The 42,408-nt window shown below is 69.4% G+C and carries 33 protein-coding genes and 4 pseudogenes; 26 read left to right on the top strand and 11 right to left on the bottom strand.

Annotation, left to right across the window (positions count from 1 at the left end; all coding sequences use genetic code 11):
• The 3 genes and pseudogenes from FGD71_RS12775 to FGD71_RS12765 all read left to right on the top strand — a co-directional run.
• A pseudogene (locus FGD71_RS12775) lies at positions 1-321 on the top strand (ABC transporter ATP-binding protein); the annotation flags it as partial.
• Positions 318-1,184 (top strand): ABC transporter permease, encoded by an 867-nt coding sequence (locus FGD71_RS12770; protein ID WP_119100534.1) that lies wholly within the window; start codon positions 318-320, stop codon positions 1,182-1,184. The pseudogene FGD71_RS12775 and the gene FGD71_RS12770, both read left to right, overlap by 4 nt.
• A gap of 200 nt (positions 1,185-1,384) precedes the next feature.
• Positions 1,385-3,115: a vWA domain-containing protein gene (locus tag FGD71_RS12765; protein WP_119100533.1), complete on the top strand. Its 1,731-nt coding sequence runs from the start codon at positions 1,385-1,387 to the stop codon at positions 3,113-3,115.
• A 43-nt stretch (positions 3,116-3,158) separates the two neighbouring features.
• Here the strand turns inward: FGD71_RS12765 and FGD71_RS12760 are convergent, their stop codons facing one another.
• Positions 3,159-4,880, bottom strand: coding sequence for an arabinofuranosyltransferase AftB family protein (locus FGD71_RS12760; RefSeq protein WP_162931110.1), 1,722 nt, complete (start codon positions 4,878-4,880; stop codon positions 3,159-3,161).
• 305 nt (positions 4,881-5,185) lie between these two features.
• On the opposite strand from FGD71_RS12760, the gene FGD71_RS12755 reads away from it, so the two are divergent.
• From FGD71_RS12755 to FGD71_RS12745, 3 genes are all read left to right on the top strand, one after another.
• Positions 5,186-7,105 (top strand): AMP-dependent synthetase/ligase, encoded by a 1,920-nt coding sequence (locus FGD71_RS12755; RefSeq protein ID WP_119100531.1) that lies wholly within the window; start codon positions 5,186-5,188, stop codon positions 7,103-7,105.
• A gap of 309 nt (positions 7,106-7,414) precedes the next feature.
• Complete coding sequence (locus FGD71_RS12750) at positions 7,415-7,672, top strand: chaplin (protein ID WP_119100530.1); 258 nt, start codon at positions 7,415-7,417, stop codon at positions 7,670-7,672.
• 193 nt (positions 7,673-7,865) lie between these two features.
• Positions 7,866-8,105, top strand: coding sequence for a chaplin (locus FGD71_RS12745; RefSeq protein ID WP_119100529.1), 240 nt, complete (start codon positions 7,866-7,868; stop codon positions 8,103-8,105).
• Positions 8,106-8,239: 134 nt separating this feature from the next.
• Here FGD71_RS12745 and FGD71_RS12740 read toward each other — a convergent pair whose 3' ends face one another.
• From FGD71_RS12740 to FGD71_RS12725, 5 genes and pseudogenes are all read right to left on the bottom strand, one after another.
• Positions 8,240-10,345: an MMPL family transporter gene (locus FGD71_RS12740; RefSeq protein WP_119100528.1), complete on the bottom strand. Its 2,106-nt coding sequence runs from the start codon at positions 10,343-10,345 to the stop codon at positions 8,240-8,242.
• A 197-nt stretch (positions 10,346-10,542) separates the two neighbouring features.
• A complete protein-coding gene (locus FGD71_RS12735) occupies positions 10,543-10,857 on the bottom strand; it encodes a hypothetical protein (RefSeq protein ID WP_162931109.1) in 315 nt (104 codons plus the stop codon).
• Entirely contained in the window at positions 10,854-11,252 is a 399-nt protein-coding gene (locus FGD71_RS12730; RefSeq protein WP_119100527.1) for an ArsR/SmtB family transcription factor, read from the bottom strand. The genes FGD71_RS12735 and FGD71_RS12730 overlap by 4 nt, the downstream gene beginning before the upstream one ends.
• A gap of 182 nt (positions 11,253-11,434) precedes the next feature.
• Positions 11,435-11,774, bottom strand: a pseudogene (locus FGD71_RS48765) (serine/threonine protein kinase); the annotation flags it as partial.
• A 1-nt stretch (position 11,775) separates the two neighbouring features.
• A pseudogene (locus FGD71_RS12725) lies at positions 11,776-13,046 on the bottom strand (serine/threonine-protein kinase); the annotation flags it as partial.
• 78 nt (positions 13,047-13,124) lie between these two features.
• Between FGD71_RS12725 and FGD71_RS12720 the strand changes: the two are divergent.
• The 4 genes from FGD71_RS12720 to FGD71_RS12705 all read left to right on the top strand — a co-directional run bounded on the left by FGD71_RS12720 (position 13,125) and on the right by FGD71_RS12705 (position 17,085).
• Positions 13,125-13,628 carry a MarR family winged helix-turn-helix transcriptional regulator gene (locus FGD71_RS12720; protein ID WP_119100525.1) on the top strand — a complete coding sequence of 168 codons (504 nt, stop codon included), beginning with the start codon at positions 13,125-13,127 and terminating at the stop codon, positions 13,626-13,628.
• 86 nt (positions 13,629-13,714) lie between these two features.
• Positions 13,715-14,494 carry a response regulator transcription factor gene (locus FGD71_RS12715; RefSeq protein ID WP_119100524.1) on the top strand — a complete coding sequence of 260 codons (780 nt, stop codon included), beginning with the start codon at positions 13,715-13,717 and terminating at the stop codon, positions 14,492-14,494.
• 228 nt (positions 14,495-14,722) lie between these two features.
• Complete coding sequence (locus FGD71_RS12710) at positions 14,723-16,066, top strand: hemolysin family protein (protein ID WP_119100523.1); 1,344 nt, start codon at positions 14,723-14,725, stop codon at positions 16,064-16,066.
• Complete coding sequence (locus tag FGD71_RS12705; protein ID WP_119100522.1) at positions 16,063-17,085, top strand: hemolysin family protein; 1,023 nt, start codon at positions 16,063-16,065, stop codon at positions 17,083-17,085. Before FGD71_RS12710 ends, FGD71_RS12705 begins: the two co-directional genes overlap by 4 nt.
• A 255-nt stretch (positions 17,086-17,340) precedes the next feature.
• On the opposite strand, the gene FGD71_RS12700 is transcribed toward FGD71_RS12705, so the two are convergent.
• Positions 17,341-17,637: a heavy-metal-associated domain-containing protein gene (locus FGD71_RS12700; protein WP_119100521.1), complete on the bottom strand. Its 297-nt coding sequence runs from the start codon at positions 17,635-17,637 to the stop codon at positions 17,341-17,343.
• Positions 17,638-17,815: 178 nt separating this feature from the next.
• On the opposite strand from FGD71_RS12700, the gene FGD71_RS12695 reads away from it, so the two are divergent.
• The 5 genes from FGD71_RS12695 (at position 17,816) to FGD71_RS12675 (ending at position 22,328) form a co-directional block, all read left to right on the top strand.
• Positions 17,816-18,409, top strand: a complete 594-nt coding sequence (locus tag FGD71_RS12695) for a DinB family protein (RefSeq protein WP_119100520.1) — start codon at positions 17,816-17,818, stop codon at positions 18,407-18,409.
• A 235-nt stretch (positions 18,410-18,644) separates the two neighbouring features.
• The gene (locus FGD71_RS12690) at positions 18,645-19,022 is read left to right on the top strand and encodes a hypothetical protein (RefSeq protein WP_119100519.1); all 378 of its coding nucleotides are present in this window, start codon (positions 18,645-18,647) and stop codon (positions 19,020-19,022) included.
• A gap of 237 nt (positions 19,023-19,259) precedes the next feature.
• Entirely contained in the window at positions 19,260-19,754 is a 495-nt protein-coding gene (locus tag FGD71_RS12685; protein ID WP_240436552.1) for a hypothetical protein, read from the top strand.
• A 145-nt stretch (positions 19,755-19,899) separates the two neighbouring features.
• Complete coding sequence (locus FGD71_RS12680) at positions 19,900-21,033, top strand: PLP-dependent cysteine synthase family protein (protein WP_240436551.1); 1,134 nt, start codon at positions 19,900-19,902, stop codon at positions 21,031-21,033.
• Positions 21,030-22,328 carry an MFS transporter gene (locus FGD71_RS12675; protein WP_119100517.1) on the top strand — a complete coding sequence of 433 codons (1,299 nt, stop codon included), beginning with the start codon at positions 21,030-21,032 and terminating at the stop codon, positions 22,326-22,328. The genes FGD71_RS12680 and FGD71_RS12675 overlap by 4 nt, the downstream gene beginning before the upstream one ends.
• Before the next feature lie 90 nt (positions 22,329-22,418).
• Here the strand turns inward: FGD71_RS12675 and FGD71_RS12670 are convergent, their stop codons facing one another.
• Genes FGD71_RS12670 through FGD71_RS12660 form a run of 3 tightly spaced genes read right to left on the bottom strand, consistent with a single transcriptional unit; the run spans position 22,419 to position 26,921 of the window.
• Positions 22,419-22,925, bottom strand: a complete 507-nt coding sequence (locus tag FGD71_RS12670) for a hypothetical protein (protein WP_119100516.1) — start codon at positions 22,923-22,925, stop codon at positions 22,419-22,421.
• Positions 22,926-22,950: 25 nt separating this feature from the next.
• Positions 22,951-23,475, bottom strand: a complete 525-nt coding sequence (locus tag FGD71_RS12665; protein ID WP_119100515.1) for a RipA family octameric membrane protein — start codon at positions 23,473-23,475, stop codon at positions 22,951-22,953.
• A complete protein-coding gene (locus FGD71_RS12660; RefSeq protein ID WP_140935875.1) occupies positions 23,472-26,921 on the bottom strand; it encodes an ABC transporter substrate-binding protein in 3,450 nt (1,149 codons plus the stop codon). The genes FGD71_RS12665 and FGD71_RS12660 overlap by 4 nt, the downstream gene beginning before the upstream one ends.
• 226 nt (positions 26,922-27,147) lie before the next feature.
• Here FGD71_RS12660 and FGD71_RS50140 point away from each other — a divergent pair.
• Both FGD71_RS50140 and FGD71_RS12655 read left to right on the top strand, forming a co-directional pair.
• Positions 27,148-27,222: pseudogene (locus FGD71_RS50140) on the top strand (ABC transporter ATP-binding protein); the annotation flags it as partial.
• A 96-nt stretch (positions 27,223-27,318) separates the two neighbouring features.
• Positions 27,319-28,434 (top strand): substrate-binding domain-containing protein, encoded by a 1,116-nt coding sequence (locus FGD71_RS12655; RefSeq protein ID WP_119100513.1) that lies wholly within the window; start codon positions 27,319-27,321, stop codon positions 28,432-28,434.
• On the opposite strand, the gene FGD71_RS12650 is transcribed toward FGD71_RS12655, so the two are convergent.
• A complete protein-coding gene (locus tag FGD71_RS12650) occupies positions 28,414-28,884 on the bottom strand; it encodes a MarR family winged helix-turn-helix transcriptional regulator (RefSeq protein WP_119100512.1) in 471 nt (156 codons plus the stop codon). The genes FGD71_RS12655 and FGD71_RS12650 overlap by 21 nt on opposite strands.
• Positions 28,885-29,288: 404 nt before the next feature.
• Here FGD71_RS12650 and urtA point away from each other — a divergent pair, with 404 nt between their 5' ends.
• From urtA to FGD71_RS12605, 9 genes are all read left to right on the top strand, one after another.
• Complete coding sequence (gene urtA / locus FGD71_RS12645; protein ID WP_119100511.1) at positions 29,289-30,542, top strand: urea ABC transporter substrate-binding protein; 1,254 nt, start codon at positions 29,289-29,291, stop codon at positions 30,540-30,542.
• A gap of 112 nt (positions 30,543-30,654) precedes the next feature.
• Positions 30,655-31,539 (top strand): urea ABC transporter permease subunit UrtB, encoded by an 885-nt coding sequence (gene urtB, locus FGD71_RS12640; RefSeq protein WP_119100510.1) that lies wholly within the window; start codon positions 30,655-30,657, stop codon positions 31,537-31,539.
• Positions 31,536-32,681 carry an urea ABC transporter permease subunit UrtC gene (gene urtC / locus FGD71_RS12635; RefSeq protein ID WP_119100509.1) on the top strand — a complete coding sequence of 382 codons (1,146 nt, stop codon included), beginning with the start codon at positions 31,536-31,538 and terminating at the stop codon, positions 32,679-32,681. Before urtB ends, urtC begins: the two co-directional genes overlap by 4 nt.
• The gene (gene urtD / locus FGD71_RS12630) at positions 32,678-33,469 is read left to right on the top strand and encodes an urea ABC transporter ATP-binding protein UrtD (RefSeq protein ID WP_119100508.1); all 792 of its coding nucleotides are present in this window, start codon (positions 32,678-32,680) and stop codon (positions 33,467-33,469) included. The genes urtC and urtD overlap by 4 nt, the downstream gene beginning before the upstream one ends.
• Positions 33,470-33,474: 5 nt before the next feature.
• A complete protein-coding gene (urtE, locus tag FGD71_RS12625) occupies positions 33,475-34,167 on the top strand; it encodes an urea ABC transporter ATP-binding subunit UrtE (RefSeq protein WP_119100507.1) in 693 nt (230 codons plus the stop codon).
• Between the two features lie 349 nt (positions 34,168-34,516).
• On the top strand, positions 34,517-35,386 hold the full coding sequence (locus FGD71_RS12620) for a lipase family protein (protein WP_181359185.1): 870 nt from the start codon (positions 34,517-34,519) through the stop codon (positions 35,384-35,386).
• Between the two features lie 79 nt (positions 35,387-35,465).
• Positions 35,466-39,875: a WD40 repeat domain-containing protein gene (locus FGD71_RS12615; RefSeq protein ID WP_119100506.1), complete on the top strand. Its 4,410-nt coding sequence runs from the start codon at positions 35,466-35,468 to the stop codon at positions 39,873-39,875.
• 130 nt (positions 39,876-40,005) lie between these two features.
• Entirely contained in the window at positions 40,006-40,755 is a 750-nt protein-coding gene (locus tag FGD71_RS12610) for a transposase family protein (protein ID WP_119100505.1), read from the top strand.
• Positions 40,756-41,019: 264 nt separating this feature from the next.
• The gene (locus tag FGD71_RS12605; RefSeq protein WP_119100504.1) at positions 41,020-42,336 is read left to right on the top strand and encodes a phytase; all 1,317 of its coding nucleotides are present in this window, start codon (positions 41,020-41,022) and stop codon (positions 42,334-42,336) included.
• The last annotated feature ends 72 nt before the right edge of the window (positions 42,337-42,408 follow it).

Genomic DNA, 42,408 nt, shown 5'->3' with positions numbered 1-42,408 from the left:
GGCACGCCCGTCGGCGTGGGCGCCGCGGGCGACGGCCGGCGCGAGCGCCGCGGCTCCGGCCGTGAAGCGGCCGCGGACGCGCTGGGGACGCCGGACGGTGCCGCCGGGGCGGTGAGCGTGGAGATCGACGAGATCGACGAGGCCGAGACCACGGCCAACGGCAGCTCCACCAACGGCAGCTCTGCCCACGGCACCAACGGGTCCGCCACAGCCGCCCAACTCCTCGTCGAGCTGGTCCGGCTCGAAGTGCCGGTCGCCTCGCTCGGCCCGCACCGCCGTCTAGAGGACGCGTTCCTCACCCTGATCGGAGGCTCCGAATGAGCACCCTTGTCGAGAAGGCAGAGGTGGCGGAGGGCTACCGGGCGGGACGGACACTGCCGCTGCGGGTCGAGCTCGTACGGCAGTTGAAGCGGCGGCGGACGCTGGTCATGGGGGCGGTCCTCGCGGTACTGCCCTTCGTGCTGGTCGTCGCCTTCGCCATCGGCGGGGAACCGGGCGACGACCCTGGCGGCCGGCTGACGCTGATGGACACGGCCACCGCGTCGGGCGCGAACTTCGCCGCGGTGAACCTGTTCGTGTCCGCCGGGTTCCTGCTCGTCATCCCGGTCGCGCTGTTCTTCGGAGACACCATCGCCTCGGAGGCGAGCTGGTCCTCGCTGCGGTATCTGCTGGCGGCCCCCGTGCCGCGAGCACGCCTGCTGTGGTCCAAGCTCACCGTCGCGCTCGGCCTCAGCCTCGCCGCCATGGTGCTGCTGCCCGTCGTCGCGCTGGCGGTGGGCACGGTGGCCTACGGATGGGGCCCGCTGCAGATCCCCACCGGCGGCGCCCTCTCCTCGGGCACGGCGGCTCAGCGCCTGCTGATCGTGATCGCGTACATCTTCGTGTCCCAACTGGTCACCGCGGGCCTGGCGTTCTGGCTGTCGACGAAGACCGACGCCCCGCTCGGCGCGGTCGGCGGCGCGGTGGGCCTGACGATCGTCGGGAACGTGCTGGACGCGGTCACCGCCCTCGGCGACTGGCGCCACTTCCTGCCCGCGCACTGGCAGTTCGCCTGGGCGGACGCCGTGCAGCCCCGCCCGGAATGGGGCGGCATGATCCAGGGCACAGCCGTCTCCGTCACGTACGCGCTCGTGCTGTTCGCGCTGGCCTTCCGCGGGTTCGCCCGTAAGGACATCGTGTCGTAAGGGATATCGCGATCGTGTCGTAGGGATCCTCCGGACACCCGCAGGTCTCCGGAGGATCACCCCCCGGTCTCAACTGCCGCCCACCGTGGCCGCATCGAGACTCATCCGCAACGCCTCGGACCGCTCCTTCCGGTCGCCTCCGACGTCACAGTCACAAGGGCCGACTGGACGGCTCACCCAGGTCAACCGAGGGGGCACATATGTGGCGCGACGGATGGCACGACGGATGGCACGACGGACGGCACGACCGGAACGACCGGCTCCACCGAATACGGGCCCGGCGGGGCAGCCGCACCCGCCGCACCCGCCGTGCCCTGCCGGCCGGCCTCCTGGCCGGCACGCTGGCCGCCGCCCTGCTGCTCACCGCATGCAGCGGCGGGGGTGACGGCGACTCGTCTTACGGCGGCGACAAGTCCCGCGACAGCGACGCCTTCCCGGCCCCCGCCCCCGCCCAGCCGACGGGCCCCGCGGGCCCCGAGAGCGGCACCGCCCCGAGCGACCAGAAGGGCGAGATCCGCGAGACCACCCCGCCCCCCGCCGACTACCTCTCCACCTTCGCCCTGGACGTCGACACCGCCTCGTACGGCTACGCGCGCCGCACCCTCGCCGACGGCGGGCGGCCCGACCCGTCGACCGTCCGCCCGGAAGAGTTCATCAACAGCTTCCGCCAGGACTACGAACGCCCTGACGGCAACGGCTTCACGGTCACCGTGGACGGCGCCCGCACGGACGCCCGTACGGACCCGGGCCCGGACTCAGGAACGGAAGACGGAACCGGAGGTCGAACGGACGGCGGGAACTGGCGGCTCGTGCGGGTCGGCCTCGCCACCCGGGCAGCCGCCCCGTCCGAGGAGGACGAGCGCCCACCGGCCGCTCTCACCTTCGTCATCGACGTCTCGGGCTCCATGGCCGAGCCCGGCCGCCTCGACCTGGTCAAGGACTCCCTCGGCGTGATGACGGACAAGCTGCGCGACGACGACTCCGTCGCGATCGTCACCTTCAGCGACGAGGCGGAGACCGTTCTTCCGATGACCCGCCTCGGCGACCACCGCGGCCGCGTCCACGAGGCCATCGACACCCTGGAGCCCACCCTGTCGACCAACCTCGGCGCGGGCGTCGAGACCGGCTACGGCACCGCGGTCGAGGGCCTGCGCGAAGGCGCCACCAACCGTGTCGTCCTCCTGTCCGACGCTCTCGCCAACACCGGCGAGACCGACGCCGACACCATCCTGGACCGCATCGCCGACGCCCGCCGCGAGCACGGCATCACCCTCTTCGGCGTCGGCGTCGGCAGCGACTACGGCGACGCCCTGATGGAACGCCTCGCGGACAAGGGCGACGGCCACACCACCTACGTGTCGAACACCGAGGACGCCCGCACGGTCTTCGTCGGGCAGCTGCCCCGCAACATCGACCTCACGGCCCGCGACGCCAAGGCACAGGTCGCCTTCGACCCGCAGACCGTCGACCAGTTCCGGCTCATCGGCTACGACAACCGCCAGGTCGCCGACGAGGACTTCCGCGACGACCGAGTCGACGGCGGCGAGATCGGCCCCGGCCACACCGTCACGGCCCTCTACGCGGTCCGCACCAAGCCCGGCGCCTTCGGCCACCTCGCCACGGCGACCGTCCGCTGGCTCGACCCCAAGACCCGCGCCCCGCACGAGGAGTCGGGCCGACTGTACGCCGAGTCTCTGGACCGGCCCCTGTGGAACGACGAAAACGCCGACAGCGGACTCCAGGTCACGGCCATAGCCGCCTACTTCGCCGACGCGCTCCGCTCGGGCGACACCCGCTTCAGCCGCCTGCCCGCCGCTCCCTCCCTGACCGAACTGGCCGACCGCGCCGACGCTCTGGCGAGCACCACCGAGGACAAGGACGTGCGCGAACTCGCCGAAGCGATCGAACAGGCAGGCCGGTACACGGAGTAGCCGGTACACGCAGTAGCCGGTGCGCCCATCAGGCGCACGGGCCTCAGTCACCGCACAACTCCCTTTCGGCCCGCACAGGATCACTGGGAAAACGGAACGAGGTGCGCTCCCAGGCTCCGGCGGCGTTTCGCAGAAAACGCCCCGGAGTCAGCGGAGCCCGCGTCGCGTCCCGCAGTTCGGCGAGCGCTCCGCAGCGCAGGGCGCGCCGCGCCGCGTCGACCTGGGCCGCGTCGATCCATGGCGGCAGATCGGCCGGATCGCCGCGGTCGGCGGCCAGCCACGCCGGCGGCAGACGCTTGTCGTGTCCTACGCGTCCACCCCCGATCCGTTCGGAGTGGGCGGCCAGCGGATAGGAGAGCCCGACCGGATCGAGCGCTACTCCGTCCAGGGGAACGGCGGATCCGTTGAGCCCGAGCACCACATAACTGGCCGTCACGGAGGGCGAGTGCGGGGGCGAGTGCGAGGACGAGGACGAGGACGAACCGGCGGGTGTAGTGGCGGTGGCGGCGGCGGTGCGCGCGGCCCTGCCGAACAGCAGCTCCGGCGCCCCGGAGCGCGCGGCCGCCCGCACCGTGCGTGCGTAGTCCCGGTGATGCGCCGCCCCGACGAAGGTGTGGTGCACCGGATGCGGATCCGCGTTGTGCCGGACGTACACCCCGCGCTCGTCGGCGATCCCGCCCGGACCGATGTGTCCGACGTACGGGGTCCGCAGCCAACCGGCGCACACCACCGCCCACGCCCCGACGCCGACCGCCGCGAGCAGGCCCACCCGCGACACCGGCACCACGAACACGGGCAGCAGCACCAGCAGCAGGCCCGGCAGCAGCATCCGCCCATGCATGAAGTCGCCGCCGACCTTGACGACGTACACCCAGCACAACAGCCCGGCGACGACGGGCGTGAGCATCGCGACGAGCCGTGCGGTCGCCCACGCGTCACGTTCGCCGTGTTCGCCGTACACGCAGCCTCCGCCGCGCGAGGCCCAGACCGCGGCGAGAACGAACAGCGCGGGCACCCACAGCAGATAGGGATGCGCGAAGTCCCCGAGATACCCGAAGCCCCGTCCCCACAGGCTCTCCGCCGCCTCCTTCGTCACGGCGGGGAGCGGCACCAGATGCCCGTAGTAGCCCGCCCGGAAGATCTCGTACGCGCCCGGCAGCGCGCCCGCCGCCACGGCACCCGCGAGCACGCCCCGCCGCGAGGGGCGCGCGAGCAGCCACTGCGCCCCCAGTAAGACCGCGGAGACCAGCCCCAGATCGGGTCGTACGAGCGGGCCGAGACCGAGGAGTACCGAGGTCGCGAGCGACGCGGGCCGGGTGCTCAGCGCCATCCACGCGCCGGCGATCCAGCAGGTGGCGAGCCCCGTCTCCAGCCCCGAGGTGGCGAAGTCCCACACGGGAGGCAGCCCGAGCAGCACGAGCGAACCCAACGGCACGGCGGCCCGATCGCCGTACAGCCGCAGTGCCCCGAGCCCCGCGAGCGCGAACCCGACACCTGTCAGCACCAGCCCCCCGTACACCGCGGCCGTCGCCGGATCCGCCCCCGCAGCCCCGGCCGCCACCAGCAGCCACTGCCACAGCGTGCCGGTCGACGACTCGACCCGCTCACCCGCGTTGAAGACGGGCCCGTTCCCGGCCAGTACCTGCCGCACGGTCCGTACGTAGATGAACGCGTCGTCGGACATCCACCGCCGTTGGAATCCCGCGTACGTCACGACGACCGCGGGCAGCAACCACACCGCGAGCCGCATCCGCGCCGCACGCACGGCAGCCGGCCGGGACGCCCGGGGGAGGGGGGAGGAGGACGAGGGCGGAGGGGAGAGAGGGGGCTTCCGGTGCTCGGGCGGATACGTCGACGTCACACGTTCATCGCACCACGTCAGCCGGGCCTTGACGCCGCCGGTGGGCCGAACGGGGGACGGTGACACTCCATCAGGCAGCCATTCGCGTAGTCACTGTCCGACAGTCACCCGTTCGAACATTCGCGCACAATCGATTGAACTTCCGCTACGCCTGAGTAATTTGACCCACCAGTAAGAACGCAGGGTGAGCCGCGATCGGGAGTGCTGTCATGGGCGTACGCAAGGACTTGAAACGGGCAAAACAGCGCACCGACCTGGCGTCCCGCAGCAAGGTCGAGCTGATCAGGGACGAGACCGGCACGGTGCGCGAGGCCCGCACGCCCCGCCTCGCGCCGGACGCCACCACGGGCAGCACCGCCGACCTCCCCTTCACCAACGCGGCCGAGGCGCCCGACGCCGTGGTCCTGCGCCGCAGGGACCACAGCGGCTGGCTTCCGGTGACCGCGGCCGGCTTCGCCGGCGAAGTCACCGCCGTCGCCAAGGGGTTGATCGCGGCGGGGCTCGAACCGGGCGGGCGCGTCGCGGTGATGTCCCGTACCCGCTACGAGTGGACGGTCCTCGACTTCGCGATCTGGGCGGCGGGCGGTCAGAGCGTCCCCGTCTACGCCACCTCCTCTGCCGAGCAGATCGAGTGGATCGTCCGCGACTCGGGCGCCCGCTTCGTCATCGCCGAGACCCCCGAGAACGAGGAGGCGGTCCTCACCGGCACGGCCGGCCACCCGGCCCCGCCGCGCGTTTGGCAACTCGATGACGGCGCGATCCCCGAACTCACCGCCCAGGGCCGGGACATCCCCGACGACGAGGTCACCAAGCGCCGTACGTCCCTGACCCCCGACACGGTGGCGACGATCTGCTACACGTCCGGCACCACCGGTCAACCCAAGGGCTGCCTCCTCACGCACGCCAATCTGCACGCCGAGGCCGCCAACACGGTCGAGCTCCTGCACCCCATCTTCAAGGAGGTCTCGGGCCAGATCGCCTCGACACTCCTCTTCCTCCCGCTCGCCCACATCCTGGGCCGCAGCATCCAGATCGCCTGCCTGATGGCCCGTATCGAGCTGGGCCACTGCCCGAGTCTCAAGCCGGACGAACTCCGGCCCGCCCTAAGGGAGTTCCGCCCCACCTTCCTGGTCGGCGTCCCGTATCTCTTCGAGAAGATCCACGCCACGGGCCGCGCGACCGCGGAGAGGATCGGCCGCGCCGCCTCTTTCGACCGCGCGGACCGCCTCGGCGTCCGCTTCGGCGAGGCGCACCTCGACAGGTTCCTTGACCGGGGCAAGGGCCCGAGCCTTGGCCTGTACGCCGCCTGGGCCCTGTACGACCTGCTGGTCTACCGCCGTATCCGCCGGGAACTGGGCGGCCGTATGCGTTACGCCATCAGCGGCGGCTCCCCCCTCGACCGCAACCTCAACCTCTTCTTCTACGCCGCCGGAATCATCGTCTACGAGGGCTACGGCCTGACGGAGACCACGGCCGCAGCCACGATCGTCCCGCCCCTCAAACCCCGCCCCGGCACGGTCGGCCTCCCGGTCCCCGGCACGGCGATCCGTATCGCCGACGACGGCGAGGTCCTCATCAAGGGCGGTGTCGTCTTCGGCTCGTACTGGAACAACCCGGCCGCCACCGACGCCGTCCTGACCGACGACTGGTTCGCGACGGGTGACCTCGGCTCCCTCGACGAGGACGGCTACCTCACCATCACCGGCCGCAAGAAGGACATCCTCATCACCTCCGGCGGCAAGAACGTCTCACCGGCCGTCCTGGAGGACCGCCTCCGCAGCCGCCCCCCGGTGGGCCAGTGCGTCGTCGTCGGCGACAAACGTCCCTACGTCGCCGCTCTGATCACCCTGGACCGCGAGGACATCGACCACTGGCTCCATGTCCGCGCGATGCCCGCGGACACCCCGATGTCGGAGCTCGTACGCGACCCCGGCATGCGCGCCGACGTCCAGAAGGCCGTGGACTACGCGAACCAGGCGGTCTCCCGGGCCGAGTCGATCCGTGAATTCGTCCTGGTGGAGGGCGAGTTCACAGAGGAGAACGGCCTGCTCACCCCGTCCCTGAAGACCAAGCGGCACGCCGTCACTGCGGCGTACGCGGACGAGATCGAGGCGCTCTACCGCGACTGAGCGGAGAGGGTACGGAACGGTACAGGCGCAGGAGAGCGGGCCGCCGCGGGCCGCCTCTTTTCTCGGCGACCTCGTATTCCCGGTGCTCCCGCCTTATCGGTGCTCGTGCCTTATCGGCGCTTGCGCTTCATCGGCGATCCCGCATTTCTCCTGCCCGCGCGCCCGGCGTTCGGGCGCAGGGCGATTCGAGTGAATTCCCGCGAGGCCGACGTTCCTCGGTTTCTTCGTCCGCGTGTCTCTCGTTCACCACCCGTAGGTCATGGCGCGAGCCATTCCAGCTGCTCGCTCGGTCTCGGCCGACACAGGGGCATGACCGCAGAGAAGGGAAAGCACGTGAAGCACAAGAAGAGCGCTGCTGTCGTCGCCGGTGTGATCATGGCCATGGGTATGGCCGCGCCGGCCGTCGCCGACTCCGGTGCCGAGGCGGCCGCCGACAACTCCCCGGGTGTCGCTTCCGGCAACGTCGTCCAGGTCCCCATCAACGTTCCGATCGAGGCGTGCGGCAACACCATCTCCATCACCGGGCTGCTGAACCCGGCGCTCAACAACACCTGCCTCAACGGCTGACGCAACACACCAGCCGCTCGCCACGTCGCGGCCGGCCTTGGAGGTCCCTTCAGGCTCCAAGGCCGGCTTTCCCCTGTCCGGTTCATGCCAGGAGTTCACTCCATTGGAGGCAGAACCCCGGTCGCCCCAGCGCGTTGATTCAGCGTCGGGCGTTCCGCCCGGTGCTTGTGTCAACCCCAAGGAGCACTTCCCCATGTCGCGTATCGCCAAGGGCCTGGCCCTGACCTCCGTTGCCGCCGCCGCCATGGCGGGCGGCGCCGGCGTCGCCGCCGCCGACAGCGGAGCGAGCGCCGCCGCCACCCAGTCGCCGGGCGTCGTGTCGGGCAACCTCGTGCAGACCCCGGTTTCGGGGGCGGTGGGGGTCTGCGGGAACACGGTGACCGCCGGCGGGCTGCTGAACCCGGTTTCCGGCAGCACCTGCACCAACGGCTGACGTCCCGCGTCGTCGCTGAGGACCCTTCCGGGCCGGCTGCCCTCCCTTCGGGAAGGCAGCCGGCCCGTGTCACTTCCGTTCCATCATCGGGCTGCGCGTTCCGTCGACGGGCGCACAGGAGGATGAGCGCCCTGTCACGCGGGCTCGTGGGCCCGGGACGTCGCACGCGAGGTGTCGTCGGCCGTGTCCCGGTGGGCCGGTTCGTGGAAGAGGCGGCCCGGCCACCAGAACCAGCGGCCCAGGTCGAGGGCGAGCGCCGGCACCAGGACTGTACGGACGAGGAAGGTGTCCAGGAGGACGCCGATGCCGACGATCACGCCCATCTGGGCCAGGGTCACCAGCGGCAGCCCGGCGAACACCGCGAACGTGGCGGCCAGGACGATGCCCGCCGATGTGATGACGCCGCCCGTGCTGGTCAGGCCCTCCAGTACGCCGCGCGCGTGCCCCAGGCGGCCGGCCTCCTCCTTCACGCGGTGCATGAGGAAGATGTTGTAGTCGATGCCGAGGGCGACCAGGAAGACGAAGCCCATCAGCGGCATCGACCAGTCGACGCCCGCGTAGTCCAGGACGTTCTCGAAGAGCAGGTTCGAGGCGCCGAGGGCGGCGCAGTACGACAGCACCACGGTGGCCAGCAGCAGGAGCGGGGCGACCAGGGCACGCAGCAGCCAGATCAGTACGCCGAGGACGACCAGCAGCACGATCGGGATGACCGTCGTGAGGTCGCGGTCGGCCGCGCGCTGGGTGTCCAGGGTCTGCGCGGTGGTGCCGCCGACCAGGGCGTCCGCGCCGTCCACCTGGTGCACGGCGTCGCGGAGGTCGTCGACGGTGTCCTTGGCGGCTCCGCTGTCCGGGGCGTCCCGCAACACTACTTCCAGCGTGGTCAGTTGACCGTTCGGCGTGCGGTCGCCGTCCTCGACGCGGGCGACGCCGCCGACGGCGGCCGCGGCGGCCCGGACCTCGGCGACCTTGTCGCTCACTGTGATGATCTTGGCGGGGTCCGAGGCGCCCGACGGGTAGTGGGCCGAGATCCTCTCCTGCGCGATGACCGACTCGGGCTTGTCCTGGAACATCTCGGCCTGCGTCAGGCCCATGTTGATGCCGATCGCACTGAGGGCGAGCAGGCCGGTGACGGCGACGGACATCATCCACGACCAGCGGGGGCGCCTGGCCACCGCGTCGCCGATACGGGACCAGACGGTGCGGGGTTTGCGGGCCGGGGTGCCGGAGTGCGGTACGAACGGCCAGAAGACCCAGCGGCCCGTGATCACCAACAGCGCCGGCAGCACCGTGACCATCGCGAGGAAGGCGCAGATCACGCCGACCGCGCCGACAAGTCCCAGCGAGCGCGAGGAGTTGATGTCGGCGAAGGCCAGGCAGGCGAGGCCCACGGCGATCGTGCCGGCCGAGGCGAGGACCGCCGGGCCCGAGCGGCGCAGCGCGGTCCGCATCGCCTCGTGCCGGTCCTCGACGCGGTGCAACTCCTCGCGGTAGCGGGCGATCAGCAGCAGCGCGTAGTCCGTGCCGACGCCGAAGACGAGCACCATGAGGACGCCCGCGCTCTGCGGATCGACGGGCAGGCCGGCGTACTTGGCCAGGAGATAGGTGCAGGCCTGGGTGAGGACGGCGGCGAAGCCGACCGAGAGCAGCGGGAGCAGCCACAGGACGGGGCTGCGGTAGGTGATGAGCAGGAGAACCGCCACCACCAGGACGGTGGCGATCATCAGGGTCGCGTCCAGGCTGCCGAACACGGCGACCGAGTCGGCGAGGGAGCCGGCCGGGCCGCCCACCTCGACGTCGACCCCGGGAGGGGCGTTGGCACCGGCGATCTCACGCAACTCGTCGATCTTGTCGGTGACTCCGTCCTCGCGGTCGAGGGGCACGACGGTCATCAGCGCTTTGCCGTCCTCGGAGGGGACGGGCCGCGAGACCTGCTCGCCCCGCGCGGCGAACGGTGCGAAGGCTTTCCGGTCGGCGGCCGCCTTCGCGTCCGCGCCGTCGCCGGTGTAGACGACGACGGCCGGCATCACCGTGTCCGTACGGAACTTCTCGAGTTCCGTGTTGACCTGCGCGGACTCGGCGCCGCGCGGCAGGAAGGCATTGGCGCTCGAGTCCTCGACGTCGCCGAGCTTTCCGGCCAGCGGGCCGAGCGCGACGGCCAGGATCAGCCAGGCCGCCAGGACGAGCCATTTGCCGCGCCGCCCACCGGGCGCGCCCGCGACGTGCTGGAGCAGCCATCGCATGAGTAGTCTCCTTCGTGTGGAGGGCCCCGCCGGTCGCTGAAGCTGACCGGCTCAGGGCGCACGGGACCCGCGCCACGGCGCAGCAGGTGTCACGACCTGCCGTGGCGTTCGGGATGTGTGTCAGGGATGTATGTCCGGGGTGTGTTCTCCATGGGTACGGCCGGGAGTTGCCGCTCCCGGCCGTACGCTCCGGCCCTCTATTCGATCTCGCGCATCATCTTCTCCATCGAGCCGACCGCGAGCCGGGTCTGGGTCAGTTCGTCCAGGGTCTGCCGCTGTTCCTCCGCCGTGCGGCGCTGCAACTCGACGGTGTCCTCCAGGAGTTGTGCGTACCTCGCCGCCAGGTCCTTGTACTGCTGCTCGCGTGCGGCCAGCATCCGGGCCCGCCAGGTGGCGGCGACCTGCCAGACGATCACGATCAGCAGGGAGAAGAACCCGGCCGCGGCGACGGCTCCGACCAGCACGCCCAGCGCTTCGTCCGCCGAAGCGGACGTCACCAGTTGCTCCTTCACTTCGCTTCCTCTTTCGCGGTCTGATCCGTCGTGGTCCGATCTGTCGCGGTCTGATCTGTCGCGGTCCGATCCGTTTTCTCGGTGATCGACGTGGCCGCGCTCGCGATGACGTGCGGCGTCAGTTCGTACCAGAACGGAGCGACCTCGAAGTACTTCATCGTCTTGCCGTCCTCCGAGAGTTCGAGCGTGCCGACGACCAGTCCGGCTGCCTCCAGCCGCTGTAGGTGCATGTGCAGCAGCGGACGGCCCATACCGATCTCGCGAGCCAGCGCGCTGACGTAGTTACGGCTCCTCATGAGCGCCGCGACGATCCGCAGGCGATGCGGATTGCCGAGCGCGGAGAGCACTTTCAGCAGCTCGTCGCCGGTCGGTGCCGGAGGCGGAACCTCAGGCATCCCGGCCCCTTTCCTTCGTACCTGTCAGAAAATGCTGACAGCGCCTCAGGAACCTGTCAAAGAGTTCTGACACATCTCGGGGTGAGACCCGGGGGGATCTCAGGGTGAGATGGGGGACGTCTCAGGGTCGGGTCGGGGATGCGTACGCCGGCGCTGTTCGACCGCCTTGGCTCCGGGGGCGGTTACGGGCGCGTGCAGCGGCCGGTCGGGCTGGCGGCCGGGGGGCGGCACTGCAGGCCGAAGTCGGCCGGGTCCTTGCTCAGGTAGCGGCCGATGCAGACGTTCGCGGAGGTCCGGCCGCGGTCTCGGCAGAAGTTCAGCGCGGCACGCCCGTTGGGGAACGGGCCGGGGGCGTAGAAGACCCAGAAGCCCGGGCGCAGGGACGCGAAGTCGTCGCTGCGGAGGAAGCGGGCCTCGGGCACGGACTGCCGGACCTTGGCGAGCCGTTGGTCTCTCGCGGCGGTGCCGGCGCCGACGGGCTCGGAGAAGAGCTGGGCGATCCAACGGCCTTGTGGGGTGGGANGCGAGCCGTTGGTCTCTCGCGGCGGTGCCGGCGCCGACGGGCTCGGAGAAGAGCTGGGCGATCCAACGGCCTTGTGGGGTGGGAGCGGGGGCAGGGGGCGAGGTGGGTGGCCGGGTGGTCGTTTTCGTGGGGGAGGGGGTCGGTGTGGGCGTGGGGCGCGTCGGTGATGCGGCCGGCGCGGATGACGTACCGGCCACCGGGCGGCCGGCCTTGCTGTCGGCCTTGTCGCCGAGAGTGAGGATCAAGGTGGTCGCGGCGGTGACCACGAGGGCGACCGCGACGACGGCGACGACGATCGGCGTACGGCGGCGCGGCCGGGCACCCGGCGGGTGCGGCGCCGGCCGGGGGGTGTCCAGCTGGGTGGGGGCGTGCGGCGGTGCGGGTTCGGCAGGTGTGGGGTGGATGGCCGGTGTGGGGTGGACGGGTGGCACCGGCGTGATCAGTGTCGGCTGTGTCCAGTGCGGTGTCGTGCCCGCCTCCGCCTGCGCCAGCATCGCGTCCAGCCGTGCCGCGTCGGGGCGGGCGGCCGGGTCCCGTACCAGCAACGCCTGGAGTACGGGCGCGAGCGGGCCGGAGCGCACCGGCGGCGGAACCGGATCGTCGAGGACGGCGGCCAGGGTGGCGAGCGTGGTCCCGCGGCGCAGCGGGCTGACGCCCTCGACGCAGACGTACAGCACGAGCCCCAGGGACCAGAGGTCGGACGCGGGATCGTCGTCGGTGCCGCGGATCCGCTCCGGGGCGATGTACTCGGGCGAGCCGACGAGTTCGCCGGTGGCCGTCAGCGAGGTCGAGCCCTGAAGGGCCGCGATGCCGAAATCGGTGAGTACGGCCGTGCCGTCGGCGCGCAGGAGGATGTTGGCGGGTTTGACGTCCCGGTGCTGGATGCCCGCCGCGTCCGCGGCCCGCAGGGCGGCGAGCACCTGACGGCCGATGTGCGCCGCCTCCGCGGGGCTGAGCGGGCCGGTGCCCAGCCTGTCCTGGAGCGAGGTGCCGGGCACCAGCTCCATCACGAGCCACGGGTGCGGGTCCTCGTCCACGATGTGATGGATGGTCACCACGTGCGGATCGCTGAGCCGGGCGAGCGCCCGCGCCTCCCGCAGGACCCGCTCCCGCACGGCGTCCGACGCCGCCGCCTCCGCCCGTACGGCCTTGAGGGCGACCTCTCGGTGCAACACGGTGTCGCGCGCCCGCCACACCGTCCCCATGCCTCCGCTGCCGAGCGGCTCGACCAATTCGAACCGGCCGTCGATCAGGTCCCCCGGTGTGTTCATGAGCGACAGGTTAGGGGAAGCGATCCACTTTTCGCTTAACCTTGCTTGACTTACGCAAGTAGCTGTTAGAGTGACTTCATGCCCACACCGCAACCCGCTGCCGCCTCCGTCTCGACGCACGTGATCGAGATCGAGCGGGCCCTCGCCCGCATCACGTATCTCATCAGCCGGGCCAGGCAGCACGAGCGCCTCATGGCCGTCGCCGGACTGCCGCTGGACCGTGCCGCCGTGGCGCTCCTGCGCCGGCTCGCCGAGGCCGAGCCGCTGCGTACGGGGGAGCTGGCGGCCCTGCTGTCGGTGGAGGCGTCCCACGTCAGCCGGCAGGTGCAGCGGCTGGACAAGGACGGCTACGTCACCCGGGTCCCCGACCCCGACGACCGCCGGGCCCAGCGCATCCGGCTCACGGACGCCGGCCGGACCGCGGTCGACCGGATGCGGGAGGTGAGCCGGTCGGGCATGCAGATGGCCCTGGCGGACTGGTCTCCCGAGGAGCTGCGGCAGCTCGCCACCTTGTTCCACCGGATGGTCGACGACTTCGTCGCCCGTGCCGAGGCGGAGATCGACGCCCGGCCGTCTGCCTGATCGCGCGGCGGACGCCCCGGGCCGCCGGGGTCCCGCCCGCGCCGCCGTTCGGACATGCAGTGTGAGCCCTACACGAATGGTCTGCCATGTACGGGAGCATCGTCAGCGAGAAACCGTCGCCGCTTCGCGGCGACAGGCAGCACGTCCTGGTCGTCGTCGACGATCCCGATATTGCCGAACTCCTCACGACCACTTTGGAGTTGGCGGGCTATGAGGTCGGCGCGGCGGGCTCCGGCGCCGAGGGGATGGCGCGGGTCGCGCGACACCGGTTCGACCTGGTGGTCCTCGATGCCACGCTGTCGGACCTGGCCGACTTCGGGCGGGGCCGCCGGCTCGCCCCCGTGGATCGTCCTCCGGTGCTCTTCCTGACCGCGTGCGATTCCCTCCACGCACTGGTCCCCGAACTCGGCCTGGGGGCGGAGGACTACGTCACCAAGCCCTTTCGGATCGCCGAGTTCCTGGCCAGGGCACAGGTGTTACTCCGAGGCCGTGGCGCCGGCCGAGACCCAGCCGGGAACTCCGGCCGGCACGCCGGCCGGATCCCGGGCCGGAATCCCGGCCGTCGGGACGGCATGCCGGGATACGGCGACCTGGTCCTGGACGACGCCGCCTGTCAGGCGCGGCGCGGGCGGAGAGCCATCGATCTCACCCCCGCCGAATACCGGCTCCTGCGCCACTTGCTGGCCAACGCGGATCGCGTGCTGTCGAAGGAACAGATCAGCCGGCACGTCTGGGGCGAGTTCCGTGCCGACAATGCGATCGAGAAACTCGTCTCCCGCCTCAGGCGCAAGGTGGACCGGGAAGAACCCGCACTGATCCACACCCGCCGGGGCTTCGGATACTGGCTCGGCCTGCCAGGCTCCTGAGCCGTTCTGGTTTTCCACAGCACGAGGACAGCGCCGGGTGGGCAGTTTGCCTTTCCTTTACAGTAGGGCGGAGAAGAAAGACTGCTTTCCTCCGCCACTATCTCCGTACGAGCAAGTCGTACCAGTTTCCAGAAGGAGCGACGGTCCCGCGATGGGTGAGCCTCCCAGTCCCAGCCGTGCCATCCCCCGACCTCGATGTCTGACTGATGAGGGAGCGGGGGTGGCACGGTGACCGAAGTTCTGCTGCTCCTGGTCGCTGTCCTCCTCATCCTTGCCTGCGCGCTGTTCGTGGCGGCCGAGTTCTCGCTGACCACCGTCGAGCGCGGTGAGCTGGAACGGGCCGCCGAGGCGGGCGAGCGCGGCGCGGACGGCGCGCTCAAGGCTGTGCGCCGGCTCACCTTCCAGCTGTCCGGGGCCCAGCTCGGTATCACCGTCACCTCACTGGTGATCGGCATGCTCGCCGAGCCGTCGCTGGCCTCGCTGCTGCGCGGCCCCCTTCGGGCGGCCGGCCTCGGGGGCGCCGCGTCGTCCGTCGCCACGGTGCTGGGCGTGGTCGTCTCCACCGTGGTGCTGATGGTGGTCGGCGAGCTGGTGCCCAAGAACTGGGCGATATCCCGGCCGCTGGCGGTCGCGAAGGTGGTCGCGGGCCCGCAGCGCGGCTTCACGGCCGCGTTCGCGCCGTTCATCCGGCACCTGAACAACACCGCGAACCATTTCGTGCGCCGGTTCGGCCTGGAACCAGCCGAGGAGCTGGCCTCCGCCCGCAGCCCCGAGGAACTGGTCGCGCTCGCCCAGCACTCGGCCGCCCACGGCGCCCTGGAGGCGGACTCCGCCGAACTGTTCGTACGGACGCTGCACCTGAGCGAGCTGACCGCGGAGAACGTGATGACCCCGCGCGTCGACGTCAAGGCCCTGGAGGCGCGCGCGACAGCCACCGACGCGGCGAACCTGACGCACGCGACCGGTCTCTCCCGCTTCCCCGTCTACCGCGACAGCCTCGACGAGGTGGTCGGTACCGTCCACATCCGCGACATACTCGCCCTGCCGCCCGAGAAGCGGCGGCTCACCCCGGTCACCGAGCTGGCCACCGCGCCCCTGCTGGTGCCCGACAGCCTGCCCGCCGACCGGCTGCTGGAGCGGATGCGGGAGAGCCGCACCATGGCCGTGATCATCGACGAGTACGGCGGCACGGCGGGTCTGGCGACGGTGGAGGACATCGTCGAGGAGGTCGTCGGCGAGGTCCGCGACGAGCACGACCCCGTCGAGGTCCCCGACCTGCTGCCCGCCCCGGTCACCCAGGACGGCCGCGCGGTGTGGGAGGCGGACGGCGGGGTGCGCATCGACCAGCTCGCCCAGATAGGACTGGCCGCGCCCGAGGGCCCGTACGAGACCGTGGCCGGGCTCATCGCCACCCGGCTGGCCCGCATTCCCGCCAAGGGCGACACCGTCGACCTGGACGGCTGGCATCTGGCCGTCCTCGACGTCGAGCACCACCATGCCGACCGGATCCGCATCACCGAACCGGAGCCGGCCGCCCCGCCGGCCCACCAGGTCGCGGAGGAAGCCCGATGACCGCCCTGCAGCTCGCCATCGGCGCCCTGACCCTGCTGACCAACGCGTTCTTCGTCGGCGCCGAGTTCGCCCTGATCTCGGTGCGCCGCAGCCAGATCGAACCCCGTGCGCAGGAGGGCCACAAGCGGGCCCGGATGACCCTGTGGGGACTGCGTCACATCTCCGCGATGATGGCCACCGCCCAGCTCGGCATCACCGTCTCCTCGCTGGTGCTCGGCGCGGTCGCCGAGCCCGCCATCGCGCACCTGCTGGAACCGGTCTTCGACGCGGTGCACATCCCGCATGCGCTGGTGCACCCGATCGCGTTCGTGATCGCGCTGTCCCTGGCGACGTATCTGCACATGCTGATCGGCGAGATGGTGCCCAAGAACATCGCACTCGCCGCTCCCGTCCCCACCGCACTGCTGCTGGGCCCGCCCCTGGTCGCGCTCACCCGCGCGCTCAAGCCGGTCGTCTTCGGCATCAACGCCTTCGCCAACACCCTGCTGAAGCTGCTGCGGGTGGAACCGAAGAACGAGGTGGAATCCGTCTTCACCGACGACCAGCTGGCCCGCATGGTGGTCGACTCCAGCGAGGCCGGGCTGCTCGCCCCCACGGACAGCGCGCGGCTGCGCGACGCGCTGGAGCTGGGCACCCGCCCGGTCGGCGAGATCTTCGTACCGGCCCGGAAGATGCGTACGGTCGACCACACGATCACCCCGGCGCGGCTGGAGCGGGTGGCCGCCGAGGCGGGCTTCTCCCGTTTTCCGGTGACCGGCCCAGAGGGGACCCTGCTCGGCTACCTGCACATCAAGGACACCCTCGGCGTCACCGACCGCGACCGGCCCTTCCCGCGAACCGCCCTGCACCCCGTCCCCCGGGTCCGTATCGACACCCCGCTGGACGACACCCTCACCGCCCTGCGCGCCGGAGGCAGCCATCTGGCCGCCGTCACCGGTGAGAGGGGCGCCGTGCTCGGCTTCGTCACCATGGAGGACGTCCTGACGGAGCTCGTCGGCCCGACACCCGCCACCGCGTGACCGCCACCGGGTAGTCGCTCCCGCACCGCGGAGTGGGGAGCGACGGCAGATCCAGTCGGCCCGGGACTCGTTCGCCGGCCTCGATGAGGCGGACGTACACGGCCGCGAACCGGCCACGCACGTCGGCCTGCTGACGACGGACGCGACCGGACGTCTCGGCCATGACACGGGCGATGAGATGTCAGCGCTCGTCCGGCAGGCCGACTGAACGCCCGACGTGGCGTTTCGCACGCCGCGGCTGTCGGTCGTGGGCTCTCACACCGTGCCGACGAGCTCGTACCCCGCCTCGTCGACGGCGGCGCGGACGGCTTCCTCGTCGAGCGGGGCGGCGGAGGTGACGGTCACCTCACCGGTCCCGGCGACGGCCGTGACCGCGGTGACGCCGTCCAGTGCGGATATCTCCTGCGAGACCGCGCCCTCGCAGTGGCCGCAGGTCATGCCGGACACCTTGTAGACGGTGGTGACCCCGTCGGTCCGGGCGCCGGCCGCGGCGTCGGAGTGGCAGGAACCGTCGGTGGAGCAGCAGGAGCCGGAGTTCTTCTGGTCGGTCATGGCTTTTCATCCTCAGGTCTCGACGCATGGGTGTCCTGGAGGCCCGGCGTCAGGCCAGGCCCTCCCGGTGCGCCAAACTATATACCCCCTCGGGGTATGTGGGCCAGTGGGGGAGGGTGAACAAAGGGCGGTGGAAAAAGATCGCGTGGAAAGATCGCGTGACCGGCAGACTGGCCCCATGACCGCATCGGATCCCAAGGCTGATCTTCACTTCTACTTGCAGTCCGCCCGCGATGCCCTGTTGTGGAAGCTCGAAGGGCTCTCGGGGTACGACATCCGCCGCCCGCTGACGCCGACCGGCACCAACCTCCTGGGCCTGGTCAAACATGCGGCGAGCGTAGAGCTGGGCTACCTCGGCGAGACCTTCGGGCGTCCGTCCGGCGAGCCGCTTCCCTGGCTCGATGACGGCGCCGAGCTCAACGCGGACATGTGGGCCACCGCCGACGAGTCACGCGAGTACATCGTGGAGCTCTACCGCCGGGCGTGGGCACATTCGGACGCGACGATCGACGCGCTGGCGCTCGACGTGATCGGCAAGGTGCCGTGGTGGCCGCGCGACAGGAACGAGGTGACGCTGCTTCATGCCGTAGTGCGCGTGACCGCTGACGCGCATCGGCACGCCGGCCACGCCGACATCCTCCGCGAACTCATGGACGGTGCCGTGGGGATGAACGAAGGCAACGACAGCATGGCGTCGAAGGATCCGGCGTGGTGGGAGAGCTACCGCGGCCAACTGGAGCGTGTGGCAAGGCAGTCGGCTGATTCGGCGTAGGCCGAGGGCCGCTCCGCGCGGCTGCTGGATGTTCTCCTGTTCGGGAGGCGGCCCGGGACGGAGGGGATCGCCGAAGCAAACCGGTCATGTGTTTGGCTCGTTAACGCGCTGTTGCGCGGGAGTTGGTGGATCAAGGTCCAGGAGCCGTTAGGATCACGGCATGGTTACGGCTTGGTCACCCCCGCGCATAGTGCGGGCCCGTGCTTGCGCGGGTCCGTTGCTGCGTGTGCTGGCCATGGCCGTGCTGCTGTTCGGCGTCGTGTTCACGCACGCGGTGAACGCCGAGAGCGTCCAAGGACACCTGGTGAGCAGCGCGGCAGTGCCCGCGACCGGGTTGCCCGCAGAGGCCCGCGACGCCACGGACGTGCACGCTCTGCCTCGGCCCGCCGCGATAGCCGAACCGCACGGGGATCACGGCTCTTCGCATCCGAGCGAGCACTGTGTATCCGGCCAGCCGCAGCAGGGCCCGGTACTGACGCCCCCGTGCTGTGCGGCGTCGGTCAGCGAATCGCCCGCCTCCGGGCGTGCCTCGGTCGGGCGGGGCCTCAACGAGCCGGCGCTGCTTGTCCGCTCGCCGGCGGCCCTGAGATTGTCCGTGGTTCAGCAGGTCTAGAAGGCGGAGTCGTCCCGCTTTTTCCGGCCGTTCCTGCCACGCCCTGCTCCGGCGGGCCAGTGAGAACGGTCCGACGACTCGCGCGCGACGAGCACCGGAACCCACACACGCACCTCAAACGCCACTGTGGACCCGGCTCTCATCGTTGACGCCGTCCCACCCCCCACTCATGCCTGCCGTTCCCGTCCGCCATGGCTGTCTTCGTGGCCGATGAGGCGGTGGGCGCACGGAGGACCTGTGACGACCCACTTCTCCACGCCCGCGCACGTCCGGCGGGCCTCGGCCGGCTCGCGGTGGCCGCGCCCGCTCGTCACCCTGTTACGTGCCGCCCTGCTGGCGGCGATCGCGCTGTGTGCCCTCATACACGGGCCGTCGGAAGAGGCGGAGCAGCAGCACCGGACACCTGCCCTCACCACGGCGTCTTCGCCGGCGTCGGTTTCGGCCTCGGTGTCCGCGTCGGCCCCGGCGTCGGCGCTGGTGGCGGTGCCGGGCGATGCGGTGCCGCACGGACCGCATCGGCACCACGGGGACGAGGAATGCGCACTGGACGAGGCCGTCCGTACGACGGTCCAGGCCGCGCACCAACCACCTGCTGAGGCGGAGGCGACGGCCTTCGCCGGCCTCTCCACGGCTCTGGTGCGGCGATCGGCCGCGAACCGCCGACCGTACCGGCTCCGCAGCAGACGTACGGGAAGGACCGCGCTCGTCCGCACCTCGCGGTGGCGCATCTAGACCTCTCGCCCGCAGCCGGCTCCGCACCGGCTGCCGCGCCACGGCTCACGCCCCCGGACGACTGACCGTCCGTCATAGGGCCGTGGCGCGAGATGAGCACGTAGCACGCATTCATCGAGCGAGAGCGAAAGAGATGCAGTCACTGATGAATATCCCCGTCACCCCCGACACCCCTGTCACACCCGACCGGTCCGCCCTGTCGGCGCTGGTGGGGAACACGCCGCTGCTGCGGGTGTCCGAGCCGCTGACTCCCGGGGACCGCGGCTTCTGGGCCAAGCTGGAGGGCTTCAACCCCGGCGGCATCAAGGACCGTCCGGGTCTGCACATGGTCGAGCGGGCCCGCGCCCGCGGCGACCTGAAACCCGGCGCCCGGATCATCGAGTCCACCAGCGGCACCCTCGGCCTGGGCCTCGCCCTCGCCGGGATGGTCTACGGCCACCCCGTCACCCTGGTCACCGATCCGGGACTGGAGATGTCCATGACCCGGCTGCTGACCGCCTACGGCGCCCAGGTCAACGTGGTCTCCGAGCCCCATCCCACCGGCGGCTGGCAGCAGGCCCGCCGCGAGCGGGTCAAGGAGTTGATGGCGCGTCACGCGGACTCATGGTGCCCGGACCAGTACAACAACCCGGACAACACCACCGCCTACACCCCGCTCGCGCTGGAATTGGCGACGGAGATGGGCCACATCGACGTCCTGGTGTGCAGCGTGGGCACCGGCGGGCACTCCGCCGGCGTCTCCCGCGTACTGAAGCAGTTGTACCCCGAGCTGAAGGTGGTCGGGGTCGACACCATCGGCTCCACGATCTTCGGACAGCCGGCCCGGCCGCGGCTGATGCGGGGCCTGGGGTCGAGCATCTACCCCCGCAACGTCGCCTACGACAACTTCTCCGAGGTCCACTGGGTCGCCCCGGCCGAGGCGGTGTGGACCTGCCGCCAACTGGGCACTTCGCACTACGCCACCGGAGGGTGGAGCGTAGGGGCGGCTGCCCTGGTCGCCGGCTGGCTTGCCCGCACCCTGCCCGCGGACACCCGGATCGCGGCGATCTTCCCCGACGGCCCGCAGCGCTACCTCGGCACGGTGTTCGACGACGACTACTGCGCCGCCCACGGCCTGCTGGACACTCCGCCCTCGCCCGAGCCGGAGGTGATCGGGCGGGCCGACGAGAAGGAGGTCACCCGCTGGACCCGGTGCCCCGCCGTGGTCGACCCACTCACGCTGACCGAGCCGTCGCAGGAGACCGACGTGCGGGCCGACGTCGTGGGGGAGGGCCGGTGAAGGGCACCCTCGCACAGGTACGCACGTACGAGCGCAGCGTCCAGCTGTTGATGGTCAATCAATTCACCATCAACCTCGGCTTCTACATGCTGATGCCGTACCTTGCCGCCCATCTGTCCGGCACCCTCGGACTGGCCGGATGGGTCGTCGGACTCATCCTCGGCGTACGGAACTTCAGCCAGCAGGGCATGTTCCTCGTCGGCGGGACGCTCGCCGACCGGTTCGGCTACAAGCCGATGATCGTGGCGGGATGCGTGCTGCGTACGGTCGGTTTCGCGACGCTCGGGCTGGTCGACTCGCTGGCCGCGCTGCTCGCCGCGTCGGCGGCGACCGGTCTCGCGGGAGCGCTGTTCAATCCGGCGGTACGGGCCTATCTCGCCGCGGACGCGGGGGAGCGCAGGGTCGAGGCGTTCGCGCTGTTCAACATCTTCTACCAGGCCGGGATCCTGCTGGGTCCGCTCGTGGGCATGCTGCTGACCGGGGTGGACTTCCGGATCACCTGCCTGGTGTCGGCCGGGATCTTCGCGCTGCTGTCCGTGGTGCAGATCCGCGCCCTGCCCGCCCGCAAGGGCGATGACCGCAAGGGCCGGGACGACGACGGCCAGGAGAGCGTGCTCGCCCAGTGGCGCGGCATCCTCGCCAACCGGCCGTTCCTGCTCTTCTCCGGCGCCATGATCGGCTCGTACGTACTGTCGTTCCAGGTCTATCTCGCGCTGCCGCTCGAGGTGCGCCGGCTCGGGGGCGAGGGCGAGTTCGGCACTGCGGCGGTGGCGCTGCTCTTCGCCGTCTCCGGCCTGAGCACGATCCTGGGGCAGACGAGGGTGACCGCCTGGTGCAAGGCCCGTTACGAACCCGGTCAGTCGCTGACCCTGGGACTGGCCGTCATGGGCGTCGCGTTCGTGCCGCTGCTGGCGGCCACGGCCGTGCCCGTACCCGAGTCCGGCGCCGGACGGTGGCTGCTGGCCGCGGTGCCGCCGACGCTCGCCGCCTTGTTGCTCGCGATCGGCACGATGATCGCCTACCCCTTCGAGATGGACACCATCGTCCGCCTCTCCGGTGACCGCCTCGTAGCCACGCACTACGGGCTCTACAACACCATCTGCGGGGTCGGCATCACCCTGGGGAACCTGCTCACCGGCGCCGCCCTGGACGCCGCCCGCGAGGCCGGTATGCCCGCGCTGCCGTGGATTTCCCTGCTGGCACTCGGTCTCGCCTGCGCGATGGCCCTGTACGGGCTGCACCGCACGGGCCGACTGGCGACCCCGGAGCCGCAGCCTCGCCCCGTCCCAGCCTGACCCACCATCACGGACCGGAGGGGGCGGGCGCCGTCCAGCGCCCGCCCCTTCCGGTTCCAGCGCCTCCTGGTCAGGAGCAACGCCGAGGGTTCAGGACACGGGCGCTGAGTTCGGTGGACGCACCGTACCCACGGGCCACACCCGGTTCACTGGGATTCCCCGCTTACTGGCCTCCGCGACGACATCGGCCGTGCCGCCGTACCCGTGGGCGGGCAGTCCGTCCCATACGGCGAGCAGGGCCTCGATGCTGTCGAGCATGAGCTCGCTGGCGGCCATGAACGCGTGCCCGTTGGACGTGGCCAGGCCTGTCCGACGCACGGTGGAGGCGTGGGAGAGGAGGTGGTCGAAGTCGGCGTGGTGACGTGGGGGAAGAACGGATCTGTAATCCTCGGCGGGAATCACCGCCTCGATGCTCCCCGCGTGCGCCAGGGCTTCGTACGCGCACCACGTGTCCGGGCCGTCGGCGAGACACGTGACCACCACCAGGTCGCCATGCGAGGCGACGGCGTATTCATCGATATGTCTGGCGAGTTGCTCGCGCACCGGCAGGGCGATCTCCTCGGGCAGCCCGCGGTGTCCGGTGATGCCGACCCTCATCAGTCCTCCTCGTCCTGCGGCGGACTCAGCGGACGGCGATCGCGATACCACCGCACAGGTAGGAGGCCGCGAAGATCCATGGCACCCACTGTTCGACCTGGCTGAGCTGCACATACTTGCGTCGGTCACTGCCTTTGCCGAGTATCTCCCATTCGCCGCGGGAGTAGGCGTAGAGGGGAAGCCGCTCTTCGATGGCGCCGATCACAGCCCACTTGGCCGTGTTCAGCTGACGGTAGGAGCGGATGAGCGTGAACCAAGCGGCACATTGTGTCAGCAGAATCACGAGCCCCGCGATCAGCAGCCACATGGGTGCCTTGTCCGCCCGGGCGCCGCCGGCGCTCACCACACCAGTGGCGACAAGGCTGTTGAGGGAGAGAAAGAACGTGTTGTTGAGGTTGCGGCGGGCGCTGACCCTGTCGGCCATCTCGACGCACAGCTTGTACTGCTCGAGCACGGCGGTCCCAAGGTGCTCCCTCGCTTCCGGTCCCTGCCAGTGCTCGGCCACGGAGCTGTTCCACACTCGCGCCGCGATGTCCTCCGGCTCGGTCATGACGTAACCCCCAGAGATGCGTAGTCGTAAAGCCCGTTGAAGGAGTCGGTGGTGTGGACGTTGGTGAGCCGGGGGTTGCGCCAGCGGACCACTTTCTCGAGAGTGACCGGCAGAAACACCGCGTGTTCGGAGATCATCTTGTTGATCGCCTCGTAGTCGGCGGCGGACTTGTGCGGATCGGCTTCCGCCGCCGCCGCGTCGAGCCTCTTGTCGAGGGCCGGATCTTTGAGCGTGGAGTAGTTGAAATTGCCGGTCGGCAGGATGTATTTCGAGTGCACCAACCGCGGCAGTACGCCTTGTGCCGACGGCAGGTCAGGGGCCCAGCCCGACACGATGATGCCGTAGTTCCGCTTCCGGACCACGCCAGGATCCCCGACGGTGGCGGCCCACGCGCCCTCATATGTGTCGATCTCGGCCCGGATGCCGATCTTCCCCAGCGAGGTCTGCAGCGATCGCGCGATGGCCGTTTCCTCGTCGTTCCCGGCGGCGGCCGCGATGGTGGTCTTGAAACCGTTCGGGTTGCCGCATTTCTCCAGTTCGGACCTGGCCTTGACGGTGTCCGGCTTTCCTCTGTTCCGTGCGATGCCGAACGGGTCGTAGGCGGGATCGCTGCCCGGCACCACGGTCGGCATCATGTGGGTGGCAATGTCCGCCACCAAGGAGGTGGCGCTCGCGTCTCGCGCCGCCACCAGGTCCGCGCCGTGGATCACGGCCCGGCGGCAGTGGATGTTCCCGAACGGTTTCACCGACCGCACCAGTGCCGCGAAGTTCAGGTAGCCGTTATAGGGGTTGTCGAAAGTGGCGCCTCGGTCCCGCCTGATGATCGCGTCGTAACCGTTCTGCCCCACGCCCCAGCCGACGACGTCGAGGTCGTACTTCCCGCTGAGGAGTTCCCTCTCCGCCTTGGCGGAGTCGGTGAACATCGTCAGCGTGATCTTGTCGGGAAGTGCCGTGCGTGCGCGGTCCGTTGATCGCTTCCACGCGTCATTGCGTATCAGGGTCAGCGACTTGCCCGGACGGTAGGAGCGCCACTTGTACGGCCCGGAGGAGAACGGCCGTCGTCCGTACGCTGCCTTGCTGTCCTTGTCCTTCCTTACCGGAGAGCCCGCGGGCATGGCCAGCATCTGCTCGAAGGCACCATTGGGCTGAGGCAGGCGAAAGACGATGGTGCGGTCGTCGGGCGTCTCGATGGACTTGAGTCCCTGCTTGCCGCTGTCCTCGTACGGGCCTTGGTACAGGTGGTTCGGGTCCAGAACCTCTTGGAGATATGTGGAACCGCCCGGTACGCCGTTCTTTCCCCAGATCCGCTCAATGCCGTACTTGATGTCCCGGGACGTGATGGGCTTGCCGTCCTCCCAGGCGATGCCGCTCTTGAGTCTGTAGGTGTATGTGCGGCCGCCGTTGGTGATCCTCGCCCTGGAGGTGGCGAGATCCGGAATCAGATCGTGCCCCTTCGCACCGGGCGCGGATCGGTACGTGACGAGTTGCCGTGTGTAGAAGCGCATGAAGTCCCGGACGAAGCTGTAGTCGGTGCGCTGCGGATCCCAGGAGTCGGCATCGCTTGTCCCGACGAACTTGAGGGTTCCGCCGCGGGCACTCGACTTGTTGACGACCTGGTGGGTGGCGTCGTTGAAGCCGGTGGTACGCGGAGACTTCGAGTCGTCTTCTCCGCTGCTCCGGCCGCCGCTTTCGGGCACATAGGCCAACGCGACGGCGAGGCACACGATGTTGAGCACAGCTGCCGCAGCGATCCCCGCCCGCTGATACCGCGCGTCGGCTACGAGGGCACGCTCACGGCTCGCTGGAGCGTCCGGGGCATCCGGGGCATCCGGGGTGTCCGGGGTATCCGGGTTGTCCGCGGGGCGATCAGGATCGAATTCATGAGCCGCCAACTGCTGTACGGCTGGGCGTAATCCTGCCTTGAGAGCCCTGGGGAGCCGGTCGAAGAAGGCCGAAGACACGAGAGCGAAGTCCTCGAGGTTGACATACTCAGCGGTCCACGTGGGCGAGAAGTAGATCGCCCCCTGAACGACTGACGGCATGCTTCCTCTGCTGGTGGACTCGGGGAGCACGGGCACATGCGTCGCGGCTCGACTCCTGGGACGTACCCGCACATCGTGTTCCTCGAGGTCGGCTTGTACGCGCAGCCGGAACTCCTCGTACTCGTCCCGGCCCATGGGAGCCAGCAGAACGAGGCGTTCGGGAGGCAGGGTGCGCAGCGCCTCGCGCAACTCCCACATGGTGCCTTCGCCCGGCCCCAGGGAGAGCACGACCATCCGTGCCTGTGCCATGAGTTTCCGGACCGGGTCCTGCCAGTCGTGCAGCGGCAGATACAAGCGGCTGGCGCCGACGTACGGCAGGGTCTCCCCGGGCTCACCGACCGCGACCAGGGGGCCCACCTGCTTCTTGAGAGCCGCGGCGACCCGTTCCTCCTCGCTCCGGCCGGTCACGAACAGTCCGGCGAGCGGCATCATGCCGCGCCACGGCATGCGCTGTGGCGACGCCTGCAGCGCATCGTTCGGGAACGGGCGCAGGTAGAGGACGAAGGACTCCCCGTCCAGGTCGTCCGGATCCCTGATGATCTTCGTCAGATGGCGGCGCGAGTATCGGAGCACATCCTGGCCGGCGTGGTACACGTGGCCCGCCAGCACCATTCCCACGGGGCCGTAGAAACCGTAGATCCACCAGTCGGGGGCGTGCTCCTTGAACAGGAAGAGCAGCAGGGAGGAGGTCCACAGGGACAGGCCCAGGACGCAGCCCGCCGTCCCGATGACACGCAGGCCGATCCCGACGAGCATCGAGGCCGGCGACGTGAGGCTGCGGCTCGTGCGCGCGTAGCCGCAGAGCCACAGCCCGAGGAGAGACGTGCTGAGGCAGTGCAGCAATACGTTGCTGCCCGCCGGTTCCGACAGCCGGTACACCGCGACCGTGCCGAGCCAGAGTGGGGCGGACATGAAGAGCGAGAAGACGAAGGCCAGGTACCTGCCGGACGGCGAGGACAGTTTCTCTGAAGTCCTCAGCTTGGAGAGCGGGTTGAGCACACGCAGCCTGTCCGCGCGTGCTGCTGCTCCGGCGGCGTACATCCGGCGGGCGTTCGAGAGTGTCTTCGTCGAGGCCAGGACCGCACCCACCAGGAAGATCAGGAGGACGATCGTCCCCGACTGGTCACCGGCGGGCTCCGGATTCCGGTAGGCGAGGAACAACTCCCTTGCCTTCAGCACCGTCGCGGTAGTGGTCGCCGTGAGACCCAGCAGCCCCAGTAAGCCCCAGAAGAAGGCCGGTACCTTCAGGTTGTTGCTCAGCCAGTTCAGGAACCAGCGGGCGCGCGCGTCGGAGACTCCCACGTAGAAGAGCACGACCGCACCGGCCAGCATCAGCAGGGTCATGGCGTTGGAGAAGGGCGTCGCCCAACTGTCCTCCGCGGCAAGGGCTGCGCCTGTGCGCATCTGTCCGTCCCCGTTCACAGCGTGCCACGAGTTTTGTGCTTCCCGTCACAACCTCAGTGTGCTGTACGGGCCGTTGAGGCGTCCTGGGGATTCGGAACATGTCCCTCCCTTCCTGGCGTGAAGGCCGTGACTTCAGGGGGAGTTGAGAGGACACCACCGCGGGAACCGCCTGGGCTCGGGTGGTGAGGCCGGGAGGGCACAGCGCACCGCCGTCGGCGTCGTCTTCCGCGCCCTGGCACTGCGCCCGCGCCGGCTGATCTGCGACGAGATGACCGCCATGCTCGACGCCTCCACCGCCGCCGGGGACGGCGCCCGCCCTGTTCCTCGTATGCCTACGAATCGGTCTCGATCCCGGCCGCTGCTTGGGTGGCGCAGGCAGCCGGGCAATCATGTGGCCATGCACCGGCCGCTCCGCCTCCCCACTCCCGAGTGGTTCACGGCCGACGATTCGACCCTGAACGTCGCGCTCGTGTACCCGATGCAGGGGCCTGCCGGGATCTTCGGTCCCACCTGCGAGGCGTGCGCGCAGCTGGCCGCCGAGGAGATCAACAAGGTGGGCGGCGTCCTGGGCAAGGAGCTGCGGCTGCTGGAGGTTGACGGCGGGGCGGATCCGCAGCGGGTCGCGGAGGACGTCGAGGCCCTGGTGGCGACGGGCGCGGTGCAGGGTGTCACCGGCTGGCACATCTCGTCGGTCCGGCAGGCGGTGGCCCCGCGGATCGCGCACCGGGTGCCGTACGTCTACACGGCCTTGTACGAGGGCGGCGAACACACCGAGGGCGTCTTCATGACCAGCGAGACCCCGGCCTGGCAGCTGCTGCCCGCGATGCGGCTGCTCGCCGAGGCGCGGGGCGTGCGGCGCTGGTTCGTCGTCGGCAACAACTACGTCTGGCCCCGGCGCACCGCCCGGGCCGCCCGACGATACGCACGAGAATGCCTGGGCCGGGTCTGCGGCGAGGCGTACCTCCCGCTGGGGACCGACGATTTCCACGACGTACTGCGGCGCATTGAGCGGGCGGACGCCGACGGCGTGCTGATGCTCCTGGTGGGCAGCGATGCTGTCCGCTTCAACCGGGCCTTCGCGGCCTCCGGGCTCGACCAGCGGTGCCTGCGGCTGAGCACGCTGATGGACGAGAACATGCTGCTCGGCAGCGGCCCCGAGGCCACGGCCGACCTCTACAGCACGGCCGGGTTCTTCGCCTCACTCGCGGACCGCAACACCATGGACTTCCACGGCCAGTACGCCGAACGCTTCGGGGCGGATGCTCCGGTCCCGGGCAGTCTCGGCGAGTCCTGCTACGAGGGAGTGCTGCTGCTCGCGGCACTCATCGAACGAGCCCGCGCCCTGGATGTGTCCGCCATCGCCGCGGCCGCCGAGACCGTCTCCTACGAGGGGCCGCGCGGCCTGCTGAGTCTGGACGACCGGCATGTGCGCCAGCGCATCTACCTGGCAGAGGCGGACGGGCTCGACTTCAACGTCCTCGCCCAACTGCACTCACCGTACGACCTGTTGTGACCCGCGGCCACCTCTGTTGCTTGCCGTGCCGTCGACCGCTCCCGCGAGCCCGGCCAGCAGGGTGCGCAGTTGCTTGCCGTCCTCTTGCCCGAGCAGCGGCGTCAACTCCGCCCAGTCGGCGCGAACTTGGCGGTCGATCCGCTGCCAGTACCGCTGCCCGCGCGGGGTCAGCTGGGCGAGGATGCGGCGCCGGTCGGCCGGATCGTTGCGTCGGTAGACCAGGTTCTGCTCCACGAGCTGGTCCATCAGCTTGGTGAGGCTCGGCGCCGGCAGGAAGGCGCAGTCGGCGATGGCGGTCATGTGGTGGCCCTGACCGTCGGAGAGCAGGGCCAGCACCCGCCACGCCTCGACCGAGCAGTCGAACTCGTCCAGCACGCACTGCAGTCGGCGTACGCAGAGGCGCTCGGCCCGGGTCAGCAGCTGGAGCAGTTCCTGGGGCCGGCTCGCCATCGCACTCCTCAAGTCGCGCGTCTGCGGGGACGTTCGCCAGCGTAGCGTCGATCACCGCACTCTTGACAGGAATCCGAGAATCTGACACTTTCCGCAGGAAGTATTAATTGCCGTTACCGAGATGTCGCGAATCGCGTATCTCCAGTGACGGCTTTTCGTTTTCTTTGCGTGTTTTCCCGGGCGTCAAGTGAAACCGTTCATCAACGGATCCGAAACTCGGGGGAAACAGGCCCGGCGCAGTCTGTGACGGCACTTCAGTAGACCAGTACGGACGCCACCCCTCGAACGGCTGGGAAATTCGCGCGCCAACGCAGCCGCAGCTCAAGAGCTGAGTGTGCCCATCTCGTTCCCGTCCCCGAATCAACGATCTCTTTCAATGCCCCTTGCGGGCAAGGAGGTATTGCATGTCCGGGCTCAGCATCAGCAGACGTGGTCTCTTGGCGGGCGTATCGGCCGTCGGCGCATCCGCCGCCCTCAGCGCGTGCGGCGCCAAGACCGGAAGCGACACGTCATCCAGCTCCGGCGCCAAGGCGGACACCTCCGGCGACACCGTGAAGGTGGGTCTGCTGAACTCGCTCTCGGGCACCATGGCCATCAGCGAGGTGACCGTCCACAACGCCCTGCTGCTCGCCGTCAAGGAGATCAACGCCGCCGGCGGCGTACTGGGCAAGAAGCTGAAGCCCATCAGCCAGGACGGCGCCTCCGACTGGCCGACCTTCGCCGAGAAGGCGGAAGCCCTGATCACGGACGACAAGGTCGTGGCCACCTTCGGCTGCTGGACCTCTGCCAGCCGCAAAGCCGTCAAGCCGGTCTTCGAGCGCAACAAGTCGCTGCTGTTCTACCCCGTGCAGTACGAGGGCCTGGAGCAGTCCCCGTACATCTTCTACATCGGCGCGACCACCAACCAGCAGATCGTCCCCGCGCTTGAGTACCTCAAGAAGCAGGGTCTGACGAAGCTGTACCTGGTCGGCAGTGACTACGTCTTCCCGCGCACCGCCAACAAGATCATCAAGGCGTACGCAAAGGCCAGCGGCATGGAGGTCCTCGGCGAGGACTACGCGCCGCTGGGCTCAACGGAGTTCAGCACCATCGTCAACAAGGTCAAGGGCGCCGGCGCGGACGCCGTGTTCAACACCCTCAACGGCGACAGCAACGTGGCCTTCTTCAAGGAGTACAAGTCGGCCGGGCTCACCGCGAAGAGCCTGCCGGTGCTGTCCGTCTCCATCGCCGAGGAGGAGGTCAAGAGCATCGGCACCCAGTACCTGGACGGCCAGCTGACGGCCTGGAACTACTACCAGACCACGCCGGGTGCGGCGAACGAGAAGTTCGTGAAGGCGTACCAGGCGGCGTACGGCAAGGGCAAGCCGACCAGCGACCCGATGGAGGCCGCCTACATCTCGGTCTACCTGTGGAAGGAGATGGTCGAGAAGGCGGGCTCGTTCGACGTCGCCAAGGTCAAGGCGGCCTCCGACGGCATCACCCTCGACGCACCCGAGGGCAAGGTCACTGTCGACGGCGCCACCCAGCACGTCTACAAGACGGCCCGGATCGGCAAGGTGGGCTCGGACGGTCTCATCACCGAGGTGTGGAACTCGGGGAAGCCGATCAAGCCGGACCCGTACCTGAAGGGCTACGACTGGGCCTCAGGCCTCTCCTGAGCCCGAACTCGGGTCGCCAGTCCGAACTCCGGCCCCCCTCACGCGGACCCGGCCTTCTGCAAGGCCGGGTCCCGCCCCGCGCCCGCACCCCGTCCCGACCCGGAGCCGCTTCATGACGGTCATCCTCAACCAGTCGTTCACCGGCATCAGCATCGGTGCCGTCCTTCTGCTCATCGCCCTCGGTCTGACCCTGACCTTCGGTCAGATGGGCGTGATCAACATGGCGCACGGCGAGTTCATCATGGCCGGCGCCTACACCACGTACGTGCTGCAGAAGTCCATCAGCAGCGCCGGCATCTCCCTGCTGGTGGCCCTGCCTCTGGCCTTCCTGGTCGCCGGCGCCATGGGCGCGCTGCTGGAGTGGCTCCTCATCCGGCGCCTGTACACCCGGCCACTGGACACCCTGCTGGTCACCTGGGGCGTCTCGTTGATGCTCCAGCAGCTCGCCCGTGACGTCTTCGGCGCTCCGAACGTCCAGACCCACGCCCCGGACCTCCTCACCGGCAACATGTCGGTCGCGGGCGTCACCCTCGCCAACAACCGGCTGTTCATCCTCGGCCTAGCCCTGCTGTGCGCCCTGACCCTCACGCTGATCCTGCGGCTGACGCCGCTCGGGCGACGTATCCGGGCCGTCGTACAGAACCGCGACCTCGCCGAGGTTTCCGGCATCGCCACCGAGCGGGTGGACCGTACGACGTTCTTCATCGGCTCGGGCCTTGCGGGTGTGGCAGGCGTCGCGCTCACGCTGGTCGGCCCCATCGGCCCGACGATGGGCACCAACTACATCGTCGACGCCTTCCTGGTCGTGGTCGTCGGCGGCGTCGCCCAGCTCAAGGGCAGCGTCATCACGGCCTTCGCGCTCGGCGTGCTGCAGTCCGTGCTGGAGTACTCGACGACGGTCAGTGTCGCCAAGGTCATCGTGCTCGTGGCGATCGTGGCCTTCCTGCAGTGGCGACCCCAGGGCCTGTACACACTGCGCACCCGGAGCCTGGTATGACGACAACGACATCCCCGACCGAGACGACGTCCGTGGTGCAGCCGTCGGTGTCACCGCTGGAGCGCTTCCGCGTGCCGGGCGCCTTCCTCCTCGGTGCCGTCCTGCTCATCGGCGTCGCCCCACTCGCCCTCTCCGACTTCCGGCTCAACCTCCTGGCCAAGTACCTGTGTTACGCCATCGTGGCCGTCGGCGTCAGCCTCGCCTGGGGCCGCGGCGGACTGCTCGTACTCGGCCAGGGCGTCTTCTTCGGCCTCGGCGGTTACGCCATGGCGATGCACCTCAAGCTCGCCGACGCCGCCGCCACCGGCCAGACGCTGCCCGACTTCATGCAGCTGTACGGCACCTCCGACGCGTTGCCCTGGTGGTGGGAGCCGTTCGCCGACCCGGCCTTCGCTCTCGCCATGACCGTGCTGCTCCCGATGGCGGTAGCCGCACTGCTCGGCTTCTTCGTGTTCCGCCGACGGGTCAAGGGCGCGTACTTCGCCATCCTCAGCCAGGCGTTGGCGGCAGCCCTGTCCATCTGGCTGATCGGCCAGCAGGCCACGACCGGTGGCACCAACGGCCTCACCGACATACAGGGCTTCTTCGGCTACGACCTCAACGACCCCGTCAACCAGCGAATGGTGTACTTCGTCATCGCCGCCGTGCTGCTCCTGCTGATGGCCGCCGCCCGCCAGCTGTTCGTCAGCCGTTACGGCGAACTCCTCATCGCCGTACGTGACTCCGAGGAGCGGGTGCGCTTCCTCGGATACAACCCGGCCAACGTCAAGCTGGTCGCGTACGTCGTCGCGGCCGGCATGGCGGGTCTGGCCGGAGCCCTCTTCGTCCCGGCCGTGGGCATCATTTCGCCGGCCCTGATCGGGATCGTGCCGTCCATCGGGTTCGTCATCGGCGCGGCGGTCGGCGGCCGGGCCAGCCTCGTCGGTGCGGTGCTCGGCGCGATCGTGGTCGCCTGGGCGCAGAGCACGCTCTCCGACGCCTTCCCCGCCGCCTGGACGTATCTCCAGGGCCTGTTGTTCGTGCTGGCGGTCGGCTTCCTGCCCGGCGGCCTGGCGTCCCTCGGCGTCGTCCTGCGCAGGCGCCGCACCCAGACCCGTACGACTCCCACGGTTTCTACGGCTCCTACAGGAGAGACAGCATGAGCGGCGAGGGACTGACCGTCCGTGACCTGCGAGTGACGTTCGACGGCTTCAAGGCCGTCGACGGCGTGGACCTGGACATCCGCCCCGGCGACCTGCGTTTCCTCATCGGCCCGAACGGCGCCGGCAAGACCACCCTGGTCGACGCGGTCACCGGCCTGGTGAAGGCCACCGGGTCCGTGCGCTTCGGCAGCGAGGAACTCCTCGGCAAGCCCGTGCACCGCATCGCCCGCATGGGCATCGGCCGCACGTTCCAGACGGCCACGATCTTCGAGGAACTGACCGTGCTGCAGAACCTCGACATCGCGGCGGGCGCCGGACGTGGCCCGCTGACGATGCTCCGGCGCCGCAAGGGCGTCCCCGAGTCGGTGACGAAGGCGCTGGAGACCACAGGACTGACCGACCTCCGCGACCGCCCGGCGGGTGTGCTGGCCCACGGCCAGAAGCAGTGGCTGGAGATCGGCATGCTGCTGGTCCAGGACGTGAAGCTGCTGCTGCTCGACGAGCCGGTCGCCGGCATGAGCCAAGACGAACGCGAGGCCACCGGCGAACTGCTGCAACGGGTGAGCGAGGACCACACCGTCGTCGTCATCGAGCACGACATGGACTTCATGCGCTCCTTCGCCCGCAGCGTCACCGTCCTGCACGCCGGCAAGGTCCTCAGCTGGGGCTCGGTCGCCGAGGTCCAGTCCGACGCCAAGGTCCAGGAGGTCTACCTGGGGCGCGCCTCCGAACCGGAGCCCGCCTCCGAACCGGCTGCCGCTTCCGTACCCGCCGCCGAGGAGGCGTGACGCCCATGCTGGAGATCAACTCCGTTCAGGCCGGCTACGACCGCACCACCGTGCTGCACGACGTGACCGTCTCCGTCCCGGAGGACGGTGTCGCGGCCGTCCTCGGCCACAACGGCGCCGGCAAGAGCACCCTCCTGCGCGTGGCCATGGGCCTGCTCAAGCCGAAGAGCGGGACCATCCTGCTGAACGGCGAGGACATCACGAGCCTCGCGCCGAACCAGCGGGTGGCCAGGGGCATGGCGTACGTCCCCCAGGGCCAGCAGTCGTTCCCACACCTCACCACCGCCGAGAACCTCCAACTCGTCGCGGACGGACGCCCGGACGGCAGCAAGGCCATGGTCGAGGCCCTGGACCTGTTCCCGGTCCTGCGTGAACTGTCCAGCCGCCGCGCCGGCCTCCTCTCCGGTGGCCAGCGTCAGCAACTCGCCATCGCCCGCGCCCTGATCACCCGCCCCAGGCTCCTCCTCCTCGACGAACCGACCGAGGGCATCCAGCCCTCCGTCGTCGCCGAGATCGAGGAGACGATCCTCGCCCTGAGCCGGCGCGGGGGGCTGTCCGTCCTGCTCGTCGAGCAACACGTGGGTTTCGCCATGCGGGCCGGCCAGCAGTACTACGTACTCGAAGCGGGCCGGGTCACATCCTCCGGCGCGGGGGGAGTGGGGTCCGAACAGACCGTCCGGGCGGCGCTCAGCGTGTGACGCATGGGGGGCGGATGCAACCGAGCGAGCGTCCGTCCCTCTGCTCAGCAGGCCACACGTGCGTCGTCCTCCTCGGGCTCGCAAAGTAGCCGCAACCAATGAGCGTTTTCAGAGTGGCCACCGATGGGGTGACGGCGGCGAGGGCGCAACGCACGAGACACCTGCGCCGTTGAGGGAGGTGCCGACGTCTCAACTCATCGTTGCAGGTGCCTCGTTGGTCCCCTGTCTCCGAAGAACAGCGAAGTTTGCCTTGTCCGGACCTGTCGATGGTCAAATGCCCCACCTCCGTACCTCGGCGGGCTCTACAGTGCTGGACTAGCACGTGGGGGCGAGTTTGGGGGCACTGGGCATGGCGCGCGTGGTGGCGGTGCACGGGATCGGCAAGCAGACACTCGGCGAGGAGACGCTGCGCAAGGAGTGGTTACCGGCCCTCAACGATGGCCTCGCCCGTGCCGACGTCGTAGACCGTCTCTCCGACCCGGATCTGCAGATGGCGTTCTACGGCAGCCTCTTCCGTCCTCAGGGCCAGTTCCTCGCAGTCGGGGACCTTCCCTACACCGCGGCCGACGTCGCGGAGGGCTTAGAGCAAGAGCTGTTACTCGCCTGGTGGACGGCGGCTGCGGCGAGCGATCCGGCTGTGGTGCCACCGGACGCGGACACGCTAGTGTCCACGCCCCGCTCGGTACAGGCGGGGTTGCTGGCATTGTCGGGTTCGCGGTTCTTCGCTGGCGTCGCGCTGCGGGCGATAGTCTTCGCCCTGAAGCAAGTACACGGCTATCTCACTGATCCGGACCTGCGCGCGCAGGCCACGGCCCGGGTGGCCGACCAGATCCGCGAGGACACCCGGGTCGTCGTCGCGCACTCGCTCGGCTCGGTCGTTGCCTACGAGGCACTGTGCGCACGGCCCGGACACGGGGTGGGGGCCCTGGTCACGATCGGGTCGCCGTTGGGCATCCCGAACCTGATCCTGCACCGGCTCCAGCCGCCGCCCCTCATGCTCGGCGGTCCGCCACGCGGTGTGTGGCCCGGCGACGCGGAGCTGGTTTGGACGAACCTCGCCGATGCCGGGGACGTCGTGGCTCTGGTGAAGGACTTGCGGTCGGCATTCGGGGAGCAGGTGCGCTGCGCGATCGTGCACAACGGTGCCAGGGCGCATGATGCGAGCGCGTATCTGACCGACCCGCTGTGCGGGCGGGCTGTCGCAGACGGTCTGGCATGACCGGCCAGGCCAGTGGCGATGCACTACGCCCCTGCCTGACGGACCGGTCGACGGGGGAGGCCGTGGTGGCGGGTCTGCGATGACAGACAAGAGTGAGCGCGCACGCCACGGGCGACGGCTGCTCGTGGCCACCGCCGTGACCAGGTACGCCAACCAGCCGCAGTGGGACCGCCCGGACCTCGTGGAGGCCAACCGGCAGATCGTCGACCTGTTCACAGGTATCGGATACACCCACCTCGCCGAGATCGGACTCGACCCGACGGCCGCGGAACTGACCAACAGTCTGCGGGACATCTGCCGCAGACAGGTCCGCCCTGAGGACTATTTGGTCGTCTATCTGGCAGGGCACGGCGAGATCCTGGACGACGGCGGACACGTCCTGCTCACCTCTGACACCGACCCCGACGACATCGATGATGCACTGCCCACAATGACGCTCGCGACCAAGATGCTGCGCGGCACCGGCGTCCAGCGGCTGCTTCTGCTGCTGGACACGTGTTACTCCGGGCAGGGAGGCAACGAGTTCACTGCGGCAGCACTGGCCGGAATGCGCCGCAATTGGACACTGACCGACCGGTCTGGACTAGTCGTAGTCACCTCAAGCCAACCTCTGGAGCAGGCGGACACCGGGGCATTTCCTCGGTTGTTCTCGGCAGCAGTGCACAGCGACATGACCGCAGGGCGGAAGCCAGCCATCCTGGATCTCGGCGCGGTAGTCGAAGTGATGAACAGTCACCATGCGCGGCCACCACACCAACGCATCGGCTGGGGCACAGTGGGGCTCACCGGCGCCGTTCCTGGCTTCCTGCCAAACCCGCGCCACCGCGCCAGCACGGTCGACACCGACCTGCACTTCCAGCAGGCCGTCGAGTGGCAGACGCAAATCGAACGCCGGAACAACGAATTCCACCGCCACTTCCTGGTCCGCGCGATGGGTGGGCACGGTGAGGAGCCGGCCTGGTGGTTCAGCGGCCGCCACGCCGCCCTCGCTGACATCACGTCCTGGCTCGGCGGGCCGGGCTCCGGCCCGCCAGCCGTGGTGGTAACGGCCGGCCCAGGATCGGGAAAGACCGCCGTGCTGGGTCTAGTGGCGGCGCTCACCCGGACCGACTATCGGCGGACAGTCCCGCTGGAAACGTTAGCGCTTCCAGCAGCGGCAACGCCCGCACAAGGCAGCGTCGACATCGCCATCTACGCGGGCGGCCTCACACACGATCAGGTTCTGGCCGGCCTCGCCGCCGCGGCCCGCGTCGAGGCGGACACCGTTAGCCGCCTCATCGCCGCCATGGCCGCGCAGCGGCCCGCGCCAGCCCGCCCCTTCACGGCCATCATCGACGCGCTTGATGAGGCCGTCGACCCCCACCAGCTGATCACCCAAGTACTCCTTCCGATCATCACGGCGGGCCGGGGAATCCGGCTGCTCCTGGGCACCCGGCCGCACCTGCTTCCCTCGCTGATGCCCGACACGAGCGGAGAGCCGTCCGACTCAATTCGCACGATCCAACTCGACGAGCCACCCCATGCCGACCGAGCCGCGCTCGTCGAATACACCATCCGGAGCTTGCTCGAAGCCCGACCCGGCAGTCCCTATCTCAGAACCTCCCCGGAACGCCTCCGCGCCGTGGCGGGCGCCGTCGCCGATGCGTCCTACCCTTCGTTCCTGGTTGCCCGCATAACCACCGCCACGCTCGCCGCCGCCGATCACGTCGCCGACGCCAACGACGGCGACTGGCGTGCCGAACTGCCGAGGGTGCCCGGCGACGCTATGCGCCAGGACCTAGACGTCCGCCTCGGGCACCAGGCGCAGCGAGCCCGCGAGCTTCTGCGACCGCTGGCCTACGCCGAGGGTCAGGGTCTGCCATGGGAGAATATTTGGGCATCTCTGGCCGGACGGATCTCCGGTCGTCGCTTCACCGATGCCGACTTGTTCTGGCTCCGCGAACACACTGGCTCCTACGTGGTCGAAGCCGTCGAAGACGGACGGTCCACCTACCGGCTCTATCACCAGGCCCTCGCCGAGCACCTCCGCACCGACACTGAATCGCGCATCGCTGTCGCGGCCGTCCACCAGGCATTCGTGGAAGTGCTCACCCGCATCCCGTCCAGCTCGCGAGCTACCTCTGACTGGACCCGCGCTCATCCCTACGCGATACGTCACCTCGCCACACATGCGGCAATCTCCGGCGCCATCGACGCCCTGGTTATGGACGGCGACTACCTCGTCCACGCCGACCCTGAGACACTCCTTCCAGCGCTGGAGCACGTTCGCACCGAGGCCGGGAGGCTGGTTCGCACCACCTACTACGCCTCCGCGAGCCAGCACCGCTATGCCGCTCCTGCGGCCCGCCGCCAACTCCTCGCCATTGACGCGGCCCGCAGCAAAGCACCCGTCTCCCTGCGCAAGGCCCTCAACAACGACCTCGTCTGGTCACCTCGGTGGGCCACGGGCCGCCTGGTCAACCCCGCGCTTCGGACCGCCCTGACGGGTCATGACCAGAGTGTCAACGCCGTAGCGTGTGCCAAGGTCGACGGGGTTCCCTTCGCCGTCACCGGCGCCGGAAACGGCACCGATCCCAGTTCCGGTGAGCTAATAGTCTGGGACCTCCGGGACGGACGCCGGCACGCCACCCTTGCCCACCTGATTGAGCCGGTGAACGCGGTGGCTTGCGGCGAGGTTGACGGAACGCCGGTCGCCGTCGCCGGTACCGGCACTCAGGACGGACCCGGCGAGGTCCTTATATGGGACCTCCGTACCGGCCGTCTGCGCGCGACACTCTCCGGGCACGCCCAACGTGTCACGGCGATCGCCATCGGTCGAATCGACGGTGCTCCGGTCGTCGTGACAGGCGCCAGCAACGCGCGGATCCCAGGGCAGGCGTTCAGCGGTCAGATCGGCGTGTGGGACCTACGGACAGGACGCCGTCTGGACACCTTCTCGGTCCCATGGTTCGTGAGCGCAGTTGCGTGCGCCCAGGTCGACGGTGATCCAATCGCCCTCATAGGAGGGATGCCGCTCCTTCTGGCGTGGAACCTACGCACCGGACGCGAGCGGGCGAGATTCCATAGCCACCCTCAGGGGATCAGAACCATTGCCTGCGCCGAAGTCGACGGCGTCCCCGTCGCTGTTGTCGGCGGCATGGGCGCGTCAGGCGGCAACCGAGGTGACGTCTTCGTGTGGGATCTACGTACTGGCCGACGCCGCGCAGATCTAATCGGCCACGGCTCCCCTGTGAACGGGGTGGCGTGCATCAATGTCGAAGGTGTCCCGCTCGCCGTCACCGGTGACGTGGGTGACGGTAGCGCCGGCCAGGTTTGGATCTGGGACTTGCACACCGGCGAGCCACGTGCGTCGCTAACCGGCCACACTAGTCCGGTGGATGCAGTGGCGTGTGCCCAGGTCGACGGTGTTCCGGTTGCGATCACCGGGTCACGGTGGCCCGCCAACGAGGCCCTTGTGTGGGATCTGCGCACCCGACACCGGCATACGACAACGAAAAACCGTCATCGGCCCATCAGCGCCGTGGCCTGCGCCACACTCGATGGCAATCCCATCGCTGTCACCGGTGCCGGTGACGCGTCTACCGGTGGCGAGGTCCTGGTATGGGATCTGTACAGCGGAGAGCAAAGGAATTTCCCGACCGGCCCGATTAGCTTCATCAGATCCGTGGCGTGCATCGAGTGCGACACCGGTCCGGTGGTAGTCGTCAACTCCGGCTTCTTCCCATTTCCCGGCCTCGCTAACACCAGCAAAATTCCGGTTTTTGATCTACGTACCGGCCGCAAACGGGTCGAATTGATCGGCGGCCACACTAATGACATCCTCGCGGTGGGATGCGCGATGGTCGACGGCGACCCGATAGCGGTCACTTGCGGTTGGTGGGCGGGCGAACTCTTCGTGTGGAACTTGAGGACCGGGCAGCTGCGCGGCGCACTGACCGGCCACAGCGGCTCAGTCAATGCGGTCGCATTCGCCCAGGTCAACGGTGTACCGGTGGCAGTCACTGGTGGTGGCCACGGCAAGCCGACAGGCCAAGTGTTTGTCTGGGATATACGCACATGCCTGCAACGAGCCGCGCTGGATGGCCACAGATATCCGGTGAACGCCGTCGCTTGCACGGTCGTCAACGGCATCCCGATGGCGATTACCGGTGGCGGTGACCGGGGCGGCGGCGAGATGCGTGTATGGGACCTACGCACTGGGCATCTCCTAGCCGCCGCTACCCACTCGCAGGCGATCAACACGTTGGCATGCACGGACGTCGATGGCATTCCGTACGCCGTCGTCGGCACAGGCGGCAGGGGTGATCGCCAGGGTGGACAGATTCACTTGTGGAACCTGTTGAGCGGAACGAACGAGGCAAACCTGGTAATGCCTTATCGCGTCATGGCGATCGCCTGCGCTGAAAGGCCGAACAATGTGCTTGTTGTCTCTGCATTGCACGAACTGATCGCTTTAGAGGTTAGCGGAAAGCCCAATCTAATTCCGTAACGCGCGCCTTTCAGTGAGCATTTTCAGAGTGGCCACCAATGGGGTGGCGGGGGCGAGGACGCAACGCACGAGGCACTCATGCCGTTGAGGGAGGTGTTCGAAGTTTCAATTCATCAGCGCGGGTGCCTCGTTGGTCTCCTATCCTTCCGCACTCGACCTTCCTCATGCGCTGGTCGAGTGGGTCACCATGCTCATCGTCACCCGCGAGGGTGACCGTCGCTGCAAGCTCCCTCCGCACCAACGCGCGCTCGTCGCTCTGGTGTACCTGCGCAAGCACGACACCCTGGCTCAGATCGCCGCCGGCTTCGGCATCTCGGTCGGCACCGCCCACGCCGACACCACCGCGGTGATCGACCTCCTGGCCGCCCGGGCACCCGGCCTGTTGAAGGTTTTGCGCGAGCACGAACCGGAGTACGTACGGCTCGACGGGACACTCGCCGAGTGCGACCGTGTGGGCGACGGCCGGGCCGACTACTCGCACAAGCATCGTCGCCACGGCGTGAACGTGCAGGTCGTGACCGACCCTGCCGGGCAGGTGCTGTGGATCTCGCCGGCCTTGCCAGGCCGGTGCCACGACCTGACCGCGGCACGTGCTCACCGGATCATCCGGATCTGCGAACGCCAAGGCGTCCCCGTCCTGGCCGACCGCGCCTACCAGGGCGCTGGCCCCTGGGTCACCACCGGGCGCATACGGCCACCCGGCGGGCAGCTGTCGCTAACGCGGCAGACAGTCAACCGGGCACTGGCCGCTTCCCGGGCACCCGTCGAACGGGGCATGGCGCTGCTGAAGGCCTGGCGGATCTTCCGAAGATCCCGGACCAGCCCGAACCTCATGACGTCAGTCGCCAAGGCCGTCCTCACCCTTGAGAAGCAACGCTGAAAATGCTCAATAGGACTCTCGGTCGGGGGGGGGGGCTGGACCTGGCTGCTGAGGGGCGGCTGGTGGCGGCAGGATCCGGGTGCGTGACGCGGCACATTCTCAGCGGCCCGCGCCCAGGATGAGCCGCGCCCGCACCTGCTCGGGACTTCGGTGAAGTACCGCCGTACGCCCGTGACGGCATGGACAGGTCACGGCCTCCTGGGTGAAAGCTTTTCCTCGCACCATCGGCATGTCCCCGACATCCTCGACGGTAAGGAAGCGTCTGTGAGAACGCACCGCACCACGCGAAGAGCCACAGTCCTCGCCTCAGGCACCGCTCTGATCACGCTCCTCGCGGCGTTCCCCGCAGGGGCGGGCGCGTCCGATCTGCCGGTGGTGACCGCGACCAGCGAGACCGCCGCGCTCTACGACGACGAGGCGGGCGGCAACGCCGATGCGGATGACCCGGCGATCTGGCGAAACGCCGCCGACCCCGGCCGCAGTCTCGTCGTCGCCACCGCCAAGGAGGGCGGCCTGCGCGTCTACGACCTGGATGCGCGCCTGGCGCAGTCGCTGGCCGCACCGAAGCCGCCGGCGGAGGACGACGCCCCCGGCCGCTTCAACAACGTCGATCTCGTCTCCGGTCTGCCTACGTCGTCCGGCCGGGCCGATGTGGCGGTCGTGACCGACCGGGGCAATGACCGCCTGCGGATCTACCGCATCGACCCGTCCCGCCCGGGCGGCCCGCTGACCGACATCACCGATCCGTCAGCCGCCCCGGTGTTCTCCGCCGACCAGGCCGAGATCAACGACCAGCGGACCGCGTACGGCCTGGCCACGTGGAAGGACAAGGCCACCGGACGCACGTACGCCCTGGTCAGCCGGCGCGAGCGTACCCGCCTCGCGCTGCTCGAACTCGTCCCCACCGCGGGCGGCACGGTCGGTTACCGCGAGGTGCGCACTCTCGACCTCCCGTCCTCCTTCCGTCTGCCCAACGGCACGACGTGGAGCCCCTGCGCGGAACCCGGTGAACTCCCGCAGGTCGAGGGCATGGTCGTCGACCCGGCCACCGGCACCCTCTACGCCGGCCAGGAGGACATCGGCATCTGGCGGCTGCGCGCCGACCTCACCGGCAAGCCGGTCCTGGTGGACAAGGTCAAGGAGTACGGCGTCCCCGGGACGTACGACGAGGAGACCGAGGAGTGCACGCCGGGCGCCGACCCGGGCTTCGGCGGGAAGCGGCTGTCTGCCGACGTCGAGGGCCTGACCCTCTACCAGGAGAGCGACGGCGACGGCTACCTGCTCGCCTCCAGCCAGGGCGACAACACCTTCGCCCTGTACGACCGTGAGGTGAGCGAGGGCAACGAGTACGAGGGCGGCTTCCGCGTCGGGGCCGCCTCGGAGGCCCTCGACAGCGTGGAGGAGTGCGACGGCGCCGCCATTCTGAACGCCCCGCTGGGCGCCCGCTACCCGCGCGGCCTGCTCGTCGTCCAGGACGGTCAGGAGACGCTGGCGGTACCGGACGGGGAGGGCGGCACCCGTACCGCGACCGGCTTCAAGTTCGTCGATCTGGGTGACGTCGTGGACGCCGCCGACATGTGACCGTGCCGTGCGGCCGCCGGGGCGTACCCCGGCGGCCGCACGCGGGGCGTGTCGTCATGCACAATCAGGCTG

The organism is Streptomyces sporangiiformans (genome assembly GCF_005768555.2).
GTDB classification, from domain to species: domain Bacteria; phylum Actinomycetota; class Actinomycetes; order Streptomycetales; family Streptomycetaceae; genus Streptomyces; species Streptomyces sporangiiformans.
The sequence above is the reverse complement of the archived record's forward strand: the minus strand, read 5'-3'. Positions and strand labels throughout refer to the sequence as shown.

Excerpts from the sequence above, each read along its gene's own strand:
- FGD71_RS12770 (WP_119100534.1), top strand. The coding sequence starts at position 318 with ATGAGCACCCTTGTCGAGAAGGCAGAGGTGGCGGAGGGCTACCGGGCG.
- urtE (WP_119100507.1), top strand. The coding sequence starts at position 33,475 with ATGCTGGAGATCAACTCCGTTCAGGCCGGCTACGACCGCACCACCGTG.
- FGD71_RS12695 (WP_119100520.1), top strand. The coding sequence starts at position 17,816 with ATGACCGCATCGGATCCCAAGGCTGATCTTCACTTCTACTTGCAGTCC.
- FGD71_RS12670 (WP_119100516.1), bottom strand. The coding sequence starts at position 22,925 with ATGAGGGTCGGCATCACCGGACACCGCGGGCTGCCCGAGGAGATCGCC.
- FGD71_RS12680 (WP_240436551.1), top strand. The coding sequence starts at position 19,900 with ATGAATATCCCCGTCACCCCCGACACCCCTGTCACACCCGACCGGTCC.
- FGD71_RS12655 (WP_119100513.1), top strand. The coding sequence starts at position 27,319 with ATGCACCGGCCGCTCCGCCTCCCCACTCCCGAGTGGTTCACGGCCGAC.
- FGD71_RS12660 (WP_140935875.1), bottom strand. The coding sequence starts at position 26,921 with ATGCGCACAGGCGCAGCCCTTGCCGCGGAGGACAGTTGGGCGACGCCC.
- FGD71_RS12740 (WP_119100528.1), bottom strand. The coding sequence starts at position 10,345 with ATGCGATGGCTGCTCCAGCACGTCGCGGGCGCGCCCGGTGGGCGGCGC.
- FGD71_RS12765 (WP_119100533.1), top strand. The coding sequence starts at position 1,385 with ATGTGGCGCGACGGATGGCACGACGGATGGCACGACGGACGGCACGAC.
- FGD71_RS12745 (WP_119100529.1), top strand. The coding sequence starts at position 7,866 with ATGTCGCGTATCGCCAAGGGCCTGGCCCTGACCTCCGTTGCCGCCGCC.
- urtB (WP_119100510.1), top strand. The coding sequence starts at position 30,655 with ATGACGGTCATCCTCAACCAGTCGTTCACCGGCATCAGCATCGGTGCC.
- FGD71_RS12665 (WP_119100515.1), bottom strand. The coding sequence starts at position 23,475 with ATGACCGAGCCGGAGGACATCGCGGCGCGAGTGTGGAACAGCTCCGTG.
- FGD71_RS12755 (WP_119100531.1), top strand. The coding sequence starts at position 5,186 with ATGGGCGTACGCAAGGACTTGAAACGGGCAAAACAGCGCACCGACCTG.
- FGD71_RS12730 (WP_119100527.1), bottom strand. The coding sequence starts at position 11,252 with ATGCCTGAGGTTCCGCCTCCGGCACCGACCGGCGACGAGCTGCTGAAA.
- FGD71_RS12705 (WP_119100522.1), top strand. The coding sequence starts at position 16,063 with ATGACCGCCCTGCAGCTCGCCATCGGCGCCCTGACCCTGCTGACCAAC.
- urtD (WP_119100508.1), top strand. The coding sequence starts at position 32,678 with ATGAGCGGCGAGGGACTGACCGTCCGTGACCTGCGAGTGACGTTCGAC.
- urtA (WP_119100511.1), top strand. The coding sequence starts at position 29,289 with ATGTCCGGGCTCAGCATCAGCAGACGTGGTCTCTTGGCGGGCGTATCG.
- FGD71_RS12700 (WP_119100521.1), bottom strand. The coding sequence starts at position 17,637 with ATGACCGACCAGAAGAACTCCGGCTCCTGCTGCTCCACCGACGGTTCC.
- FGD71_RS12615 (WP_119100506.1), top strand. The coding sequence starts at position 35,466 with ATGACAGACAAGAGTGAGCGCGCACGCCACGGGCGACGGCTGCTCGTG.
- FGD71_RS12715 (WP_119100524.1), top strand. The coding sequence starts at position 13,715 with ATGTACGGGAGCATCGTCAGCGAGAAACCGTCGCCGCTTCGCGGCGAC.
- urtC (WP_119100509.1), top strand. The coding sequence starts at position 31,536 with ATGACGACAACGACATCCCCGACCGAGACGACGTCCGTGGTGCAGCCG.
- FGD71_RS12750 (WP_119100530.1), top strand. The coding sequence starts at position 7,415 with ATGACCGCAGAGAAGGGAAAGCACGTGAAGCACAAGAAGAGCGCTGCT.
- FGD71_RS12720 (WP_119100525.1), top strand. The coding sequence starts at position 13,125 with ATGCCCACACCGCAACCCGCTGCCGCCTCCGTCTCGACGCACGTGATC.
- FGD71_RS12650 (WP_119100512.1), bottom strand. The coding sequence starts at position 28,884 with ATGGCGAGCCGGCCCCAGGAACTGCTCCAGCTGCTGACCCGGGCCGAG.
- FGD71_RS12620 (WP_181359185.1), top strand. The coding sequence starts at position 34,517 with ATGGCGCGCGTGGTGGCGGTGCACGGGATCGGCAAGCAGACACTCGGC.
- FGD71_RS12690 (WP_119100519.1), top strand. The coding sequence starts at position 18,645 with ATGGCCGTGCTGCTGTTCGGCGTCGTGTTCACGCACGCGGTGAACGCC.